At 49.9% G+C, this 57,671-nt stretch carries 52 protein-coding genes and 2 pseudogenes (1 of these 54 running past the window's edge); 24 read left to right on the top strand and 30 right to left on the bottom strand.

Annotation, left to right across the window (positions count from 1 at the left end):
* A protein-coding gene (locus H6F88_RS09660) for a PfkB family carbohydrate kinase (RefSeq protein WP_190642540.1) crosses the window boundary here: on the top strand, positions 1-278 show its 3' portion. It extends 757 nt beyond the left edge of the window; 278 of the gene's 1,035 nt are visible here — the last part of the coding sequence; its start codon lies off the left edge, out of view; it ends in the stop codon at positions 276-278.
* 22 nt (positions 279-300) lie between these two features.
* Here the strand turns inward: H6F88_RS09660 and H6F88_RS09655 are convergent, their stop codons facing one another.
* The gene (locus H6F88_RS09655; protein ID WP_190642539.1) at positions 301-816 is read right to left on the bottom strand and encodes a DUF456 family protein; all 516 of its coding nucleotides are present in this window, start codon (positions 814-816) and stop codon (positions 301-303) included.
* 171 nt (positions 817-987) lie between these two features.
* Entirely contained in the window at positions 988-1,650 is a 663-nt protein-coding gene (locus tag H6F88_RS09650) for a cofactor assembly of complex C subunit B (RefSeq protein WP_190642538.1), read from the bottom strand.
* A gap of 119 nt (positions 1,651-1,769) precedes the next feature.
* On the opposite strand from H6F88_RS09650, the gene H6F88_RS09645 reads away from it, so the two are divergent.
* The 6 genes from H6F88_RS09645 (at position 1,770) to trxA (ending at position 6,791) form a co-directional block, all read left to right on the top strand.
* Complete coding sequence (locus H6F88_RS09645; RefSeq protein ID WP_190642537.1) at positions 1,770-3,086, top strand: D-alanyl-D-alanine carboxypeptidase; 1,317 nt, start codon at positions 1,770-1,772, stop codon at positions 3,084-3,086.
* Positions 3,087-3,292: 206 nt separating this feature from the next.
* Entirely contained in the window at positions 3,293-3,496 is a 204-nt protein-coding gene (locus H6F88_RS32610) for a hypothetical protein (RefSeq protein WP_199333531.1), read from the top strand.
* A 32-nt stretch (positions 3,497-3,528) separates the two neighbouring features.
* Positions 3,529-4,500 (top strand): hypothetical protein, encoded by a 972-nt coding sequence (locus H6F88_RS09640; RefSeq protein ID WP_242050480.1) that lies wholly within the window; start codon positions 3,529-3,531, stop codon positions 4,498-4,500.
* 33 nt (positions 4,501-4,533) lie between these two features.
* On the top strand, positions 4,534-5,445 hold the full coding sequence (locus H6F88_RS09635; protein WP_190642536.1) for a DUF5996 family protein: 912 nt from the start codon (positions 4,534-4,536) through the stop codon (positions 5,443-5,445).
* Between the two features lie 104 nt (positions 5,446-5,549).
* Positions 5,550-6,389 (top strand): alpha/beta hydrolase, encoded by an 840-nt coding sequence (locus H6F88_RS09630; protein WP_190642535.1) that lies wholly within the window; start codon positions 5,550-5,552, stop codon positions 6,387-6,389.
* Between the two features lie 81 nt (positions 6,390-6,470).
* The gene (gene trxA, locus H6F88_RS09625; protein ID WP_190642556.1) at positions 6,471-6,791 is read left to right on the top strand and encodes a thioredoxin; all 321 of its coding nucleotides are present in this window, start codon (positions 6,471-6,473) and stop codon (positions 6,789-6,791) included.
* Position 6,792: 1 nt separating this feature from the next.
* Here trxA and H6F88_RS09620 read toward each other — a convergent pair.
* Positions 6,793-7,547 (bottom strand): annotated as a pseudogene (locus tag H6F88_RS09620) (Uma2 family endonuclease).
* 166 nt (positions 7,548-7,713) lie between these two features.
* On the opposite strand from H6F88_RS09620, the gene H6F88_RS09615 reads away from it, so the two are divergent.
* Together H6F88_RS09615 and H6F88_RS09610 are read left to right on the top strand one after the other, a co-directional pair.
* On the top strand, positions 7,714-8,682 hold the full coding sequence (locus H6F88_RS09615; protein ID WP_190642534.1) for a cysteine synthase A: 969 nt from the start codon (positions 7,714-7,716) through the stop codon (positions 8,680-8,682).
* Positions 8,683-8,695: 13 nt separating this feature from the next.
* Entirely contained in the window at positions 8,696-8,980 is a 285-nt protein-coding gene (locus H6F88_RS09610) for a (2Fe-2S) ferredoxin domain-containing protein (protein ID WP_190642533.1), read from the top strand.
* Between the two features lie 13 nt (positions 8,981-8,993).
* On the opposite strand, the gene H6F88_RS09605 is transcribed toward H6F88_RS09610, so the two are convergent.
* The 4 genes from H6F88_RS09605 to H6F88_RS09590 form a co-directional block, all read right to left on the bottom strand.
* On the bottom strand, positions 8,994-9,698 hold the full coding sequence (locus tag H6F88_RS09605; RefSeq protein ID WP_190642532.1) for a tetratricopeptide repeat protein: 705 nt from the start codon (positions 9,696-9,698) through the stop codon (positions 8,994-8,996).
* 185 nt (positions 9,699-9,883) lie between these two features.
* Positions 9,884-10,942, bottom strand: coding sequence for a folate-binding protein YgfZ (locus H6F88_RS09600; protein ID WP_190642531.1), 1,059 nt, complete (start codon positions 10,940-10,942; stop codon positions 9,884-9,886).
* Positions 10,943-11,001: 59 nt separating this feature from the next.
* Positions 11,002-11,508 carry a hypothetical protein gene (locus tag H6F88_RS09595; RefSeq protein ID WP_190642530.1) on the bottom strand — a complete coding sequence of 169 codons (507 nt, stop codon included), beginning with the start codon at positions 11,506-11,508 and terminating at the stop codon, positions 11,002-11,004.
* 300 nt (positions 11,509-11,808) lie between these two features.
* Positions 11,809-12,003, bottom strand: a complete 195-nt coding sequence (locus H6F88_RS09590) for a DUF2795 domain-containing protein (RefSeq protein WP_190642529.1) — start codon at positions 12,001-12,003, stop codon at positions 11,809-11,811.
* A 283-nt stretch (positions 12,004-12,286) separates the two neighbouring features.
* Between H6F88_RS09590 and H6F88_RS09585 the strand changes: the two genes are divergently transcribed.
* Together H6F88_RS09585 and H6F88_RS09580 are read left to right on the top strand one after the other, a co-directional pair.
* Positions 12,287-12,454, top strand: coding sequence for a hypothetical protein (locus H6F88_RS09585; protein ID WP_190642528.1), 168 nt, complete (start codon positions 12,287-12,289; stop codon positions 12,452-12,454).
* Between the two features lie 97 nt (positions 12,455-12,551).
* Entirely contained in the window at positions 12,552-17,990 is a 5,439-nt protein-coding gene (locus tag H6F88_RS09580; protein WP_190642527.1) for a CHAT domain-containing protein, read from the top strand.
* 8 nt (positions 17,991-17,998) lie between these two features.
* Here the strand turns inward: H6F88_RS09580 and H6F88_RS09575 are convergent, their stop codons facing one another.
* Together H6F88_RS09575 and H6F88_RS09570 are read right to left on the bottom strand one after the other, a co-directional pair.
* Positions 17,999-18,769, bottom strand: a complete 771-nt coding sequence (locus tag H6F88_RS09575; RefSeq protein WP_190642526.1) for an SDR family NAD(P)-dependent oxidoreductase — start codon at positions 18,767-18,769, stop codon at positions 17,999-18,001.
* Between the two features lie 28 nt (positions 18,770-18,797).
* Positions 18,798-19,970 carry a tetratricopeptide repeat protein gene (locus H6F88_RS09570; protein ID WP_190642525.1) on the bottom strand — a complete coding sequence of 391 codons (1,173 nt, stop codon included), beginning with the start codon at positions 19,968-19,970 and terminating at the stop codon, positions 18,798-18,800.
* Positions 19,971-20,049: 79 nt separating this feature from the next.
* Here H6F88_RS09570 and H6F88_RS09565 point away from each other — a divergent pair, with 79 nt between their 5' ends.
* Entirely contained in the window at positions 20,050-21,165 is a 1,116-nt protein-coding gene (locus tag H6F88_RS09565; protein WP_190642524.1) for a carboxylate-amine ligase, read from the top strand.
* On the opposite strand, the gene H6F88_RS09560 is transcribed toward H6F88_RS09565, so the two are convergent.
* The 5 genes and pseudogenes from H6F88_RS09560 to H6F88_RS34365 all read right to left on the bottom strand — a co-directional run.
* Positions 21,162-21,365 carry a hypothetical protein gene (locus tag H6F88_RS09560; RefSeq protein ID WP_190642523.1) on the bottom strand — a complete coding sequence of 68 codons (204 nt, stop codon included), beginning with the start codon at positions 21,363-21,365 and terminating at the stop codon, positions 21,162-21,164. The two genes, H6F88_RS09565 and H6F88_RS09560, sit on opposite strands and share 4 nt — an antisense overlap.
* A 112-nt stretch (positions 21,366-21,477) precedes the next feature.
* Entirely contained in the window at positions 21,478-22,329 is an 852-nt protein-coding gene (locus H6F88_RS09555) for a DUF72 domain-containing protein (protein ID WP_190642522.1), read from the bottom strand.
* Between the two features lie 164 nt (positions 22,330-22,493).
* On the bottom strand, positions 22,494-23,792 hold the full coding sequence (locus H6F88_RS09550) for a hypothetical protein (RefSeq protein WP_190642521.1): 1,299 nt from the start codon (positions 23,790-23,792) through the stop codon (positions 22,494-22,496).
* Between the two features lie 237 nt (positions 23,793-24,029).
* Positions 24,030-24,935: a LysR family transcriptional regulator gene (locus H6F88_RS09545; RefSeq protein WP_190642520.1), complete on the bottom strand. Its 906-nt coding sequence runs from the start codon at positions 24,933-24,935 to the stop codon at positions 24,030-24,032.
* A gap of 846 nt (positions 24,936-25,781) precedes the next feature.
* Positions 25,782-26,084 (bottom strand): annotated as a pseudogene (locus tag H6F88_RS34365) (helix-turn-helix domain-containing protein); the annotation flags it as partial.
* Positions 26,085-26,246: 162 nt separating this feature from the next.
* Here H6F88_RS34365 and H6F88_RS09535 point away from each other — a divergent pair.
* The 4 genes from H6F88_RS09535 to H6F88_RS09520 are packed head-to-tail and all read left to right on the top strand — an operon-like array spanning position 26,247 to position 29,327.
* Complete coding sequence (locus H6F88_RS09535) at positions 26,247-27,161, top strand: gluconolactonase (RefSeq protein WP_190642518.1); 915 nt, start codon at positions 26,247-26,249, stop codon at positions 27,159-27,161.
* A 5-nt stretch (positions 27,162-27,166) separates the two neighbouring features.
* Positions 27,167-27,739: an antibiotic biosynthesis monooxygenase gene (locus H6F88_RS09530; RefSeq protein WP_190642517.1), complete on the top strand. Its 573-nt coding sequence runs from the start codon at positions 27,167-27,169 to the stop codon at positions 27,737-27,739.
* A gap of 58 nt (positions 27,740-27,797) precedes the next feature.
* Positions 27,798-28,673 (top strand): SDR family oxidoreductase, encoded by an 876-nt coding sequence (locus H6F88_RS09525; RefSeq protein WP_190642516.1) that lies wholly within the window; start codon positions 27,798-27,800, stop codon positions 28,671-28,673.
* 24 nt (positions 28,674-28,697) lie between these two features.
* The gene (locus H6F88_RS09520; RefSeq protein WP_190642515.1) at positions 28,698-29,327 is read left to right on the top strand and encodes an NADPH-dependent F420 reductase; all 630 of its coding nucleotides are present in this window, start codon (positions 28,698-28,700) and stop codon (positions 29,325-29,327) included.
* A gap of 110 nt (positions 29,328-29,437) precedes the next feature.
* On the opposite strand, the gene H6F88_RS09515 is transcribed toward H6F88_RS09520, so the two are convergent.
* The 3 genes from H6F88_RS09515 to H6F88_RS09510 form a co-directional block, all read right to left on the bottom strand.
* On the bottom strand, positions 29,438-30,103 hold the full coding sequence (locus tag H6F88_RS09515; protein ID WP_190642555.1) for a serine/threonine protein kinase: 666 nt from the start codon (positions 30,101-30,103) through the stop codon (positions 29,438-29,440).
* Between the two features lie 191 nt (positions 30,104-30,294).
* Positions 30,295-30,417 (bottom strand): hypothetical protein, encoded by a 123-nt coding sequence (locus H6F88_RS33925; protein WP_277881843.1) that lies wholly within the window; start codon positions 30,415-30,417, stop codon positions 30,295-30,297.
* A gap of 25 nt (positions 30,418-30,442) precedes the next feature.
* Entirely contained in the window at positions 30,443-30,640 is a 198-nt protein-coding gene (locus H6F88_RS09510) for a hypothetical protein (RefSeq protein ID WP_190642514.1), read from the bottom strand.
* Between the two features lie 317 nt (positions 30,641-30,957).
* On the opposite strand from H6F88_RS09510, the gene H6F88_RS09505 reads away from it, so the two are divergent.
* Positions 30,958-31,164, top strand: a complete 207-nt coding sequence (locus H6F88_RS09505; RefSeq protein ID WP_190642513.1) for a hypothetical protein — start codon at positions 30,958-30,960, stop codon at positions 31,162-31,164.
* Between the two features lie 126 nt (positions 31,165-31,290).
* Here the strand turns inward: H6F88_RS09505 and H6F88_RS09500 are convergent, their stop codons facing one another.
* Positions 31,291-33,597 carry a cellulose synthase catalytic subunit gene (locus tag H6F88_RS09500; protein ID WP_190642512.1) on the bottom strand — a complete coding sequence of 769 codons (2,307 nt, stop codon included), beginning with the start codon at positions 33,595-33,597 and terminating at the stop codon, positions 31,291-31,293.
* 469 nt (positions 33,598-34,066) lie between these two features.
* Here H6F88_RS09500 and H6F88_RS09495 point away from each other — a divergent pair, with 469 nt between their 5' ends.
* Together H6F88_RS09495 and H6F88_RS09490 are read left to right on the top strand one after the other, a co-directional pair.
* Entirely contained in the window at positions 34,067-34,564 is a 498-nt protein-coding gene (locus tag H6F88_RS09495) for a DM13 domain-containing protein (protein ID WP_190642511.1), read from the top strand.
* 457 nt (positions 34,565-35,021) lie between these two features.
* Complete coding sequence (locus tag H6F88_RS09490; RefSeq protein ID WP_190642510.1) at positions 35,022-35,783, top strand: DUF4079 domain-containing protein; 762 nt, start codon at positions 35,022-35,024, stop codon at positions 35,781-35,783.
* A 15-nt stretch (positions 35,784-35,798) separates the two neighbouring features.
* Here the strand turns inward: H6F88_RS09490 and H6F88_RS09485 are convergent, their stop codons facing one another.
* Positions 35,799-37,481: a GAF domain-containing protein gene (locus H6F88_RS09485; RefSeq protein ID WP_190642509.1), complete on the bottom strand. Its 1,683-nt coding sequence runs from the start codon at positions 37,479-37,481 to the stop codon at positions 35,799-35,801.
* 351 nt (positions 37,482-37,832) lie between these two features.
* Between H6F88_RS09485 and moaD the strand changes: the two genes are divergently transcribed.
* The 4 genes from moaD to H6F88_RS09465 all read left to right on the top strand — a co-directional run bounded on the left by moaD (position 37,833) and on the right by H6F88_RS09465 (position 42,810).
* Complete coding sequence (gene moaD, locus H6F88_RS09480) at positions 37,833-38,108, top strand: molybdopterin converting factor subunit 1 (protein WP_190642508.1); 276 nt, start codon at positions 37,833-37,835, stop codon at positions 38,106-38,108.
* Positions 38,109-38,345: 237 nt separating this feature from the next.
* A complete protein-coding gene (locus H6F88_RS09475) occupies positions 38,346-39,809 on the top strand; it encodes a folate/biopterin family MFS transporter (RefSeq protein WP_190642507.1) in 1,464 nt (487 codons plus the stop codon).
* 19 nt (positions 39,810-39,828) lie between these two features.
* A complete protein-coding gene (locus H6F88_RS09470) occupies positions 39,829-41,361 on the top strand; it encodes a carotenoid oxygenase family protein (RefSeq protein WP_190642506.1) in 1,533 nt (510 codons plus the stop codon).
* 498 nt (positions 41,362-41,859) lie between these two features.
* On the top strand, positions 41,860-42,810 hold the full coding sequence (locus H6F88_RS09465) for a glycosyltransferase family 2 protein (RefSeq protein ID WP_190642554.1): 951 nt from the start codon (positions 41,860-41,862) through the stop codon (positions 42,808-42,810).
* Between the two features lie 7 nt (positions 42,811-42,817).
* On the opposite strand, the gene yidD is transcribed toward H6F88_RS09465, so the two are convergent.
* Genes yidD through H6F88_RS09425 form a run of 8 tightly spaced genes read right to left on the bottom strand, consistent with a single transcriptional unit; the run spans position 42,818 to position 53,364 of the window.
* Positions 42,818-43,084, bottom strand: a complete 267-nt coding sequence (gene yidD / locus H6F88_RS09460) for a membrane protein insertion efficiency factor YidD (protein WP_190642505.1) — start codon at positions 43,082-43,084, stop codon at positions 42,818-42,820.
* A 24-nt stretch (positions 43,085-43,108) separates the two neighbouring features.
* The gene (locus H6F88_RS09455; protein WP_190642504.1) at positions 43,109-44,710 is read right to left on the bottom strand and encodes an AMP-binding protein; all 1,602 of its coding nucleotides are present in this window, start codon (positions 44,708-44,710) and stop codon (positions 43,109-43,111) included.
* A gap of 9 nt (positions 44,711-44,719) precedes the next feature.
* The gene (locus H6F88_RS09450; RefSeq protein WP_190642503.1) at positions 44,720-45,715 is read right to left on the bottom strand and encodes a GNAT family N-acetyltransferase; all 996 of its coding nucleotides are present in this window, start codon (positions 45,713-45,715) and stop codon (positions 44,720-44,722) included.
* 12 nt (positions 45,716-45,727) lie between these two features.
* Positions 45,728-47,185 carry a hypothetical protein gene (locus H6F88_RS09445; RefSeq protein ID WP_190642502.1) on the bottom strand — a complete coding sequence of 486 codons (1,458 nt, stop codon included), beginning with the start codon at positions 47,183-47,185 and terminating at the stop codon, positions 45,728-45,730.
* Positions 47,182-48,279 carry a DUF3419 family protein gene (locus tag H6F88_RS09440; RefSeq protein WP_190642501.1) on the bottom strand — a complete coding sequence of 366 codons (1,098 nt, stop codon included), beginning with the start codon at positions 48,277-48,279 and terminating at the stop codon, positions 47,182-47,184. Before H6F88_RS09440 ends, H6F88_RS09445 begins: the two co-directional genes overlap by 4 nt.
* Positions 48,269-51,043 (bottom strand): PEP/pyruvate-binding domain-containing protein, encoded by a 2,775-nt coding sequence (locus H6F88_RS09435; RefSeq protein WP_190642500.1) that lies wholly within the window; start codon positions 51,041-51,043, stop codon positions 48,269-48,271. The genes H6F88_RS09440 and H6F88_RS09435 overlap by 11 nt, the downstream gene beginning before the upstream one ends.
* Positions 51,044-51,073: 30 nt before the next feature.
* Entirely contained in the window at positions 51,074-52,021 is a 948-nt protein-coding gene (locus H6F88_RS09430; protein ID WP_199333529.1) for a UbiA family prenyltransferase, read from the bottom strand.
* A 14-nt stretch (positions 52,022-52,035) separates the two neighbouring features.
* Positions 52,036-53,364, bottom strand: coding sequence for a hydroxymethylglutaryl-CoA reductase (locus H6F88_RS09425; RefSeq protein ID WP_190642499.1), 1,329 nt, complete (start codon positions 53,362-53,364; stop codon positions 52,036-52,038).
* Between the two features lie 344 nt (positions 53,365-53,708).
* On the opposite strand from H6F88_RS09425, the gene H6F88_RS09420 reads away from it, so the two are divergent.
* Positions 53,709-54,632 (top strand): alpha/beta fold hydrolase, encoded by a 924-nt coding sequence (locus tag H6F88_RS09420; protein ID WP_190642498.1) that lies wholly within the window; start codon positions 53,709-53,711, stop codon positions 54,630-54,632.
* 13 nt (positions 54,633-54,645) lie between these two features.
* Here H6F88_RS09420 and H6F88_RS09415 read toward each other — a convergent pair whose 3' ends face one another.
* The 3 genes from H6F88_RS09415 to psbP form a co-directional block, all read right to left on the bottom strand.
* The gene (locus H6F88_RS09415; RefSeq protein ID WP_190642497.1) at positions 54,646-55,746 is read right to left on the bottom strand and encodes a serine/threonine-protein kinase; all 1,101 of its coding nucleotides are present in this window, start codon (positions 55,744-55,746) and stop codon (positions 54,646-54,648) included.
* Between the two features lie 437 nt (positions 55,747-56,183).
* Positions 56,184-56,780 carry a nucleoside triphosphate pyrophosphatase gene (locus H6F88_RS09410; protein WP_190642496.1) on the bottom strand — a complete coding sequence of 199 codons (597 nt, stop codon included), beginning with the start codon at positions 56,778-56,780 and terminating at the stop codon, positions 56,184-56,186.
* A gap of 78 nt (positions 56,781-56,858) precedes the next feature.
* Positions 56,859-57,401 carry a photosystem II reaction center PsbP gene (psbP, locus tag H6F88_RS09405; protein WP_190642495.1) on the bottom strand — a complete coding sequence of 181 codons (543 nt, stop codon included), beginning with the start codon at positions 57,399-57,401 and terminating at the stop codon, positions 56,859-56,861.
* Positions 57,402-57,671: the final 270 nt, after the last annotated feature.

Raw genomic sequence — 57,671 nt, 5'->3', positions numbered from 1 at the left:
CCAGAGGCGAGGAGGGAATGAGCCTGTTTGACCGCAATGGCAACCATTCCGTGATCCCCGCGTTTAATCGCACCGAAGTATTTGATGTTACAGGTGCAGGCGATACAGTGGCGGCAGCGCTCACGATTGCTCTAACAGTCGGCGCGTCTGCCTGGGAAGCAGCCGTTTTGGGCAACCTGGCAGCCAGTATTGTGGTGCGACAGTTTGGCACTGCTACGACCACAGTTGAGGAGATGAAAGCTGCACTGCAAGACTTGCTGGATGAGATGTCTGACTAAAATTTCTGCAAACCGGATCGCTTCAAAATGCCTGTACTTGTGGCCAGGTTGAGACAAGGAAGACCACGACGACGGCGATCGCCAGCACGCCCTGAATCAAGTTACCAATTAGCGAGCCAACGACAATACCAACTCCGGCTTTAACTGCCAGGTTCAGGTCTTTTCGATAGAGATATTCGCCGATGATGGCTCCGGCTAACGGACCAATCAGAATTCCCAACAGTGGGCCGCCAAACGGCAACGCTGGAAGCAGTCCAAAGAAGCCCAGGAACAAGCCCACGATCGCCCCAATTTGTCCCCACTTGCTCGCTCCTGCTTTTTTTGCGCCCCAGTAGGTTGCCAGCAGGTCAACGCCAATGCTGAGCAGCAGCACTGTAATCGCGACGGCGATGGGAATCCAGAGCCCTGTAAATCCTTGAGCGAAACCCCAGATGGCGATCGCCACTACAATCAAGCTAGTTCCAGGAATGCCAGGAACCACTGCCCCAATCACACCGACAATCATTAGCGCGACCAACGACCAGTACAGAACTGCCATTAACAATATCTCCTCACAGTGGGTTTGCTTGAGTTGAACTTTGGTTGGGAACGCAACGATGCAGACAAGAGTTTAATCAGGGGGTTTGGGGTAAGGGCAATTCGTGAATCGCCCCTACAAGCGGGTTGAACTTCCACAATCGCGTCTGGATAAGAAGGAATGACGAAGTCACTAGGCTTCAGAGGATACTAACGGAGATCGGCTTAGAGTATCTGCCAGCTTATCGGCGATTCCAGCGATCCAGGTTTCGTCTTGCTGCGTGTAGCTTCTGGGGGCATTAGCTGCCAAAATCAGCGCCCCTTCACTGCCGATGGGCTGACAAATCACTCCTTGAGTATTCTCTGGCAAATAGTCAAATTCGACTCGCCCCGGATAGATTTTGAGGTTCACCAGGTATACAGGCTTCTGTTTTTCCAACACTCGCTTTAGGATGTCTCCTGGCTTAACCTCTGAGTTGGGAGCCAGGATGCCACGTCGCAGCAGCACTCGCCCCTGATAATAGACCACGAGCGATCGCGTCACGGTATTGGTCAACAGCAGGTGCGAAGCCCAGGCTAATTCTGTTTTGACGGGATCTGGCAAATCTAGCGCTAACTCAAACCCTTCTTCGCCAATTAGCTCAACGGCTTCGGGCGGTCGCGGCTGCACTTGTTGCCACAGCAAGCCCGTTAGAATCAGTAGGGCACTAACGATGATCCCCAACGCATCCGATCGCGCCTGAAAACCACTCGGAGCCGGGGTCAGCAGGCGATTGATCATCAATAGCGAACCCGCCAAAACACCTACCACAATGGGCAACTGCCGCAATACTTGATTTTGGTCAGGTCTAGCCATAGATTAGGTCTGGCTGATAGTAAAAACTAAAGCTAATCAAAACTGGAACAAACGCCTCAGAAGTTAAGTCCATTCCCATTTTATCGGGTTTACTCCAAGTCCTTGAAGGAAGACGACGCGTGCTAGAGCTGTTGATCTCAAACTTTTTCTCAACATGGCTGAATACGGCTGAAATTCAGACTCTCAAGTCAGCTAATTGGTCAACCTGGTTAGATGCGATCCAGGTGCAGGTTTTGCTTCAACCTGAATTTGCACTAGATCCAAGAGCTGAGTCTGTCGTACAGCAGCATCTTGCTCAACTGACTCAGCAGGATTTACCCGCGACGGAGCAGGGAGTATGGATTCAGGAAGGAAACCAAGTTCTAGCAGAAAACCAGGGAAACGTTCCCCTACCTGCTGCCTCGCTGACGAAAATTGCAACAACTCTCGCGGCGCTTTTAACCTGGGAACCCGACCATCAGTTTGAAACGCTGGTTAGCACCACTGGGACGGTTGAAGCAGGAACGTTGCAGGGCGATTTGATCGTTCAGGGTAGCGGCGATCCGCTGTTTGTGTGGGAAGAGGCGATCGCCCTCGGCAATGCCTTGAATCAGGCAGGTATTAACCGCATTTCCGGGAATCTGGTGATCACGGGCGATTTCGCCATGAATTACGAAACCGATCCCGTGATGGCCGGAAACTTTTTGCGGCAAGGCATCAATTCTACGCTCTGGTCTGGCGAGGTCGAAAATCAATATCGAATGCTGCCGTCTAACACTCCTCGCCCTCAAGTCGTTGTTGCAGGCTCAGTGCAAGCTGCCCCGTTGGAACAAGTTAACAGCCGCAGCCCCCAACCCCTCATTCGGCACAGCTCATTGCCTCTGTCGCAAATTCTCAAGGCAATGAACATCTACAGCAACAACGTTATGTCTGAAATGCTGGCAAACTCTTTGGGTGGGGCTGAGAAAGTAGCGCAACTCTGTGCCGACACCGCAAATGTGCCAATTGAAGAAATTCAGCTCATCAACGGCTCTGGGCTAGGCGTTGAAAATCGGATTTCTCCACGGGCAGTCGTTGCCATGCTGACGGCGATTCAGCGCAACTTGCAGCCCAAAAGCCTAAATGTAGCTGACTTGTTTCCGGTGATTGGGCGCGATCGCGGCACCCTGGCAGGTCGCCGCATTCCCATTTCTTCGGCAGTCAAAACAGGTACGCTAGCAGACGTTAGCTCTTTGGCAGGGGCAATCTCAACTCGCGATCGCGGTCTAGTCTGGTTTGCCATCATCAACCGAGGCTGGAATCTCGACGAACTCCGCAATCAGCAAGACGTTCTGCTGCAAAACCTGACTACTCAATGGGGTGCACAATCCACAATCCCTCCCACGCTCACCCCAGGAGAACTGAGCCGTTTGGAAAGCAATCAATTAGGAGCCGCGAGCCGCAATGAGATCTTGTAGAAGATTTTTCAGTTAGCCAAACTGCTTACAAAAACAACATGTATCAACGCAAGAATTGAAGACAGTTATTTTCAGAGGTTATGAACTTGACGCAAGCTTTATAGAAGCCCTCAAAATCTGCGGTGATCTTTGTAAACTTTGCGGGAACTTTGAGTCTAGTCAGTATTGTTGATTAGATAAATTCCCCTAAAGGTTGGCAAAGCAAAATGGGTTTTACTGAGGAAATCGCTAAACTTTCTGATCAAGTTCGCAAGCGAGCTGATCAAGTTGTTGGAGAAGAAGCCACAAAAATGGCACTTATCGTGCCTTTCATCAATACTCTTGGCTACGACTGCTACGATCCTTCTGAAGTTAGACCTGAATACGTAGCAGATTTTGCCATAAAAAAGCTGGGCAATTTGAAAAGGTAGATTACGCCATAGCAATTAATGACACGATTGTTATGCTCGTTGAAGCAAAAGCGCGTGGTCAAAAAGCTGAAGCTTATGATGGTCAACTAAGGCGTTACTTCAATGGATTAATTGCAACAAAAGTTGCTGTTGTAAGTAACGGAATCGAGTATCGGTTCTTTACCGATCTCCGAGCAACTAACCTTATGGATGAGGAGCCATTTTTCAGCTTTAACATCCTTGAGTATGACTTAAAAGATTTAGAGAATCTAAAGTTTTTCCACAAAGATAATTTCAATGAAAGCACAATCAAACGTCATGCCGAAGAGCTAGTCTATGTCAAAGGCATGGCAGAATTGGTTGGTGGAATATTGCGCTCCCCATCTGAGGAGTTCATGAGATTCTTGCTCAAAGAGCTTAGCAAAACCTCTCCTACTTACAAAATTGAAGGTCAAATTAACGACAAGAAGATCCAACGATTTGAGCCAATTGTTAAAAAAGCAATCCAAAGTAGTTTAGTGGAGTTGATGACTCGCTCTATTAGCCAAGAGATGAGCCATGTTCATGAAGATCTCAAACCTACAATTCAAGACGACATTGCTGAAGTAGAAGATGAAGAAGAGCCTGATGTAGAAGAATCCAAAGTAGAGACGACAGCAGAAGAATTAGAAGCTTTTGGGAAAGTTAAGGAGATCGCAGCAACTTCTAAGCTTTATCAATTAGAAGTCAAATATAGAGATGTCGTTTCTTATTTTGGTGTGAATGCAGGTAAAACTACTTGGTGGTTCCTGAGATTTTATCTGTCTCCTAAAAGAAAAAGTTTTGTTACTCGGCTATCTATTGAAGATGTCAAAATACTTGCACCCGAATTTGAGGTTCAAGAAATGTCAGCTTCATTGGGAGATGCAGCATCAAGGGTCATCATCTCCTCCGTTGGCGATCTAGATAAACTTTCATCGCTCATTCTAAAATGCTACGAAGTGGAAGCAGCCAAGCACCAAGGTGTTAAACTTCTCGCAAACTAGAATTCTTCTCCAATCCTCTATATCTGAAATCACATGTCTGACCTTTGGCCTAGTTTGGCTCTTGATGCTTGGCAGGACACATACACGACCTTACATATGTGGACTCAGGTTGTGGGCAAGATTCGGATGGTGCAAACTCCCTGGATTAACCATTCCTGGCACTTGCCGCTATATCTGACGGCGCGAGGACTGACGACCACAACGATTCCTTACGGTAGCCGTGTTTTTCAAATTGACTTTGATTTCATCGACCATCAACTGCAAATCAGCACCAGCGAAGGGCAGCGACGAATTATTAAATTGACCCCACGCTCTGTTGCAGACTTTTACCGAGCAGTGATGCAGGCTTTGGCTGACCTTGATATTTCCATCAAGATCAATACCAGTCCGAATGAGGTTACTGATCCCATTCCTTTTGAACAAGACGAAATTCACAAGTCCTATGATGCAGAGTATGCCAATCGTTTCTGGCGAGTGCTGCTACAGAGCGAGCGCGTCTTGCGTGAGTTTCGCTCTCATTTTGCGGGTAAAGTCAGCCCTGTACATTTCTTTTGGGGCAGCTTTGACATGGCAGTAACACGCTTTTCAGGGCGTTCTGCACCAGAGCATCCGGGTGGTGTTCCTCACTTACCCGATGCTGTTGCTAAAGAAGCCTATTCTCAGGAAGTGAGTAGCGCTGGATTTTGGCCGGGTGCAGGATTGGGCTATCCTGCGTTTTATTCTTACGCTTATCCTGCTCCTGATGGGTTTGGGAAGGCACCCGTCCAGCCTGAGTCTGCCTTTTTCCATGAGGGACTGGGAGAATTTGTTTTGCCGCTTGATGCCGTACGCGAGGCTAACGACCCAGATCGCGCACTGATGGCGTTTCTCCAAAGCACTTACAGCGCAGCAGCAACCTTAGCAAATTGGGATCAGGATGCTCTCAAGCAAACCTGGTTCAAATAGCGGCAGTACGAGATAAGAGCGATCGCCACCTAACTTTACCTATATCCATTTATACTTGTTTGCGTGTAGAATTACGGTCTACTCAAATTTTGCTGTAGGGTGTCATGCCGCAATCAAAATGGCAAAAACTGCTGATTGGAGAACTCAGTTGGAAAAGGCTGGGGCGATCGCTGGTCTTCATTTACACCTTTTTTATGGTGTATGTCTTTTTTGTGGCAGATAGAATGATTTTCTTGCCTCAGCCTGCCAGCTATCAAGACACAGAAAATATTCTAAAACTGCCCGTCAGTGACAGTGAGAAGATTTCAGCCACATACCTGCCTAACCCAGAAGCAGATTACACCTTGCTCTACATTCACGGTAATGCGGAAGACCTGGGAGACATCCAGCCGGTGTTAATTCGCTTGCAGAGCTGGGGATTTGGCGTTTTTGCGTATGACTATCGCGGCTATGGCACCAGTGACGGCAAACCCAGCGAACGCAATGCCTATGAAGAGGCTGAAACGGCTTATCAGTATCTCACCCAGCAGCTTGGGGTCTCTCCTGACAAAGTTATCCTTTATGGGCGATCGGTGGGAGGAGGGTCAGCCGTTGAGCTAGCGACTCGCCATTCGGTAGCGGGACTGATTTTGGAGAGTACATTCACCTCTGCGTTTCGAGTAGTGGTGCCTATTCCCATCCTGCCGTTTGACAAATTCCCTAGTGTGCGAAGGATTGCTCAGGTCAATTGCCCTGTACTGGTGATGCATGGCGAGGCAGATGCAGATATTCCCGTAGAGCATGGGCGAAGTCTGTACGACGCCGCACCGGAACCAAAGCTTTCTCTGTGGGTAGAGGGCGCAGGGCACAATGATTTCACTTGGGTTGCTGAGGAGCAGCATCAAGCAGCTTTGGTAGAGTTTCAGCGGCTGATTGAGCAATCCACTTCACTGAGCCGTCCCTAAACGTGGGATAGTGAAGGGGACTTGACCGTTTGTGCAGTCTACAACTGCTTTAGCGATCGCCCCAACTCAGAGGACACAATCATGGGAACCGCCGCTTATATTCAGGACAGTGACTTTGACACACTGCTGGCTGACGAGAAGCTGGTAGTCGTTGACTGCACGGCTAGCTGGTGTGGTCCCTGCCGTAAAATTGCTCCTTTGATCGATCAGTTGGCTGAAGAGTATGACGGACGGGCAAAGGTTGTAAAGCTTGATTTAGACCAGAACAAAGAAACTGCTAAGAAATACAGCATTCGCAGTATCCCGGCAGTGATGGTGTTCAAAGATGGCGAACTGGTAGAAAACCTGGTCGGCGTTGCCCCCTATGAAACCTTCACAACCGCAGTCGAAAAATATCTTTAGCCTAAATTGCTGATTCCGCGTCGGGGTCGGCATCTGGATCAATCCCAAGCGATCGCAATCTTTGCTTCAACTGCTCAACCTGTAAAGTAGCTTGCTCAGCGCGCTGACGTTCTTCCTCAGCTCGTTGGCGTTCTTCTTGGGCGCGTTCTTCAGCTTGTTGCCTTGCCGCAATTTCCTCTTGCAAAGCTTGAGCCAATTCACCAGGAATCAGCAGTTTGTTGCCTGTGTCCTCCCGATAAAAAGCGAGCAATTGCCCATCAACTTCTACGCGAAGCTGTAGTGGTTCGCTGCGACCATCCGTGATCGGTTCATATTGCTCTCCTCGCAGGCGATAGCCCTGCAACTGCTGTTTGATCCACTCGCCCTTCGGATCAAACAGCCAGTATTCTTGCACGCCCAACTGTTCGTATAGCGTTTTCTTGAAGTGCTGATCCTGATTTTGAGTGCCCTTGGAAGTCATTTCAAAGATGACAGATGGCACCTGCCTTCTTCCCAGGTTTTATAGTTGTCCCGCCCACCCGGAGCAACGTCAAAAATCACCATTACATCAGGCGCAACCCGGAGTTTAGGGAAACCCTGAGCATAGTAAAGAAACTGGTTTCCTAATACTGTTGCCTGACGACCCTCCAGGTATTGTCTGAGAACTTCTAGCGTGACCAGCAGAGCATAGAAATGAATGTAAGTTTCTGCCACAGGTTCACCGTCGGAACTGGGATAAAAAATTTGAGCTGGTTTGGTGGTGGGGGCGATCGCCATACGGCACAGGCAACAAAAGGTGCAATTTCATCTTAAGCCAACTCAAAATTCAAAACTCAAAACTGTTCATCCCAAAGTTCGCTGTTAAGTCTAGGGTAGAGATAGATTAAACAGCGTTAGGCAAAGCTTTAGAATTTTGGCAGGAAAAGAACTCAGGAACTTGGGCATGGATATTAGAGATGGATTTGTAGGAGCAGTTGGTAACACACCACTCATTCGGCTGCACAGCTTTAGCGAAGAAACGGGATGCGAAATCCTGGGGAAAGCCGAGTTCCTCAATCCGGGTGGGTCGATTAAAGATCGGGCAGCTCTGTTTATCATTCAGGATGCGGAAGAGCGAGGCTTGTTGAAACCAGGCGGCACCGTTGTAGAAGGCACTGCGGGTAATACGGGCATTGGGCTAGCACACATTTGCAATGCCAAAGGTTATAAGTGTCTGATCGTAATTCCTGATACGCAGTCGCAGGAAAAGATCGATATGTTGAGAACACTGGGCGCAGAGGTGCGAACCGTTCCGGCCGTACCTTATCGTGACCCGAACAACTATGTGAAACTCTCTGGCAGGTTAGCAGCAGAGATGGAAAACGCAATCTGGGCAAACCAATTTGACAATCTGGCAAATCGGCGATCGCACTACGAAACCACTGGTCCCGAAATCTGGCAGCAAACCAACGGCAAAATTGATGCCTGGACTTGCGCGACTGGCACAGGCGGCACCTATGCCGGAGTTTCAATGTTTCTCAAAGAAAAGAATCCAGAGATTAAGTGCGTCTTAGCAGACCCAATGGGCAGCGGACTGTACAGCTATGCCAAAAAGGGTGAAATCAAAATCGAAGGAAGCTCCGTCACTGAAGGAATTGGCAACAGTCGCGTCACCGCCAATTTGGAAGGCGCGCCGATTGATGACGCAATTCAGATTCACGATCCGGAAGCACTAAGCGTGATCTATCAGCTTTTGGAGAAAGACGGCTTATTCATGGGGGGCTCAGTTGGCATCAATGTTGCCGCAGCAGTGGCGATCGCCAAACAACTTGGCCCAGGTCACACAATTGTCACCGTTCTTTGTGATGGCGGTAACCGCTATCAATCCCGCTTGTTTAACCCAGAATGGCTAGCATCGAAGGGGTTGGCATGATGAGGTTGGAGTTTTGACTGTTACGAGAAATGTGTTGATTTGCCAAAACAAAACCTGTCGCAAGCAGAATGCTGCAAAGGTTCTGGCAGCATTTGAAGCACATCCGATCGCCGATGTGTCAATTACTGCGTCTAGCTGTTTAGGGCAGTGCGGCAACGGTCCAATGGTGTTGGTGTTGCCTGACGAGGTGTGGTATGCCAAAGTGCATCCTGACGAGGTGCGAGCCGTGGTTGAACGCCATTTTCGTCAGGGACAACCTGTTCAGGCAATGCTTTATCGCAAGCTGAATCGGCAGTAGGAATGTTGTAAGGTTACTCTGACTCTGAGAGGACTTGTTTTGCAAGTTGAATTTGCTCAGGGCTGAAGGCAGCTCGTTTTAGATCAAGGTCGAGGAAGGGGCGATCGCCAAATCGCCCATCCAAACTCAACACTTGCTGATACGTCTGTTTTGCTTCGGGTTGTTCACCTTTGCTCCAGTGGGCGATCGCCAGCGCAACCAATGGATGAGGATTCGTTGGCTCTAGCTCGGCGGCACGGGTAGCAGTTGCGATTGCCCAGTCATGCTGCTGCATCCGCTGATAGGTGAGGCTGAGGTTATAATAGGCAATTTCGTTATCGGGCTGAAGCGCTGCAGCCCAAGCGTGAGTGATAGCGGCAGCGGTCAGGTCGCCGCCCACCAGGTAAACAATTCCTAAAGCATTGAGGGTAGGAACATCTTGCGGATTTAGGTAAAACGCCATCACCAGTGCATTGGCGGCTTCCGTCTCTTGCCCTGCCAGGTGCAGTGTCCAGCCTAACAGTACTCGACCGGAGACGTTTTGGGGTTCCAGTTCGACGGCTTTTTGGAGAGCGGTGATCGCCTCTGGAAACCGTTCCTGCTGCCGATAGGCTAAGCCCTGCTGCCGATACTCACCTGCTGAGGCGGCCCAGACAGGCAACGGGAGCCAGCTAACCGCCAAAACCAACAACGACAGATGTTGGCAAGTTGAACGGCGAATGGTTGAGCTTAAGGACATTGTTGGCGCTGCTTTGAAGGAATTTGTTTGTACTCCAATAAGACTACGCCTCGAAACGCCTGGTTGACTTGCGGAAAAGCTGTGCTAATTCAAAAACGAAGCAAGTTAACAATTCCATCAATAAAATCGAAGTGTTTGGAAAGACAAAGAGTTAAAGTTAGCCCGTTCCCGTTTAGTCCATCCCCTTAAATAGTGCGATCGCGTGTTAGAAAAGGCAAATCCACAACCTCCCCTGTTCCAACCCCAACATTAACCGTTAGCCCTGCCCCCCCTGCTTTGGTGCGAACGTAGGCTAGTCCCAACAGTCCTTGCTCGGTTTCAATCAGACTGGTGAGTTTTCCGACTTTCTCCTCACCCAGCAGTAGCGGTTCACCGGGAGTTGCAGATTGGCTGAGTCGCACTCCCCAAAGCTGCTGTTTTACGCCTTTGTAGGTGTCAAGGCGGGCGATCGTCTCCTGCCCAATGTAACAGCCTTTGCTAAACGAGATAGTGCGCCACAGCCCTGCTTCCAGAGGATTGTAGTCTTCAGTGAGTTCAGAATCGGGCATGGGGCGACCCTGCTCGATTCGCAAGCGTTCCCAGGTCTGCTCGCCTAGCGGGACTGCGCCTGCTTCAGTGAGTTGCTGCCATAGAACCGCTGACTGCTCGGCATTCACAATTAGCGTGTATCCGGGAGTTGCTAGACCGCTACCCGTGGCGATGCGGGTTTCTATCCCAGCAAGATTGACTAGATGGTGAGTTGCGTGAGGCTGTGCAATCGCTTCATCCAGCCCAAGTTTTTGCAACAGCGCATCACTTTCATTTCCCAGCAAACTGAAGGCGGCAGTGGTGTCCGTGATGTCCTTCAAGTCTACTTTGTCAGCAAAAAAGATAAACCGATCCATCCATTCGATCAAGTATTTGCGGCGGTTGGGGGAAGTCAGCAGCAGCACAACATCCTCTAGCGCATAGGCGGTTACGAGGTCGACAGTGCGTCCGGTAGAGGTGACAAATACGGTGTCACAACCTTGCCCAGGTTGAAGACGATTGAAATCGTTGGTGGTCTGGTTGTGCAGAAAGCGAATGCGGTCATCACCAGAAACTAGAATACGTCCCCAGTGGGAGCGATCGCATACTGCCACGCCCGTTTGTGCTGCCTGAAGTGCTGCTGCTTCGTTGCCAAAGCTACTCGGAACGGAAGTCCCTGCAACCTCAACAAATACTGCACCTGCTGCTGCCTGGAGGTTTCGTAATTCCTGATTCATGCTGCTTTTCTTGCGCCTGCGGTCAAACTATCTGTCCGGATCTTACCGAGTTCGGACCCTTATGAGTTGACGATCGCAGACAACTCGTCAAAAACCCGTCCAACAAACTGCTGTGCTTTTGCGTCCAACTGCTGCCAATCTACATCGCCTGTCTCGTCGATCAGGTTAGTATCAATTTCAACGACTTCAGTTTCGCCTGACTCCAACTGAGCATAATTTCGAAAACAGATCTGATAACACAGTTGCCACAGATCGACATTGATCTGATGATCGTGCTTTTGTAGACAGAGTTCGTAGCCAGGGTAAGGTTGAGGCAATCGAGCTAACTGTTCTTCGATATCAGCAGCTTGTTCAGGTGTGGCATCAGCGAGCTGTTGCTGGAGGTGGAGGGCGATCGCCTTTGTTTCTTCGGGAATTCCCTCAGCCCAAACCTGCACATCTCGATAGGTGCCTTTCCAGGAAGACTGCTCTAGCTGTTTGCGAATATTGTCGATGACCCGAATAAAAGCAGGCTGCATTAATAGCTCAGCCTGTTGCCATGTTTCAGGATTGGCAAATTTTGGCATTACTTTAGCAGGACAGTAGATAAAAACAATTCAGAATAATTCGGCGAGAATTTTTCTAGAAGGATACTCTCATAATCCAAGCTCAATTCCCAAGCAGGATTAACATATAGCAACTCTGTTACAGTTTGTTTGCCATAATTTCTCTGCTGTAGGGCGTGGCATTCGGTATGCGAACCCAAGAGTAGATCGAGAGCTTTTGCCCAAATGCTGCACCCCTACATGAGAATCAGCAAAGTGTTAGAAATTTATAGTCTTATCCAAAAAGATGGACCAATAAACTACAACAAGTAACTAACATTCCTAATCAACTTTACCCACAGCTTTGTTTACATCTGCTGGTGTTTCAAACTCTTTATCTGGCAATTGATTCAATACCGAAATCAACTTGTCATCTGCTCCATGCCCTTTAGCATGTTTGATTAGGTTCTCTTTATCGACTGGATAATCGATCCCTTTGAGGTGCTTTTGTAATTGAATTGGGTTGACAGAAGCCATTTTTAAAACTCCCTTTAAATGAAGTAATTGAAGCGATAACCAGATCAGATCGTAGACTGGTCGGTTACGCCAGAACCTCACACTCAAGAACCAGCTTCAACCCCCATTTGCTCTGCCTGAAGGTGGAGGCAAATTTCAAGGTTCAGTACTGGAAAGAAGTATCAGAAAAGTATTTCTTTTACTGAAAGATGAGATCTCAAAAAACTCCCCCAATGTTAGAGGCTGATGAGTGCGGTTCTTTTTAGGGTGAAGTCATAGTTTTTTGCAGTAATTGAGTAGAGCAATGAATCCATCTGTTTTAATGGTTTTGGTTTTAGCGTTAGTGTTGCTGAGCGTGTTATCTCCCTTTTCAGCGCTGGCACTGTTGATGCTTGCTTTATTTGTGCCAACGCTGCTCTGGGCTGTGTGGACAGTGGTACAGAGCTTTATCCGGGGTGAGGCTGAGGGTTGAGAATCTGATGAAAATCGAGCGAGAAGGGGGTGGGGGGGATTGCCACGCATTCCAAATTTAAAGTTTTATGATGGGGATGCCTGAAAGAGCTTGAGTTTTGAACGGTCAAGCTTATCTTGGATGGGCGCTACCCAATCAGAAGGAAAGTACATTACCCGTGATTAGCCGAGTAATTCGAGGAATCGTTCTGCTGTTAGCAAGCCTTCCGCTCGCAGGACTTGTTGGCACCAGTCAGGCTCTGGCTCAGGTCACGTCTGCTCAAGATGGTGCAGGAACACGAGTAACCCGGGATGGCGATCGCTACATCATAAATGGTGGCGCACTTTCTCGCGATGGGGAAAATTTGTTTCACAGCTTTGATCAGTTTGGATTGGATGCTGATCAAACTGCCAATTTTCTGACTAATTCTCAGATTCAAAACATTCTAGGGCGCATTACCGGGGGGGATGCGTCTATCATTCATGGCTTGATTCAAGTAACAGGTGGTGACTCTAACCTGTATCTGATCAATCCTGCTGGAATTATTTTTGGAGCAAGCGCGCGGTTAGACGTGCCAGGTTCCTTTACCGCAACGACAGCAGACGGAATTGGGTTTGGCAATCGCTGGTTTAGTGCGATCGCCGACAACAATTACGCTTCCTTAGTAAGTAATCCTAGTTCCTTTGCTTTTACCAGCACCCAGCCCGGCTCAATTTTGAATGCCGGAAATCTCCGAGTTGGTGAAGGGCAACAGCTTACCCTGCTAGGTGGCACCGTGATCAACACGGGCATTCTAACTTCACCAGGCGGACAGATCACCGTTGCGGCTGTACCTGGAGAAAATCTGGTACGAATTAGCCAGGAGGGGAGGCTGCTTAGCTTGGACCTGGAGACAATTGGGACACAGGTTGGAGGGCGATTAGGGTTACCGTTTACGCCACTGTCGTTGCCAGAGCTATTGACAGCAGGAAATGTGGAGCACGCGACTGGGGTGACCGTGAATCGGGATGGCACTGTTAGCCTGACGGGTTCTAACTTATCCCTTTCCACCGAACCGGGAACGGCGATCGCCTCCGGCACCCTCAATGCTTCCCGCCAATCGCCAAACCCTAACCCCCAACTCCCTGAAATTAACGTTCTGGGCGATCGCGTCGCTCTTCTCGATGCCACTCTGAATGCCTTTGGCAATAGCGGCGGCACCATTCGCGTGGGCGGTGACTATCAGGGAGAAGGCAGCGTTCCCAATGCCAGCGTCACCTTTGTAGACGAAAACTCTACTCTCAACGCGGATGCGCTCAGGCGAGGAAATGGTGGTCGCATTATCGTTTGGTCAGAGGACACCACGCGGGTTTATGGCAGCTTGAGTGCTAGAGGTGGGGTACGGCGTGGAAATGGTGGTCTGGTAGAAACCAGCAGCCGCGGCTTTTTGGACGTGAATGGCGCACCGGATGTCTCTGCCCGCTATGGCTTGGCTGGAACCTGGCTAATCGATCCTTACAACATCACGATTGTTGATGCGCCAACTGATGGCGTTGATACGGTGAACGATCCGTTTGCGGCGATCGATGACAACGCAGTGCTAGACGTAGATGACCTGATTGCTGCCCTCACCGGGGGCACAAACGTGATCGTCTCCACCGGAACGGCAGGCGCACAGGTCGGCAACATTACCTTGCAAACAGCACTGGACTTTAATGGAACAGGCAGCAATACCCTGACGCTGCAAGCTGCAAACGACATCAACATCAACGCAGAAATTTTTGACAGCGTAGCGGGTAGCGATTTGCTCAACCTGGTTTTAACTGCTGACAGTGACAACAGCGGTGTGGGTACGTTGCGAGTTCAACCCAACGGACGGCTTGATACGGGTGGTGGCACAATCGTCGGTAGCGGTAGCAACGACCAAACTCTGGGCGGGGTAGAGCTATCGGGGAATGTTTCATCCGATGCCAGCAGGATTACTTTCACAGGTACCAGTTTTCAAAATGGGGTTTCACTCACCAATGGCACCTTCTCGTTAACGGGCAATGGCACCCTGGAGCTAGCTAGTCCTAACGCTGGTACGGCAGTCATCATCAATGGGGCTACGCTACAACTGGGCGATGGCAACCTGATCGTCACGGCAGATGCGATCGACTTGCCCAACAGCACAATTTTAGGGACGGGTTCGGTGTTGCTTCAGACCGCCAATCCCGAATATACGATTCAAGTAGGAGGAAATGCGGCTGGAGGTCCACTGTTCCTTGATCTGTTCGCTACAGAGTTGGCTGTATTCCAGGATGGATTTGACAGCATCACAATTGGACGGGCTGACGGCAGTGGGCAAGTTAATTTGCTTGGTGATCTCACCTTTAATGATCCTGTAACGCTGCAAGCAACCGGAACGGGTGGCTCGATCAACACTACAGGCGGCACCATCACCGGGCAGGGGAATGCCAGCGTGACACTACGGGCAGATCAAAATGTGGTCACGGGCAATATTGCTACGGCAGGTCAGGGAATCACGATCAGCAGCACAACCGGAGGGATTGATACCAGCGCTGGCACCGTCACGACAAATCTAACGGGTGGAGCAGGAGGGGCGATCGCCCTCACAGCCGCGGGCAACATCACCACTGGACCACTCTCGTTTGGTGCGGCACCTGGAACCAATGCTCTAACGATTGACACGCCCGGTGAGGTTGACCTGAGAAACGGGCTGTCGTCCACGGGCGGCGAAATTGTCATTGGTGGAGTGACTCGCCCCAGCAGTGTCCTGCTGCCCGAAAACCTCGATACCAATGGCGGCGGCTTTAGTCTGTTTCCCAGCGGTGACATTAACCTGACGGGCAATATCATCACTGACGGCGGCAACTTCACCATCAACGGCAATGGCAGCACGACATTTTCTGGCGCAGTGCAAACCGTCGGTGGCGACTTTACTATCCTCAATTCAGGCGCAACCTTAGTTCTTGGCTCCGTCAGTACAGGAAGCGGCAATTTTCGGATTGAGAGTGGTGGTACTACCTCGGTCTCCAGCCCAATCAATACTGATGGTGGTGATTTTACAATCGATAGCGTTGGAGAAATTCTGCTTTCGGGGGCGATCGCCACAAATAGCGGCGACTTTACCCTAACCAGTGAAGCGACCACTTCAGTATCTGCCCCGATCAGTACAGGCGGTGGAATTTTTCTGGTGACCAGTCAGGGGGATGTGAGCTTTACAGAGGCGATCACGACCGGCGGCGGCAGTTTGAGCACGACGAGCGAGGGGGCGATTGCCTTCTCCAGCCCAGTCACGACCAGCGGCGGCAGTATTCTGCTGGACGGCAACCAGATCAACACAGCCGCTTTAGATGCCAGCAACATTACAGGTACAGGGGGTGCAGTTAGCCTCCTCTCGGATACTGCAATTACCACGGGCGACCTCAACAGTTCTGGCACTAGCGGCGGCAATATTTCGGTCAACGCCATCACGGAGATTACGACGGGAGCGATCACGACCGGCGGCGGCAGTTTGAGCACGATGAGCGAGGGAGCGATCGCCTTCTCCGGACCAGTCACGACCAGCGGCGGCAGTATTCTGCTGGACGGCAGTCAGATCAATACAGCCGCCTTGGATACCAGCAACAGTACAGGTGCGGGGGGTGCAATTAGTCTCTTCTCAGATACTGCCATTACGACAGGTAACCTCAACAGTTCTGGTACCAGCGGCGGCAATATTTCGGTCAACGCCATCACGGAGATTACGACGGGAGCGATCACCGCAACGGGTACCACAGGCGACGGTGGCAGTGTCACCCTTGACCCTACAGGCGATATTCAAGTTACCTCCATCAACACTTCTAGCCAGCTTGGACGCGGTGGTCAGGTTGACATCACGACCGAGAGATTCTTTCGCGCAACTGGTCTAGTAGAAGGCAATTCTGAGGGAGTCAGCATTCTCAGTTCTGGCGGAGCTGGTGGCGGCGACATCACCATTCGGCATGGCGGTAATGGAGAAACTCCCTTCATCGTCGGCGACGGTACCACCAATGGCACAGCTGGAACCATTACCAGCGGTGATTCTGCCATTTCTTCTCCGCCTAACCGATCTTTTCGAGGTAGCGTCACGGTCGGAAATATTCGAATCATTACTGATTTTGAGGACCCTGGTGTTGATCCGGGTGATCCTGATGGTCCTGATGGTAGAGAAGATCCCGATGAACCTGGTATTGGCAACCCGATCATTCCGCGACCTGAATGTCAGGTGAATTGCGAACGCCCCACGCCTGAGCCACAATCCGAGCCCGACTCCAACACGGGCAGTAGTCCTACGACCCCACAACCTCTGGTAACAGCTCGCAATACCTTGCTAGACATTCAGCAGGAAACTGGTGTAAAACCAGCGCTGATCTACGTCGGCTTTGTTCCCGTGGAAAGCACCTTTAACTCCGGCTTTGCCGAGCGAGAAGCAACTGCCAGCCAGCAGTTTGAGCAATATTTAGGACGACAGTCGAGCCAGGATGAAAGCGTTGCCCTCTCATTCCAACCTCAGCCCACTGACGAACTAGAACTGTTGCTCATCACCTCAAGTGGAGAACCGATTCGTAAGCGACTGGCAGGCGTAACCCGTGCCGAGGTCGAACAAGCCAGACGCAAACTAGTCAGCCAAATCACAGATCCTCGCCTGCTAGGAACGGGCTATCTGCCCCCCGCTCAGCAACTTTACCAGTGGCTCATCGCTCCCCTGGAGCAAGACTTGCAGGCTGAGGAAATTGAAAACCTTTCCTTTATTTTGGATACAGGATTACGCTTCATTCCTCTGGCGGCACTGCATGACGGCGATCAGTTTCTGGTCGAAAAATACAGCGTCGGGTTAATGCCCAGCCTGAGTCTCACCGACACCCGCTACACCAATATGCGAAGCCTAGAAGTTCTGGCGATGGGTGCCTCTGAGTTTAGCGACCAACTCCCTCTGCCCGCTGTGCCAACCGAACTCCGAACCATTGTTCCAAACCTTTGGCCGGGCGAGATTTTGCTCAATGCTGACTTCACGGTACAAAATCTTAGACAGCAGCGAGAACAGCGTCCCTTCGGCATTCTGCATCTGGCAACCCACGGAGAATTTAGATCCGGTGGACTGGGCGAGTCGTACATCCAGTTCTGGAATCAGAAATTGCGGCTGGACGAAATCCGCCAGCTCGGGCTGAGCAATCCTCCTTTGGAATTGCTGGTCTTGAGTGCCTGTCGGACGGCGCTAGGGGACGAGCAAGCTGAGCTGGGCTTTGCCGGATTAGCAGTACAGGCAGGCGTGAAGTCAGCACTGGCTAGCCTCTGGTACGTCAGTGATGAGGGAACATTGGCCCTGATGACCGAGTTTTATGGACAGTTACGCGAGGTTCCAATTAAAGCAGAAGCACTGCGTCAGACCCAGATTGCTATGCTCAACGGCGAAGTCCGACTGCAGGATGGCGAAATCTACACCTCTCGCTCAGGCGCTATTCTTCTGCCGGATGGGGTAGTGAGAAATGAAACCCAGGACTTGTCTCACCCCTTCTACTGGGCAGCGTTTACGCTGATTGGCAGCCCTTGGTGATGCAGCAGCTACCAGGGCAATTTGCTGCCATCCCAGGAAAAGAATTCGCCGCTGTCACTTTCCTGAAGCTGATCGAGGACAGCTAGCAGTTGGCGAACGGTGCGATCGCAAGAAAATAGCTTTTCGGGCGGCACACTCCGCTGAAAGGGTTGGGATAGCTGAGTGTCTGTGGTGCCAGGATGTAGCGTCACCACGATCGCCCTAGGACAAGTGCGTCGATATTCAATCGCGGTGGTTCGCATAAACATATTCAACGCTGCTTTGGAAGCCCGATAGCCATACCATCCGCCCAACTGGTTGTCGCCAATGCTGCCTACCTTGGCTGAAATTGTGGCTAAAATGGCGCGATCGCCATGCTTGAACAACGGCTGAAGGTGTTTTGCCAGTAGCACAGCTCCAATGCTGTTGACCTGAAAGTAACGCATCAACTGCTCTGAATTCAGATGCCGCAAGCTCTTTTCGGGCTGCATCGCCCCATCGTGCAGCAAACCGACGCAGTTGATCACGCTGTGAAGGGCGGCTGTATCGGTTTTAATTTTGTCGATGATGGTGGCAATTTGAGCCTCTTCAGTAATATCTAACGGCAGGCAGCGCAAGCGAGAATCGGTGATAGACAACAGTTCTGATTCTGGGTTGCGGTAGGTAGCAAAAAGGCAATCGGCGCGATCGCCTTGCAAAAACTGCCGCACAAACTCCAGTCCAATTCCCTGACCCGCTCCCACGATTAACGCAGCCCGTCCAGGTTTGCGTTCAGACTCATCAGTAAAACTACTCTGCATTTCAGGTAAATTGATGACTTATGCCTGATTAAACTTGGAATCCCATTTCCTGTAAACCCTGGCGCAATCGCTGTGCTTCGGTAGGGTCGTGCTGTTGATGCAGGGCGATCGCCCGTTCAAAGGCGGCTAGGCTCTCTGCCACTTTACCCAGCTTAAGTAGCGTTACCCCTAAGTTTTGGTAAGCCTCAGCATAGTTTGGGTTAAGCTCAATGGCTTGCTGGTATTGGGCGATCGCTTCCCCCAGTTGCCCCATCGCCTTGAGCGTCATGCCCAGATTGTAGTGACCCATTGTGAAACTGGGATCAACTCTCAGCGCTTGCTCGTAGACGGCTTTTGCTCCCGTTAAATCGCCTGTGGCTTTACGTAAATTGCCCAGGTTGTTGTAGGCTCCTAACTTTAGACGGGGCAGGATTGGCTGCTGAATCGCCAACTGATAGTGCATTCCTGCCTGGTCGAGGTGCTGCAAGCGACTGTAGGCAATGCCCAAGTGATAGTGCAACTCATAGCCAATTGGGGGATCAACCTGCGCTGACTTTAAGCCGCGTTCTAGCAGTTCAATCCCATAGCTGACTTTGTCGATCTGCACATATAGTGCTCCCAACTTACTGCAAACGTAGGGATCGCCAGGATTTCTGACCAGAAAACGCTCCATCGTCATTCGAGCTTTTTGCAGCTTGTCGCGACTAGCGATCGCTCCCGCCTGATAACCCTCATGCAAAATCGCCACCTCTGGCAACTCCACCACCTGCCACTGGGGTTCTCGCTGAAGAATTGCGGCAACGCTATCATCCACCATTGCATGGTAAGGACGCGAAAACTGCATCTTAGGATGACGGCGAAACAGCCGTGACACCAGTGAATAGGGTGATTGTGTTGCCCCAATTTCCTGACGCACCAGATTTACCACCAGGTAAGTGTTTAGCTGCATCACTTGCTTGAGTTGAGGCACAATTCCAGTTTCCAGCCGTTCGTCTGCATCTAAAACCAGCACCCAATCACCAGTGACGTGCTGAAGCGCGGCATTACGGGCGGCTGAGAAGTCATCACACCAGTCAAAGTGATGTACCTGTGCGCCAAAAGATTGGGCGATCGCCACCGTTTCATCCGTTGAACCCGTATCCAGCACCACCATTTCATCCACGGCTGCCTTGACACTATTCAAACAGGACGGTAGATTCTCCGCCTCGTCTCTTACAATCATGCATAGGCTCAAACTCATCGCTGCCCACCCCTGCAAAGAGAATGTTTTTGGGGCGTTTTAACGAAAGGAAATATCCGATATGTCACCCCAAGCCCAAGAATTTACCCTCGGTGTCGAAGAAGAATATCAGATAATCGACCCAACCACACGAGAACTGTGTCCTCACGGCACCCGTATCTTAACAAACGCCCAGGAAACCCTGGGTGACACCGTGCAGCCTGAAGTGTACCTCTCGCAAATCGAAATTGCGACAAAAGTTTGTCATACCCTTGCAGAGGTTCGTTCAGAGCTAATTCGCCTGAGAGGTGCAATCATTGCTGCTGCCGCCAAAGACGGAAGCCAAATTGCTGCCGCCGGAACGCATCCCTTTTCCAAATGGGCAGACCAGCAGGTGACGCCCAGAGAGCGCTATAAAGGCTTAATTGTGGACTATCAGCAGTTGATGCGCGACCTGATTATCTTTGGCTGTCACGTCCATGTCGGAGTGAGCGATCGCGAAATTGCCGTCCAGGTAATGAATCGTGCCCGTCTGTGGCTGTCTCCCTTGCTGGCACTGGCATCAGGCTCTCCTTTTTGGCAAGGCGAAGACACAGGCTATGCAAGCTATAGAACAGAACTTTGGAGCCGCTGGCCCATGGCCGGACTTCCTTTAGCATTCAAGTCTAAAGCAGACTATGATGCGCTCATCCAAGACTTGATTGCGACCGAAACGATCAAAGACGGCACCAAAATCTACTGGGACGTTCGCCTATCAGAACGCTTTCCTACCATCGAATTTCGTGTCACCGATGTCTGCACCACCATCGACGAAGCCGTCATGGTCGCTGGGCTAACCCGTGCCCTGGCGCAAACCTGCTATGGCGAGGTGACAGAAAATCAACCCTTTACAGATGTTCGTCCTGAGATTTTGCGGGCTGCTCACTGGCACGCTGCCCGTCATGGCTTAACAGAACATCTGATTGATGTGATCAATAAACGGGCCCTTCCGGCTCGTGAAATGATTGACAAACTGCTGAACTTTGTCAAACCTGCTCTTGAGGCTCAGGGAGATTGGGATGAAGTCTCTCAACTCGTCTACCACACTTTGCAACATGGAACGAGTGCCGATCGGCAACGGCAAGCATACCAGCGCCGAAACAGCATGGAGGATGTAGTCGATCTGCTGGTGGCAGAAACCGCAAAAGACGTAACCTAGTCCAGGTAGCCCATTAGCTCATCTGGGTTGTCAACATCGTTGTCGGCGATCGGTCGATTGTTAGGTAACGGGTAAAGCTCGGATTTGCGGTAGATAGAAAGCTGTTGACGCTCATCCTTTGCTGGCTTTGCAGATTCTGACTGAGCCTGAAACCCTTTAGAAGGCTGAGTTGGAACAATATTTTTTTCGTCTGAAGCCATAGTGACCTTTGTATTAGCTGCATCAATTGTGACCTGAACTCCATCCTATCAGGAGGGAAGGGCAGCGGCAGCGGCAGGGAGAAGGAGAGATAAAGAGTAACAAGACCCAAAACTAAAACAGACTGAGTTGTGAAGGGGGAGGAGCGATCGCATCCCAGGGCAAAGCCGGAATGGGCGCACCATGTTGTTCTAATAGCTGCTGAAAGTGACGAGCATTGGCGGGCGATCGCGCCTCAACTGGGCAATGCACAAAGAAATAAATCTGTGTGCCCTGACGCAACCACTGATCCACATGAGTTACCCATTCTGCTAGAAACCGCTGATTCATCTCCTGTTCAGGGTGGCTGATGTAGCGGATCAGGCTAAAGTTTGCCGTCACGGTCGGCTGCAAGGGCACTTTGGGTTTACGTCGTTCGGAGTTGAGCTGCGGATCGCCAGGACACTCATAAATTGGGCGAGTATCAAGCAAAACGCGCCCAACGCCAAATTTTTCTAACACTGCGTTGAGCTGGTTTGTGTGAGAAGGCTGAAACCAATCCGAGTGACGCACCTCAACTGCCAATGGTGTTTTGGTCGCACAGGCAGTGAGAAAGTCGCTCAAGTCATCCAGGCTGGCGGGGCTGTAGCTGGGTGGCAGTTGGGCAAAGATGGGACCGAGGCGATCGCCCAATCCCTGCATCTGTTCTAAGAAGGCGATCGCCCTTGGAATTTGGGGTACCAGTAAACCTTGATGGGTAACATCTCTCGGCAACTTCAGGCAAAACTTAAACCCTGGTGGTGTCTCCGTTGCCCATCGCTGCACCATATCGGCACTAGGAACAGAGTAAAACGTGGTGTTGCCCTCAACAGCCGTAAACCGTCTGCTGTACAACTGCAAAAATTCAGCTGCACGGCTTCCCGGTGGAAACAGGTCGCCCACCCACTCCTTGTAAGCCCAAATCGCGCACCCTAACCGAAAATTCATTCCCCTATCGTACCGCAGTGGAATGACATGCTGAGATGATGCAAATTCTGTACGGGCTAGCATTCGGGAAAAGCGCTACCCTAGGTTGGGTGAAGCAAAGCGGAACCCAACAGAATACAAGCAAAATGTTGGGTTTCACTTTGTTCCACCCAACCTACATCTGACTATTGAGGTTGAAGCTGATTAAGCTTGTTATTTGCCAAGAGTAGCAATTCTTGAGCTTCCAGATAGGCCGTTGTGCCTTCCTCAACTTTTTCCAAATCATTAATGATTGACTGCAACTCGCTGGCGATGTAGCCTATATCTCCATCAACATAGTTATTCACCCAAGCAATTTGGTCTTTTGCACGTTGTAGAGCAGCTACAGAAATCCGTTCATTTTCCTGACGAACTTGGATTTGACCTAAGTTAGCGTTGTACTCTGCCAAAAGCCGCTGTGCTTCTGCATAACCGATTAAGTCATCATCAGGAACTTGCTCTAATCCCTGAATAGCTCTCAGCCAAAGGTTTTCAACTTGTTGCCATTGTTCAACTGAGTGGGGTGGGTTCTGTCCCGCTTTGGCTGCCTCCCATGCAAATCCTCTCGCTGCTTCGATTATGGCGCTGGTTCGCTCATTGCCCGCAGCAACTCCAACAGTTGTGGCAAAATCACGTTCACCGGTTACATACTTCTGCTGAGCCATTCTGCCTGCAAGGGTTTGACCGGGGATTGTAGCAAGCTGGTCGAGGGCAGATTGCCATGCGGCGATCGCCACTCCCTTATCAACAGGTGTAGTTGCCTGCTGATACTGCTGTTTTGCTGCATTGAGGGACTGTTCTGCATCAAATAAAGCGACCTGAGCATTTTTCTCTTGAAAGACAACAGCCTCTAACTGTGCAACTGTGGTGCGGGCATCGTAGAATCGGCTGCTGCTAAAGCGCCAGTCATACCACCAGTAGCGGTATTCTGGAAAGTCGTTGAGGAACCCAATTGGCAATGCGTTGAGGCTCTTCTGTGCCTGCTCGACTTTTTGCTCTCCCAAGTCAATGTCGGCGGGGCTAGTGGGGTTGTTGATTAGCTGCTCGGCTTGTTCTAGAGAGGCGATCGCCTGCCGATAGTGGTTGTCCATGCTGATGTAGCTGGGCAGCAGCAAGATAGGAGCAGCCTCCGCCACTGGACGGCGAATCATTGGGTAAGGCAGGTTCACAAACCAAACCATGCCAGCCGGAATACCAAGCAAAATAACAGTCCATTTGATTTTGTTAAACGTCCGCCCGATAGGGTTAGGGGAATGCCGCATCGGTCGGGTCGGTAGAACTTGTGCCTCGGCTGCCATTTCCTGCTCTAGCTGAGCGAGGGTTTTGGGTTGCTGTGGCGCGGATGCTGGCGGCTGTAGTACCGATGATGTGGGATTGGGAGTGAATCCTGAAGCTTTCTGAGTATTTCGGTTCAGGAAGCTGAGCGGACGTTTAAAGACTGGCATAAGGTGAGTGAAGTAATTTACCCTTAAGCTTGCCCAAAGGGAGGTGGCTACTGATGATCTCTACTAGTCTGGTGAGGGCTGTTTCGCAGACCGCAAAGGTTTTTGAACTGCAAGAATTCAATCTGTAAGAATAAAAATGTTGAAGGCTTGCCAATGTGCAGAAGTATAAATAGTTGCTTAGCTAGCGTGAGTGATTTCGATCAACATCGCAGATCATTCCACAGTAAAAGCGGCAACTCAGATATAGAATCTGGACTCAGATTTGAGCATTTCCAAAAATGCAAAAACGGGGAGTGGAAACAAAGCATCTGCCAAAACTGCCACTTGAACCATACGAAATAGCGGTACAGGTAAGCTGAATACCTGAATGGTATTGGGAATTGGTTCGGCTGCGAGACGAGGAATAATGGTCGCTCCTAACCCCTGAGCCACCATGCTGACAATGCTGGAATCTGCCTTGACCCAGTAAGCGACTTTCAAGAATGTATCAAAGACAGAACAGTGAGCAAAAACCTCTTCGTCATGCTGATCGCCTTCTGAGAACATCACAAAGGGATAATTGCGTAAATCGTCCCAATCTAACCCAGTTCCCTTGACCTGAAAGGAGGACGGCAACAGGACAACATACTCATCTTGCAACAGTTCCCAGGTGTCAAACTGATCATCCAGCGGATGATCAATAATGCCGATGTCTGCCTGCCCCTGACGCAAAGCACTGACAATGTGTTGATTGTCCCATTGTTCCAAAATAGTCACGCCAATCTGGGGAAACCGTTGCCGAAACTGAGCAATCACGCCCGACAAAACATGAGTAGTGATGCTGCGAAATGAAGTAATACGAACCTGCCCGCCCTGAAGCGTTTTGGCGAGGTTGACGGTTTTGTAAATCTCTTCCTGAAGCTGCATCATTTGTTTGGCGTAGGCTAACACTTGTTCACCCACAGGGGTCAAACTGGCACCCTGACGACCCCGGACAAATAAAATGACTCCGAGTTCGGTTTCGAGAGTGGCGATCGCATTACTCACCGACGACTGAGACATCTCTAACTGCAATGCTGCTTCGCTAAAACTTCCATAAGTAGCGATCGCAATTAAAATTCGCAGTTGTGTCAGTGTGAATGAACTTTTGGGGTTGGGTTTCATTCGCCTGACCAAAACAACACATGGGTATTATCCATCGATTTTACTGATGGCAACTATATAGAGAGCATTTTGATCTTAGAAAATTAAATTCCTAACGTGAGATTAGAAACCATATTTTGTGAGAGGCAGTGATCGTGAATCATTCTCCATCTAATTCCAAGTCTGATGTAAGATGTTACTCTTCCGACCACCCAGCCGCTAATTTCCCCCAGGTTACTACCAAAAGTTGGGCAGAAAATATCCAGCAATTTCTGATTCATTTACTAATTAGGAAGAAGCCGGAAGTTCAGGCATGGCAGAACTTCCAGCATTCTAATACACATGTCGAGGATGCTTCATGGAGTGCTTATGATCCCGCTACTGGGAAAGGAATTTACAATGTTTCAGAAGCGGAAGTACGGCGGTGGCTTGAACAACGGTAACGGCTCATTCCGTATTACTTTCAGCATTCTCTGCTGTAGTTAAATTGGCGATCGCCCCCACCAGTTCTGAAGTTTCCACTGGCTCCATTAAATGAAGTGGAAACCCTTGCAAGATAGCGCGATCGCGCTCATGATCATTAGCAGTCAAAACAATTACTGGAATTGACTTTTGAGAATCTGTAGCTAATGTTTTAAGTGGATTGTGGAGCAGACTAAAATCCTCGTCAACACTGAAATCAATCAACACAATGTCGGGGCTAATCTGGTTGAGGGTGTTGAGGGCGATCGCCAGTGAAGTGATTGTTAAATTTGCGCCGCGCAACTCACCTAATTCAGCTTCTAGTCGTTGGCGTAGGAGTGAGTTGGCGATCGCCAAAATTCGCAATCCACGCAAACACATCACGCCAAACTGAAACTCTGGAGCATTTGCCTTGCCCCAGTTACACATCAATTCTGTGATCGGTCGCAGTGTCTCGCCGTATGCCGTCAGCGAATACTCGACACGCGGCGGTGTTTCCTGAAACACTTGACGACTAATCAAGCCGTCTACTTCAAGTTCACGTAGTTGAGTGGTTAATACTTTTCGGCTAATTCCTGGCATCAACTGCATCAGTTCACCAAATCGCTTTGTGCCCCGCCGCAACCACCAGAGAATCACACATTTCCACTTGCCGCCAATTCTATCCAGCGTAAACTCGACCGGACAACCATACTGTTTTTCGAGCATAGTGACAAAATCCTGTTAGTAACCATTTGGTAACAATTAATTGTGCATGATACTACTGGTACTGGTGCAGAAGCATTGGAGAGTTACACGCAGTACAAAACAATTTGGGCAAATCTGGTCTAGTCTTTAGCGATACTAGAAAGTGGACAAGGAAATATTTGCATGGCTGACTCACCGGGATTACCTCCCATTTTTGCGGAAACGCCAACTGCTCCGGTTCCAGCAAAGGCGATCGCAGAATTTCCGGTTAATACCTTTTTAGAAAGCATTGCTGTTGATGCAAACAATACCCTTTTCGTCACTAATCACTATGAAGGTAGCATCTGGCGAATTGAAGCAAACAACCCGCCCATTCTCCATGCTCAAATTGCTGGTAAAGCAACGGGACTAGCCTTTCTGCCGGATGACAATCTGCTGCTGAGTGCCTGGGATGAGCAGAATATTCCCACTGTGTACAATGTCTCGTCAGAGGGAGAAACCAGTGTTTTAGTGACATTACCAGATGCTGTTTTTCTTAATGGCATGACGCTTTTAGATGGCGATCGCATCCTAATTGCTGACTCCTACCGGGGAGCCATTTGGCAACTCACAGTATCCGAAAAAAAGGCTGAGATCTGGCTTGAGCATCCTCACTTAGCCCGCAGTTCTTCGGACAGCGAATTTCCAGCGGTCAATGGGTTAAAGATTTTTGAGGGAGTGCTTTATGCCTCCAACACAGAGAAAATGCAGCTCGTCAAAATCCCCATCGCAAACGGGCAACCTGGCAAACCCGAAGTGTTTGTGGCTCCGATTAATCTGGATGACTTTGCTTTTGATCAGCAGGGAAATCTCTATGGCACCACTCACATCTATAACAGCGTAGTGAGAATTTCACCCGTGGGAGAGGCCACAATTATTGCTGGAGCCGCAGAAGACATGACGGGTAGCACAGCGCTTGCGTTTGGGCAGGGAGAAGCTTGCACCAGCATTTACGTTGTCACCAACGGCGGCATGTCTTTTCCGCCTTCAACAGGAGTTGAGCCTGGAAGGGTAGTTTGCCTTGAGGTGGGAATTCCAGGATTGCAACTGGGAGAGTGATCAGCTTGAATATCATAGATTCCGCCAACAATGCGGATGATCCACCAGTCACCGTCGATGTGCTGCAACGGGTTAAACCAGGCTGTGAAATGGCTTTTGAGCAAGTTCTCACCGATCTGATTGCAGCCGCCCATTCTTTTGAAGGACATCTCGGCGTAAATGTATTTCGCTTTGGCAGCAGCAGTTCTGAATATCGGATTGTGTTCAAATTCGATCGCGTCAGCCATCTCAAACAGTGGGAGACTTCACCGATTCGCCAACAATTGCTCAAACGCGCCAGTCAACTCACCGTTGATGTAGGGCAAACTTCCATTCTCACTGGGTTGGAGACTTGGTTTACCTTACCCACTCAACCCGGAATGCCCCCACCTCCACGCTACAAAATGGTCATCCTTTCGGGAATTGCTATTTTCATTCTGCTCAACTTAGCCACAACGTTTGTGGTGCCATTACTCCTGCCACTCCCCCCTTTGTTGCGAACTCTGGTAGTCGTTCTGCTTATGGTTTCGATCATGACTTATGGGGTTATGCCCCGACTGACCAAGCTATTTGCTGGATGGCTTTATCCAAAACGCTAGCCCAATCCGACTGGATTGAAACTGTAGAACTAATCAGGTTCACAAGTAGGAGAATGTGATGACGATTCTAGTGACAGGTGCAACAGGAAATATTGGTGGTGAAGTGGTCAGCCACTTGGTTGAGAAAAAGGTGCCGTTGAGGGCACTCGTACGAGATCGAGCTAAAGCCGCAAATCTAGCAGCACAGGGCATTGAACTGGTTCAAGGAGATTTTAGTCAATCAGATAGTTTGGATGCAGCATTACAAGGAATTGAAAAAGCGTTTTTGGTGATGCCCAATGATCTGCATCAAGTTGAGCTAGAGTGCCATTTTATCGATGCCGCAAAACGGGCAGGAGTTCGCCATCTGGTGAAGCTTTCTGTGCTTCATGCTGGTGAGTTGCCAAGTGTATTCCAACAGTGGCATCGCCAAATTGAGCAACATCTGGAAGCATCAGGCATGGCATGGACTCATTTACGTCCGAATATGCTGATGCAGAACATGCGCTGGTTTGCTCAATCTATTGCTCAACAAGGGGTATTTTATCACTCTGTTGGAGACTCAAAAATCTCACATGTGGATGCGCGGGATGTAGCGGCCGTGGCAGCCGTTTGTTTAAATGAACCAGGGCATGAACATCAAACTTACGATCTAACGGGTGCGGAAGCTGTTTCATTTAATCAAGTCGCTGAGTATTTTGCGAAAGCATTGAATCGATCCGTTCAGTATGTAAATGTGATACCTGCTAATTTCAAAGCGGCTCGTCTTGCTAATGGCGAACCCGAATGGTATCTAGATGCAGAAGCACAGTTGTTTGATTGTTGGCACGCTGGAGCAGGCTCGATCATTACAATGGCGATCGCCCATCTCCTACACCGACCTCCAACAACCTTTGCAGCGTTTGTTCAAGATTACGTCCGCCACAGTCAAGATTTTTCAACGGCTTCAACCTGAAGAACGATATACGAGGAAGAAATAATGAAAATTGGCATTATTGGTGCAGGCAATATGGGCACGGGCATGGGCAAATTTTGGGCAAAAAATGGACATCAACTCATGTTTAGCTATTCCCGGAATCCAGAAAAACTCAAAGCCGCCGCTGCATCTGTAAGTTCGGAAACATTAACGGGAACACCCGCCGAAGCGGTGCAGTTTGCCGATGTAGTGGTGCTATCGGTAGCCTGGGCAGTGGTTGAGGATGCACTTCAGCAGGCAGGTTCGCTGGACGGCAAGATTTTATTTAGCTGTGTAAATGCGCTCTTGCCTGACATGAGTGGATTGGCAGTTGGCACCACTACTTCTGCGGCAGAAGAGATCGCCAAACTTGCACCAAACGCCCGTCTGGTAGAATCAATGCCTCTATTTGCAGAAGTACTGCTTTCTCCTTCTACGCAATTTAATGGACAGACTCCAACTGTGTTTTACTGTGGCGATGATGCAGAAGCAAAGGCGATCGTGGCTGACCTGCTGCGCGAAACAGAAGTTGAACCCATTGATGCTGGCCCACTGCGAAATGCTCGCTATGTTGAGCCTGCTGGAATGCTATTAGTCCAGCTTGCTTACGCTCAGCAAATGGGACAGGTGGCAATGAAGCTCTTGCAGCGTTAGGGTGATGCGATCGCATTTCTCTATGAGGCGTAGCGTTCGGAGGGCGTAGCATTCGGGCAGAAATTCTCGATCTATTCCAGAGTCTGTTTGCCGAATGCTGCGCCCTATGCCTATTGGGACTTAGGACTACTCCGTAGCCTCAGACGTGTGATGCGGCGGAAGAGACGGTAGCCTGCACGAACCAAATCCAGGACAAAATAGGGTACTCGCAGCCGCAATCGTGAGAGAACAGGTAGATAAAACCAGTAATAGGCTTTCTTGAGATTATTCCAGGCTGAACAGTCCTCTTGATGCAGGAAATCTGAGATATCAACGACTAAACCTCTGCCGTCAAGCATCATTACATTGCGTCCGTGAACGTCGTGGGGATAAAGTCCGCGATCGCGCGCATACTCTAATGCCTTATCAATGTCTTTAATCACCTGTTCTGGAATTCGCAAACCCCGGTTCATGCAGTCGTAAAGCGTTACCCCATATAAGCGTTTGAGAACTAAAAAGTTCTTTTCGGCATAAAAACATTCTGAAAAAGCGGGATGGGAACCCAGGCGACGGTAGACTTCTCGCTCTTCCTCAAACCCAGGTCGTCCAGGGGCATAAATTTTTACCACCTGATTGGGATAGTCAGGATGGTAGAACACTGCGGCATAGTTTCCGGCTCCGAGTCGCTGCCAGGGAGCAGGAACATGGCGAATCACTACGGGGTTGTGTGGATCAATGCTCTCAATCCGCACCTCCGGGAGCAATTCCTGGTAGATCTTGTCGATGAATGGGTTCATACGTTTATCCACGACATTGATGGCGATCGCCCAACCCAGGCAATCAGTAAACAAAAATCAGGCGATCGCTTAATTTCACTAAACCTACCAATAAAATAATAAGCAAGCCTCTAGTTCCCTCGCATCTTATTTTAGAATGAGCGATCGATCCCATCAGGCAAGTTGAGCAAAAACTGTGGGGGCGCTGATGCTTAATCTGAAGAAATTCCCGCCTGCCGCACAAATAGGATTTCGACCTGGATCGTTTGCTCCGTTGTTAGGAAGGGCGATCGCTTCCCAACTTGGGCACAAATATTCTTGAAGCCTTGGCTCATGACAGGCACTTTGAACGGGCGGGCTTCATTGCCCTTCTACGATAGTTGAAACTTCGATTCCCAACCCTGACCCCTCAACCCCAGAGCTTGAAACCTTGACTTCAAAGCCTAAATTTTTGACCTCAGAACTCGAAGCTTTGACCTCAGAACTCGGAATGTCGAGATCAAAGCTGCACAGGTTGTGATCAGAAGTCCAAGCCTGTAAACCTGTATCAAGAACCACTTGCGAAAAGCTTCATTCTCAAGTAGTCTGGTTCCTCAGTACAAAAACATATCCGAGATCAAAGCGTCACCTGAGACTGTTTGCACCAGCCCCAGGCGACTAACCCTCAAAACTGCGGTAACAGTTCGGAGGGCTAGAGGGCAGTTTATCACTCCACTAGCCACCCTGACTTTGCTATGGCAAAAAAGCAGCAGGGTGGCTTTGGTTTTAGGAGACAAATCTCAGGAGTTAGGGGCTGGGGACTTGAGGTCAGAGGTAATCTGCCCTAGTTCTCAGACTCTAGCTCCTAGTCCCTCAACCTGAAGTTTTAGATTGCTATGACTGATAATGCTTCTCTGATTCAAATCAACCCCGATCCGCGCATTCTCACCACGTTGGTGATTGGGACTGAAGACAACGTAAAAGCTTACATTCTCAGGCAACACACACTTGGCGTTGCTGAAGCAGGCGCGTGGAGTAAACCGATTCCGGTTCCCCATCATTCTGATAAAGTCATGTGTGTTCTCAACCGCGTCATGGTGTAATCAAAGCCCACACCATAACGTGATTAAAACGCTATTGATTCACTCACCAACAATAGGAAAGCTATTACAGGCTGCTGCAATAGCTTTCCTATTATTAGCGAACTGTTGACTTTGCTATTTCGTTGCTTATCCCTTAGCAACCGCTACCGCACTCACATCGATGTTTCGGTCAAACAATACACGCGGTCTAAATAAGATTTTAAACAGCAGCAGGAATGAAGCAAACTCACCAGGCGTATAGTGAGTTTTCCATTGACCGGGACGGCAAAACAGCATTTCGACGAGCGATCGCTGCTGGTTTAAACTCACTTGTTCAAAGCTAATTCGCACGGTAGGAAACTCATCTCTAAAGCCCGTGCGGGTTGCTTGTCCCTGTAAGGTGACTCCTTCTTCCATAATTTCTAGTGTGATGGGTAGAGATTCACCTAGAGGAATTGCCGGAAAGCCTCCCTGAGTTAGGGCAACTTCTGCCCCGACTTCAGACATCATGGTGGTGACACCCCAAAAGGTGCGATGCGAAACAGTTCCCCCTTTGGGACAATCGCCAGCTGTCAGACGTACCGTGCGACGCAGGTCAAACCATTCGTAAAGGTTCGGTCGCGGTACGTCCAGCAAAATCAGTAGCGCGATCCCCAACATGATCAGGTTGTAGCCGCTCCAGATCCAGCCTAAGCCAATTCCTTTTACCTGTTCGGCGACTTCTGGCGACACGGTTTGCTGCCATGCGCCTTTGATCATACAAATTCCCAGGTTGACCCAAAGACTCACTGCTGTTGCAATAAATAGGGCAATAAGCGGGGCCGCCAGCCCCCAGTTAAAGGTGTAGCGATCGCTGGCGGTACCTTTTGGCGTGACGTTAAAGCCCTTCGAGAATGGATTGAGCATCGCCTGAATCACCGTCAGCGCCAGCGGAAAGCACAGGACCAGTGAGTAAATATCAGATAACAGGGCTGAGCGAGAACGGTAGTTGAGCCAGGAAAACACCGTCAACTGCACAATGTAGTAAGGCAGAAAGAAATAGAGCAGTTCGGCGGCCGTTGCTCGCAGCGGAATCACACCCAAAAAGGAGTAAGCCAGCGGCATAACTAGGAATCCAACTCGCGAGATACTGGTAAACCAGTGCAGCAGTCCTTCCAGGTGGGCCAATCGCTGAAGCGGGGTGAGTCCAGGAATGGTCAGTGGATTGGCTTTGATGAAGAAAGCCTGGAGCGTTCCCCGTGCCCATCGAAGTCGCTGAACTGCCTGAGCCGCAATGTTTTCGGCAGCTAGCCCTGCACTCAACTTTTCGTCGAGATAAATCAGCCGATAGCCTTGAGCCGACAGTCGAATTCCAGTGAAGTAGTCTTCGCTAAGTGAGTCGGTGACAAAGCCGCCCATCTGTTCCAAAGCGCTGCGTCGCACGACAAAGGAAGTGCCAGAGCAGATGACGCTGCCTGCTCCGTCGCGAATCGGCTGAATTTGACGATAAAAGACTTCTTCTTCTGGGGTTAAAACATTTTCCAAACCCAGGTTGCGGGCGATCGGGTCGGGGTTGTAGAAGGTTTGAGGAGTTTGCACCAGGGCAATCTGGGGGTCTTGAAAGAAGCCCACGGTGCGGGTGAGAAAGTTTTTGGTAGGCACAAAGTCGGCATCAAAGACGACGAGCAGTTCTCCCTGGGTTTGGGCGATCGCATGGTTCAGGTTCCCTGCCTTGGCATGACGATTATCGGGTCGGGTCATGTAGTGGCAGCCCAATTCCTCAGCTAGTGCTTGAACTTCGGGGCGACGAGTATCGTCGAGCAGGTAAATATTTTTGTTGGCATACTCGATCGCCTGACAGCCCATCACTGTGCGCTGCAAAATAAACGTCGGCTCATTGTACGTAGGAATAAAAATGTCTACGGTGGGCGTAAATTTCTGATTCAGCACATCCATCGACAGCACGTCGGCTTCTCGGCGGCGATCGCGCACTCGCAGCATCAGAAAAAGCTGAATCGTGCCGTTGCTTAGCATCAGCAATTCTAGGAGAAACAAACCCAGGCTAAATACGCCATTGAGCGGGTCAGAGAGATTGAGGGTGGAGAGCGATCGCCAAGCCAGATAGCGCAGCGTCAGCGCAATCAAAATGCCAACCACAACTAATCTCGACCAGGTACGCGGTTGGGGAGACACCTTCATCACCACTAGCACCAGCACCAGCAGCGCCACCGTAGGAAACAGCAGATACTCTCCAGTCACCATAGGCACTTCTAACCAGAGTGGCGGATTTTCCTGTAGAAGTTCGAGTTGATCAAAGATGCGATTGATGGTTCCCTGACCAGCAAACCACCCACCCACCACTACACTGGCAATTCCAATCAAGCTCAGCATTGCCAAGGTTGCTGTTTGCGGTCGCATAAACCGTGAAGGTTTGCGCTGATCTAACTCCGTCTTACCCAATTGCGAAGTTGTCATGGCTGCCGTCTCCTACCGATGCATAGCTGGATTGACATAAATGTCCTACCTGAATAGCGGTCTTTCACGGTCTTTTTATATATACGCAGAACAAACAGTGTTTTGCGTCTAGCTCGGCATTTAATCTATCTATAACCTTCCGGTCTGATTTTAGTGGTTTAGTTTTTGAAAGGTAACATCCTAAATTAGATCTGCATTGAAAATAGATTGTCGTTCAGGGTTGTGAGCGCGATCGCGCTCATGATGTCTCCTGCGTGAATGGTAGCGCGGTGCGGCTACGCTACCATTCACGCTTCAAAAAGTAATTCATGCAGGAAGTCTATTCTTTAGTCACCTTAGATTAGAAGTGACTGAGAATTGAATGAGTGGGACTGTAGGAGTTGATGCCTAAATTCTCAGCCCGCAATCATTCTCTACTGATGATGAAACCCTACAGTGTGTTGAGTTGTTGGTAAGAAATTGTACAGTCATGAAATTGATTGCTCTGGTTTCGTTTGGCGTAGTTTCTCTCCTGGTTTTAGCTGGCACCAACGCTCAGGCTGATACTCAAACTGCCGCCCCATCTCTAGCAGCACAGGTTAAATCGTTGCCTATCACTGCTGAAGCTAGTCCCATTCAGATTGCTCAGGCTACCGCAACAAAAACTGGAACTTTTGTTGCTGCAGAGCATCCAACAGAGGGAATGGTACAGATTGTGACTGAAAATGGCGATCGCTACTTAGAGTTCGACGAAACATTTCGTAGCGACAGCGGCCCTGATCTATATGTAGTTCTCCATCGGGCTGGTGAACCTCCCGTTAGCGGCATCCAGGAACAGGACTACATCACGCTTGCCCCGCTGCAAAGCACCGCAGGAACCCAACGCTATGCCATTCCTGCGGACGTGAACCTGGATGACTTTAACTCTGCTGTCATCTGGTGTCGGATGTTTAACGCGACTTTTGGTTATGCAACGCTGGGGAGCTAGAGAATTAAGGATTGGAGAGTAGGGATTGCAAGTAATCATTACCTAATCCCCAACTCACAACCCCTCTCATAAATTTGTTTACTGATTAACACCCTTCTGGAATCACAAGTTGTAGGATAATAGCCTGTTTACCTGGAATGTTGCTTGGCTAGAGTTCATCTCATTGCAGATTTAGAAATGAATTGACTGAGGAGGTTTCCCTAAGCAATTCATTTCTAATCTGCAATGTTTTGAGCTATCTGAAGGTGCATCTTGTATAAAGACTTTAATTCTGAAGCGAGGTTTTATATCCAGATCTGGGTAACTAACCGTAGTTTCCGTAGGAGCAGGTTTTGCTGTTGAATCTTTGCTCCATCCAGGTTTTGTCTAGTAAACCTACCCGTACAGAGTCGTGCTTATCTGGCAGGGTTTGGTATTAGTTTGTGCTTAAAATTTGTGCTGTTATGGAGAGTTTCTAATGGGAGTTAAAGATTTTTGGGCATTAATCCATCCGGCGATCGCCGTTTTCTTTGTCTTTCCGCTAATTGGTATGGTCGTCAACTTCGCCTGGCAAACTCGACAACGACGGCTTCAGGCTAAAGAAGGCGGCAAAAGCAAAATTCCTCCAGTGGTGGGCAAGGAACATCTAGATCTGGGTCGTTGGCTTACAGGTGCAGTAGTCGGAGTTACGCTGATAGCACTAGCCTATTCAGTTGTGTTCGGATATAGCGGATTTATCACTCAGCAACGAGAAGGTACGCTTGAGCCGCTTCAGGTTGGCTTCATCGTCCTGATGTTTATTGCCACCATTGCCTCCCTGATAGTGCTATATCGTGCGAGAGAAGCACATTGGCGAGGCATCTTTGCCACCCTTACAGGTGCCGGGTTAGTAATTTTGGGTTGGCAAGATGGGGTTTATCGGCGTACAGACGAGTGGTACGTATCGCACTTCCACTATGGTATAGTCGCCGCACTACTAATGATTTTTTCGCTGGCGATCGTCCAAGACATTTACAAAGATCGTTCCAATCGCTGGCGTGTTGTTCACACGGTGCTAAACTGCATTGCGCTACTTTTGTTTGTCGGACAGGCAATGACCGGAACGCGAGATTTGCTAGAAATTCCGCTGAGTTGGCAAGGACCTTACATCTATAGCTGCGATTTTGAGAACTTGACCTGCCCGACTCCCGCGCCCCCACCTGCCTCTCAAATTCCTCAAGTTTCTACACCTGCCGCTTGATGGAGTTAAGTCTGGTTAATCTTCCGCTTTATCTGAGAAAAAGTTTGAGCGAGAAGTTAGGTTTGGCTTCTCTGAATACTGCTTAATCTGTTGGACGGGAATTTCAATCCGAAACTCTGTGCCCTGTCCAACTTGTGACATGCAGCAGAGGGTGCCGTTGTGCCGTTCTGTAACAATTTGGTAGCTGATAGATAGCCCCAGTCCGGTACCTTTGCCAATGGGCTTGGTTGTATAGAAGGAGTGAAAAATCTCTGCTCGAACGGCTTCGGGCATTCCTGGTCCATTGTCAGCAATACAGATAATGGCACGCGGAATGTCATCTGGGTAACCGTGTGCCACTGCTGTGGTAATCGTGATCTGGTTGCACCGAGGAGAATTTGACAGAGCTAAGTTAGCAAGTCCGTCAAGCGAGGTTTCGGCTGCGTGATTTTCTGAGGCTGAATTTTCTAAGGCTAGGTTGGCGATCGGCTCCTGAACGGAACGATTCAGAGGACTCCCAGATTCATATAGCGCGTCGATCGCATTGCTCAGAATATTCATAAACACCTGGTTGAGTTGGCTAGGAAAGCACTCAACCAACGGTAAATCGCCATATTTTTTGATCACCTTAATGCCAGTGGTTCCGGTTTTTGCCTTGAGCCGATATTGCAAAATCAGTAAGGTACTGTCGATGCCTTCGTGGATATCAACGAGTTTGACGGAAGCTTCATCGAGCCGCGAAAAATTTCTTAGCGACAGCACGATTTGACGGATGCGATCGGCTCCAATTTGCATCGAGGTCAGCATCCGAGGCAGATCTTCGACTAGAAAATCTAGATCGATCAGGTTGGTGCGATCGCCAATTTCGGGGTGAGTTTCTGGGTAATGTTTGCGGTAGAGTGCAATCAGATCGAGCAAATCCTGAGTATATTGACTGGCGTAGATCAGGTTGCCATAGATGAAATTCACCGGATTGTTGATTTCATGGGCAACACCTGCAACCAGTTGCCCCAGGCTAGACATCTTTTCATTTTGAATCAGCTGCGTCTGCGTCTTTTGCAAATCTTCTAGCGCCTGGGCCAACGCCTCAGACTGATGCTGTGTCTGCGCCAAAAACTCTGCCTGCTGAATCGCAACTCCCAATTGCGCTGCAATCTGAGTCACAAATTCAATTTCCGAAGCTTGCCAGCGTCGCGGACCAATGCACTGGTGAATGCACAATAGCCCCCAGAGGCGATCGCCCTGAAGCAATGGCGCAACCAAACTGGCTCTGATTTGTAGTTTCTCTAGGGCGATGGTGTAGCGTCCATCTGTCCAGGCACTAGAGGTATCTTCTATCACCTGGACATAGCCTTTGTCGTACTCAGTAGCAAGCTGTTCGTCAAGGTGATGATCGTGAATTTGGGTAGACAAAAGCGATTCAAACTCAGGCAATACGGACTCTGAGACAAATTCGCCTTTGTTCCAATTAGAGTCTGGGTCAAACCGGAACACACCGACACGACAGGCATCCAGCAACTCACGCACTTCAGTCGCCGCTGACTTAAAGATGGTACCTAAATCTAGAGATTCTCGAATTTTGGCAATGACCCGAAACAGCGCCTTTTGCTGATCAACTTGAGACTGCCCAAACTCTGCTGCCAAGACTTGTAACATTTTTCCAAAGGCTGCTTCATCACGACAGCAATCTCTCAATTGCTCCAATTGGTCAAGGTTCATGTTAAACCTACTCAAATCCAGGGATCAGTTTTGGGTGTAGCTGCTGCTTTCTGGTAGATGCGGTTCGCCAAAACCTTTATGCCTGTTTACATTCTCGAATTGAAGTATAGACAAAAAGAATCATAAGCGTAAACAAATCCTGACAGTAGCATCGAGGAATCGTTTTTGAGCGATCGCCAGGATTGCGTTTCGTTCGCAAGCAATGCTCCAAGCTCTATGGACATTACAGCTATTGAGCAAAATGGACTAGCATTGCCAACTAGAGCCTGGATTCATTTAGACAAACAACTGAAGAAAACAGCTAACTTCTAGCACAACGGTTCTTAGTCCTAAAAGTAACGACAGAATAGTATGTCTGATACTGCCCTATCTCAGTCTGCGATCGCCATTACCGTTAAGCTTTTCGCCGCCTACCAGGAAGCGTATGGTGTGCCAGAACTAACGCTAGAAGTTCCCGTTGGGACAACAGTGGCAGAAGTGCGCGATCGCCTCATTAGCGAGCATCCAGAGCTTGCCCAATGGCGCGACCTCACTCGCTTTGGGATCAATCTCCAGTTCGTTGAAGCAGATGCCGTTCTACACGCCGGAGATGAAGTAGTACTCATTCCGCCAGTTAGCGGTGGATGAATCAAGCAAGATTCTGGGATTCGCCAGAATCTTGACAAACTTACAAGAAGTTCCCGTTGTACTAGCAGTTGCTCCTGAAAAAACTGGACTGTTTCGCGTTAGAAGCTAAACGTTCTGTCTTGGGCTAGTTTGGGTAGCCTGGATAAAACTTGCCCAACTTGATAAAGGTAGACACTCAGTTGCAAACCGTTATCATAGTAGGCAATCATTGATGTTTCTTAACAAACCCAGGCGTGAATGGTTGCACTCTCCCCCAACTTAGCTAAAGTCAAGGCATCTCTGACCGAAAAGGTGCTGTTTGGTAACGAACCCAGCCCTGAACTGGTCGCGATTCTGCTGGTTTACTTCGTACAAGGCATCCTTGGGTTAGCGCGGCTGGCAATTAGCTTCTTTCTAAAAGATGAGTTGGGGCTGAGTCCAGCAGAAGTATCTGCCTTGATGGGAGTTGCAGCCCTGCCCTGGATTATCAAACCAGTATTTGGCTTCGTTTCAGATGGCTTGCCACTGTTTGGCTACCGTCGTCGTCCTTATCTGATTCTCTCTGGACTGCTAGGAACCGCCTCCTGGTTGGGGCTAGCATTCTTCGCTCATTCGGCTCTGACGGCGACTGTGGCGATCGCCCTTAGCTCCCTTTCTGTAGCGGTCAGCGACGTAATTGTAGACTCCCTCGTGGTCGAGCGTGCCCGTGCAGAAGATCTTGCCAAAGCGGGTTCGCTGCAATCCGTTTGCTGGGGAGCGTCCGCCTTGGGTGGGCTAATGACGGCTTATTTTAGCGGTTTTTTGTTACAACACTTCAGCACTCATACCGTCTTCATTATCACAGCAACCTTTCCGCTGATCGTCTCCTTAGTTGCTGGATTAATTGCGGAGTCAAGAGTTGACCACACCTCTGAATGGTCAGCAGTCCGGCAGCAGGTAAAGCAGTTGCGTGGCGCAATTGGTCAGAAATCCATTTGGATGCCGACGGCGTTTCTGTTCCTGGCGCAGGCTACACCGACGGCTGAATCTGCTTTCTTCTTCTTCACGACCAACGAACTGGGGTTTGAGCCAGAGTTTTTGGGACGAGTTCGACTGGTGACTAGTGTTGCTTCACTCGCCGGTATCTGGATGTTTCAGAGGTTTTTCAAGACTGTTCCCTTTCGCGTAATTTTTGGCTGGACGATGGTGATCTCCGCCGTCCTGGGAATGACGATGCTGCTGTTGGTAACTCATGCAAATCGGGCGATCGGTATTGACGACCGCTGGTTTAGCCTGGGTGACAGTCTGATTTTGACGGTCATGGGTCAAATTGCCTATATGCCAGTGCTGGTTTTAGCCGCACGTCTATGCCCTCCGGGAGTGGAAGCCACCCTATTTGCTTTGTTAATGTCTGTAACGAACCTGGCGGCTCTGCTGTCCTATGAGTTTGGGGCGGTGATGATGCATTGGTTGGGCGTAACTGAGACAAATTTTGAGCGTCTCTGGCTGTTGGTTGTCATCACCAACCTGAGTACGCTGTTGCCTTTACCCTTTTTGGGGTTACTGCCCAATGCTCAAGCTGAGGAGTCAAGTATGGATTTATCAGAAACCGTTGCTCTGCCTCCATCTTCAGCTCCCAAAGTGGAAGCCGATGCGACCGACCTACATCCCGTAAAAAAGCAGTTGATTCCGCTAGTTTCTCAATCTAATCTGCCTCAAACCGTTGAAGAGGCGCTCGAATGAGTACGGAGCAATTTCATTTATGCAAAGCTTTCAGCTTCACGAACACGCGACTTCTGTTCCAGTTAATTCATATCAGCTTGAAGAGTGGCAGAAGGGGTATGAGTCTCTTCGGGAGGAATTTGACTACTGGATCGATCAGGTTGAAGGAGAAATTCCGCCTGATTTAGAAGGAACCCTATTTCGTAATGGTCCGGGCTTGCTGGATGTCGGTGGGCAACCCTTGCAGCACCCGTTTGATGGCGATGGCATGATTAGTGCGATCGCCTTCTCCCAGGGGAAAGCCCATTTCCGCAACCGCTTCATTCGAACCGAAGGCTTTTTAGCAGAACAAAAGGCGCAAAAAATCCTTTATCGGGGTGTATTTGGCACCCAAAAGCCAGGAGGCTGGCTAGCCAACGCCTTTGACTTTCGGTTGAAAAATATCGCCAATACTCAGGTGATCTACTGGGGCGGCAAACTACTAGCCCTGTGGGAAGCCGCAGAACCGCACCGACTTGATCCCCATACGCTCGAAACTATCGGAATTGATCACCTAGACGGAGTGTTGAAGCCAGGCTCAGCCTTTGCTGCTCATCCCTGCATTGACCCATCCTGCGCTGAAGATGGGGGTGCACCCTGCCTAGTCAACTTCTCGATTAAGCCGGGGCTTTCTACGACAATTACCATCTTTGAGCTGGACGAGCAGTGCAAAGTAATCCGTCAACACGCTCACGCAGTTCCGGGTTTTGCTTTCATCCACGACTTTGCAATTACGCCAAACTACTGCATCTTTTTCCAAAACCCGGTTCACTTCAATCCAGTACCATTTGTGGTGGGATTACGAGGTCCGGGGGAATGCATTCAGTTTCAGGGCGATCGCCCCACTCAAATCATCGTCATCCCGCGTCACGGCTCAGCCCCCGTGCAGACTTTGTCTACTCAGTCAGGCTTTGTGTTTCACCATGCCAATGCCTTTGAGCAGGATGGCTATCTGTACGTCGATTCTGTTTGCTACGGCGCGCTTCCGTCGGTCGAGCCAAATGCAGATTACCGTCAGGTCAAATTTGAGGAGCTAGAGCCGGGGCAGCTTTGGCGCTTTCGACTCGACCTCAAAGCTAATACCGTCGAGCGACAGTCAATCGAAAGCCGCTGCTGCGAATTTCCCTTTGTGCATCCTAATCGGGTTGGACGTCCCTACCGCTATGTTTATCTTGGCGCTGCCCATGCTGCTGAGGGCAACGCGCCACTTCAGGCAATTCTCAAAATAGATATGGTTTCAGGTAAGCGGCAAGTATGGAGCGCTGCACCGCACGGCTATGTCGGCGAACCCATCTTTGTGCCTCGCCCACCCGCTACGTCTGCGACCGAACAATTTGAGGCAAATGGTAAAGCATTAGACGATGAAGATCGGGGATGGGTGCTTACACTGGTCTACGACGCGAAGATGGAGCGCTCTGAGTTGGTCATTTTGGATGCTAAAGATTTGACAAAGGAACCTGTGGCTCGACTGCAGTTAAAGCATCATATTCCCTACGGACTTCATGGTAGCTTTACATCAACTTGTTTTCTCTGATAGCCTCAGCCTTCGGGCGGGGGTGACTAAAGGGAAAATCCCGTATACTACTGGTGGAATTCGTCAAGTAAGGAACGTCTAAAGGAAACAATTCTTAAAAGCTAGACTTTAAAGCGAAAGGCTGCAACTCTTTCTTGATTTTGGGAGTCATAGAAGTCTAGCTTGAGTAGGCTGAAGGTAATCAGGGTAGCCAGATCGGGTTCTCCAATGTCATCTCAAATGTGCCGGTTATGCTTTGAGCGTCAGTAAGCGCCTCGGTTTTGCAAATTGAGTGCAGCTCACCCCAATTTACCTGCGGTACTGTTTCAGTTCATCTATTTTGGTAACTTGATGGAAAGTTCTTATACGACCTTACTGCTTGAATCTCACTAGTTTAGGGCTCAGGCTACTTATCTAGTTGAGTTTTTCACGGAGAAGCTCGATTAGTCGACTAGTAGCTTACGTTGTTTCAGTAGGGCATTCTATCCTCAATACCTCGCCAAGGAGTGAGATCTAGTGTTGAAGTTCACGATTGTGATCACCACGTATAATCGCGTCTCTTTACTCAAACGAGCAGTCGAATCAGCATTAGCTCAGACTGTACCTTCTGAGGTCGTGGTTGTAGATGACTGTTCAACCGATGAGACTGAGGCATATGTCACCAGTTTGGGCGATCGCGTTATCTATCATCGCAACACTAAAAACGTAGGACACTCAGCTTCCATCAATATTGGAGTCAAAGTAGCTCAGGGAGACTGGGTCAAGCTGATTGACGATGATGACTATTTAGACCTGCAGTGCATTGCTGAGATGAAACGAGCGATCGCCATGCGTCCCCAAGCGGTCATTTGTTCTTGTCAAGCGATTCAGGTAGATGAAAACGAGATCGAACTGAGTAGAACTCGGCAGACTGGACCTGGTAGATTCTTTTACGTTCCCCAAGAGGACATCCACTACGGCATGTTATTGGAGAAAGTGCCCTTTGGAACACCCGTTCAGGTTGCTTTCCGACGCGATGCTTTCCTTAAATCAGGCGGTTGGGATTCGAGCCTAGATGCTAACTGTGACGATATTGACTCTTGGATCAAGATTGCTCAGTTTGGTGATGCAATTTTTATCAACCGCTACTTAAGCTACCGCACGATTTGGCAAGGGGCACAAAACCGTAAGTTTTCTTTGCAGAAGCGGTTGGATACTAACATTTTGATGAAGCGCAAGATTTATTCACTGGTGAGTGAAAAACATCAGGCTAGTATTCCTTCTCTGTCCGCAATTCAAGATTATTTGAAGCTGCATTGGGGACTTGTTGCTCTAAAGCAGAGAAAACTGTTGGTGGCCTTAAAGCTAGCTACACCCGCATTTCTTTCTCCGTCAGCCTGGGGCATTTTGGCACGAGCCATGTCTGCCCGCAAACAGCCCACTAAAGCTAAAGAAGTCCGAAAGCTAGTGCTCACTGAGCTTGAGGTTTGACCAGCAGCTAGACTGCGTCGTCTCTATGTTTTTGGGGTTCTGCATCTGTTTGAGGTTGAACTTTGAGTGGAACAGGATCATATCCACCCGGGTGAAACGGATGGCACCGTAGAATGCGTTGGGCTGCCAGCCAGCCTCCCCGTAGTGCGCCATGTTGAGCGATCGCCTCAATCGCGTATTGGGAACAAGTCGGCTGAAACCGACAGGTCGGCGGAAAAAGCGGCGAGATCAGCAGCTGATAGCCGCGAACGAGAAAAATTAGCAGGGTTTTCATTGGGGATGGAGGTTTGGGAAAGCCTTAATTCCTATTATCCAAAAGCTGCCGCAGCTTTGGGTAATCGACTTTAGCATTGTGGCGTTTGTCTACTGGGATTTTTTTGACGATTTTGTAGTTTTGGATTTGTGCCCAGACAAGAGTTTTGTGGAGTGCATGGAGGGGCGATCGCTGATCGTCTACATTCGTCCAGCCTTTACTCGTAACGCCCGACTTGGGCTCAATCACTAACACTCTCTGCTCATTCTGCTGCACCACTGCCGTTCGGCGAATGGCTGGATGCAAAGAGGCGGCTGTCTCAACAGCGAAAGGATAAAGAATACCCAACTTGTCCTGAATTCGGGCACTACAGCGCCCTAGCAGCCACACCCGTCCTTGAGTATCCAGGTAGCCTTCGTCGCCGGTGCGGTGCCAGATGACTCCATTCACCTGGAATTTGGTTTCTTCATTGCCTCGTTCGTGCAGGTAGCTAGACAGAACGTGCGCGCCCCTAACGACGATTTCCCCTGCTTGCTTTGGGGGTAGACAGACTGCATCAAATTCGGTTTGAGAATAGGCACCGATGGGATTTCCCCACTGATGCGGCAAGATTCGCAGTTGAATTTCGGGTACGGGCAAGCCTGCAAGTAGTCCCTGTCCCTGAGCCATTTGCTCCAGGTCATGAGGCTGGATTTGCTGCCGCGAAATGTGGGCGATCGGTTCGGCTTCAGTGGAGCCGTAGACAGCGGTAACTTTAGCTTGAGGGGCGATTTGCTGCAATTGTTCTAACAGTTGCGGAAAGACAGGCGCACCCCCACTGAAGATGTTTTCAAAGCTAGGCAGGGTTAGTTTTTGGGTTTGGCAGTGCTCTACCAGACGCGCCATAAATGCAGGAGAAGCAGCGGTGCTGTGAGGCTGGTAAGTTTGAATCTGCTGGATCACATGACTGGCATTCACCTTGCCTGGAAAGCGTAGGTTTGCATTGGGGATCAAGCTGGTTACGCCAGATGCCAAATTCGCTAGAGCAAAGATGGGCAAGGTAGTTAGGTCAATTTTTCCAGCGGTTAGTTCCAGATTTTTCTGGAGAACTCGATGCTGAGCAATTAAGAATCCGTGCGATCGCACTACTGCCTTGGGTTGCCCGGTGCTGCCACTAGTGAAGGTCAACAGGGCTGGCGTGTCTGCCGTAATAGAAGCAATTTGGGTCAGCGGTTGTAACCTCTGAGCCGATTCCCAGCGTTTCGCACCGGGAACGGGGAAACCGATTGAGTATTTAACTGAAATTTGCTGGAGAGCAGGCGATCGCACCCTCAGCAAATGCGCTTTAGAACTGGCAATGAGTGCCTGAGGCGGATAGAGGGCGCAGCACCGTTCCAGATGTTCCTGTCCGGCAGATGGATCGAGGAACATAGCTACCATTCCCAGTTGGAAGACTGCCATCAGCGCCACATAAAGCTGTGCTGACATGGGCTGGAAAATCAATGCTGCATCACCTGCCCTCAGTCCTGACTGCTGCAACAGCGCGGCAGCCTGATTTGCGAACTGTAGCAACTCTGCAAATGTTAGAGAGCCAAATCGAGGATCGATGATGGCTACTGTATCAGGTTGAGTTTTTGCCTGACTCTGAAGGATTTCAGCAATATTCATTGAGCCATTTTATGGAGTGAGCGATTTGGCAAATAGGGCGTAGCCACGAATCGTCTGAGCATAGTGGCGGCTCAGGCTGCGGGAATTGTTTTCATCGTGCATCAGGGCATGAATGGCGCGGCTGTAGCCTCGTTGGTGGGCGATCGCCTGACATTCAGCAACCAAAAAATTTCCCAGTCCGGCATATTGGCGATCGGGCAACACCGCTACTGTTTTGATGATGACGGTACTAATTTTCTCGCCCCGCTTTGCCTGGAATAGATCGGGGATCGCAAACAAAAAGCCAACCAATCGCCCCTCATGCTCTGCCATCAGCACCAACTCAGGCTGAAGGTGGGGAAGTATCTGACTGTACTGAGCAGCGAACTCAGGGAAAGCAATCGGCGTGTAAAGAAAATTTTGGCGAAAGCTGGTGAGACAGAGGCGATAAATTTTTTCTAGCTCTGAGCCAAACTGCTGGAGGTTGAGCGATCGCACCCTTACCTCCAATTCTTCTAGCCGCCCTGCAACCCGTTCCAATCGAAGATCTTGCTGAGTCAAATCAGAATTTATCGCAGAGCTATAGTGAGCCAACGTTGTAAACTCCTGTGCCCGAAACTGATCGCACCATTCATCTGGATTATCCGGCTCCAAAAAGAAAATTGGCTCACTGCCCCGCTCGCTCAGCAACCGATAGCGTCGCCAGGTATTGCCATCTATCGGGGCGACTGCCATTGTGCAGCCCTGTTCCGACAACTGCTGGCAGGCATGGTCGAGCAATCGATGAGCAGCGTCCGCATTCTGAACTGCGTAATGCCCGATTAATCCTAGTTTCTGCTCGGAATAAGGGGGAACACTTCTCCACCAAAGAGAGCAGCGCCCGGTAATCGCGCCCTCCTCGACTAACACCCGATGAGCATCCGGCGAATGGCTCACAAAACTTTGAGCATCCAAAACAGACAGCCCGCTCAATCTGGATAACTCTGCAAGCTGATTTGAGTTCTCAATCTGAAGAAATTGGTACATCGGAGCCAAGCTCTAAAACCGCAACAGATATGGAGCTAACCCTAGAAGCGACCCGATCGCTGTATATCCAGCACGACAGAGCCAGTTGAGCGTATCGGTAGGGCGTTTTCGCAGAAAAGGTTGGGTGAAATAGTAGGCGATCGCAGGTAAAGCAATGCCCACCAGCGACACCAGTACGCAGAAGACAGACGTAAGGGATAGTCCTTCTAACAACAGCAACGGAGCAAACATGAGTAGCCACCCTTTAACCACATAGGTGGTTAGCAGTGTCAGGTTAGTGGGTTTCCAGTAGTTCAAAGGTGACATGCCAGCGATGCCGATGATGGCAAGGTTTGCAGCAAAGGACAGGGTGTAAGGGTAGAGAAATTCGGGGCGATTGAATGTGCCAAACAGAAATAACCAGAGCAGCCCCGCAGCCGCAACGCTCAACACCGCATAGATGTTATGAATTCTCTCCCAATGGGCATTCGGACTTTTGGAATCACTTTCTGACGGTAGCCAGGGCATTGCCTGCCGCTCTTCTAGCGTAAGTGGGATTTCTCGCTGCTTAATCCAGGAAATGAGCAGTGGATAGGTGAGAAACAAAATGGCCGGCGCCAGCAGCCATTGCCAACCGCCCAAGGTCCAACTGAGATAGCCGATGAAAGCAGTTCCCAGCAGCGCACTGTCGTTGAGCGTAGTGCGCTGTCGCCAGCACAGCACAAACGTAACCAAAATCAGGGTGACGATGAGCCGCACGAGTAGCGTCAGTGCATCCATTTCCAGGTAAAGCTTGAGCAAAATGAAGCCGCCCAGAGGAATGAACAGGTTGTCTAATCCCTGCCAGGCGATCGCCTCTATCAACATGACCAACAGTCCCAGAATTAGCGCAATCAGCAGGGTTTCTGCCCGTCCAATATCAGTCAACAGCAACAGCGGAATGTGAACACTAAGAAAGGCAATTGTGAAAAAGGTGATAGAACCTTCTGCGCTCTTGTATCCATCCGTAGTGGTGTAGTGAAACTGCCCATAACGCACGCCAATTACTGCCGCAACGGCATCTGCCAGGGTCAGAATCAGCATGGGAATGCAAAATAGCAGCGGGTCGCCCTGCGACAGCAAAAACAATACGCCTACGGAAATGGGAAAGTAAATTTCACCGAGCGATCGCCTGCCCACGCCACCCAAGACGCTGCCCAGTCGGGTTGTTAGTGGTTTGTAGAGTCGCAGTGCCAGCAACCAAACAATAGCGATCCCGGCTAGCACCAGCACGGGCAGCGTTTCGCTAAATAGCCAGGGAAAGCTGAGCGTGATCAGCCCCATTGGAATGTGCAGCAATTTCCGCACCAGTTCTGGATGAGGGGAGAAGTGGTACTGATAAACTCGCAGTCCAACCATTAGCCCGACCAGCGTAGATAGAACTAAGCCCATTGCAAGCCAGGGGTTCAGTGAGGCGGAGAGAGGGAAGAGGGACAGAGAGGAAGGGGTCATTTGATGATTTCCTCTACGATGAAGGCGCTGTAGAAGAAGGCTTTATCCTGAGCGTGGAGGGATTGTGCTAGTTCGGTCAGCGGTTGGAGTTGGTCTGCCATTGCTGCAGGTCTGCTGCGAGGCACAAGCATATTCCAATAGGCTAGCCGTCCGCCTGGGCGACCTGCTTTAACCAGGCGTTGCAGCAGTTGGTGATAGTGGTCAGGCGAGAGATATTCAAAAATGTCGCTGAGGTTGTAGTGGTTGATGGCATTCTCGCCAACGGTGTCCAAGAAATTCTCTAGGGAAATGCATTGCCATTCCAGGCGATCGAGGTTGTTGCGAATTGCGTCAAAGTTTTCTGGACGCAGGGTGTAGGGTAAGGCGGTGAGGTGCTGTCCGGTGAGAATCCACTGAAGGTAAGGGTTCTCGGCTGGATCTAAGGCAGTGAGGGCATAACGGGTTCTTTCTAGAATGCGATCGCCCACACGACCTTCCACATATTTGAAAAAGCTGGGATCGCGTCCCAGTCCCATCACAAAGCGCGAGAAGAACAGGCGAAACAGCGCTCGCCAGCGCCAGGTGTCCCAGTCTTGCTGATAGAAAGTTTGGCGTTGTTCGAGAGTGCCGCCTTTGAGCAAGCGATTCACTTGTTCTCGGTGATGGATCAGAGGCAAAATGTAGCGGCGAAAGATAGCGAAGTAACGTTCAAATCGTCCAGCCTCACCGATGCCCTTGCGAATTGCGGCACTCCTACGATCCCAAAACTGCTGCACATCGCCCGAAAGCTGCTTACGACAGCGTTGATATAGGGCTTCTCGGTCTTTACCCGATTGAGACCCAATCAGAATCAGCAGTTCATCATGACTCAGTTCTCGGTAGGCAGCGACTCGCAGTTCCAGGCAGGCAAGCTGAGCGGAACTCAGATCCAGAGCTATCACCCGCTCTGGACTGCGGCTCAGCATTGCCAGAGCGTTATCCCCGGCTGAGGCAATGGATAGACACACCTGTCCTGGCTGAATGTCTAACGCTTGCAGCAAGATATCGGCATCTTCCCAAACCTGAGCGTAGCGAATTTGAGAAAAGTCAGCGCGGGCTGCAATTTCACTGTCCATTGCCGACCTCCACCAGAGGTGAGGCAGAATCAGACGAATTGGGGGAAGGGGTAATTTCTTGGGAATAGTCCTGGGCGATCGCCTCCACCGCAATCCGTCGCACAATCCCCGTGCTGCCGTCCATCTCTACCCAGTCGCCATCCTTGAGCCACTGAGTCACCTGGGGAATCGAGACGATCGCCGGAATGCCCATCTCCCGCGCCACGATTGCGGAATGAGACAGCAAACTACCCCGCTCGACCAACAACCCTGCTGCCGCTGGAAACAGCATAATCCAACCGGGATCAGTGCGCTCTGCAACTAAAATGCTGCCCTGGCGCAGAGTTGCCTGCCTGGGATTAGTGATCACCTGCACGGGCGCACGAACGATTCCAGGACAGCAGCCTGTGCCCTTTAAAGAGTCTCCGTCGGCAAGTTTTACTCTAGCTTTAGGCTGGAATGAGTTTTGGTAGACGATGCCGTGAGTTTCAAAGCGATCGCCCGGAGCAGGCAACTGCCGATAGCGCTCAAACTCTGCCTGTCGTAGAGCAACTAACCCTTTCAAATCAGTGCAGGTCGCAGTACCGTCAATGAAACTGAGGATTTCGTCCAATTCCAGGTAAAAAATATCTCTGGGTGAGTTCAGTACGTCCTGCCCGTAGAAGCGTTTGCCTAGTTCTACAAATACTTGGCGGGTACGACCAAACAGGCGGGTGCGTTCAAATCGCAGGTTTTCGCGATCACGCACTCGTTCCCTAGCATTTTTCAACACCCAAGAGAAAATCAGACGGCGTAAAGGATGTCCTTGGAGGGATTGTTTTACCGTTGCTTCGGCCTGTTGTCTTAGGGAAGTGGTTGCGTTGAGCTCCTTAAATTCCCGTTGAAAAGGGAAACTTTGAGTTTGAGACTGCGCCAGTTGTCCCACCGATCGCAACAGCACCAGGGGATCGTCATATAGAGTGGGGCTTTCGAGCTTGAGTTCTTCTAGACAGCGATCGCCAAATTTCTGCAAATATTCCTGATACTGCTGCTGAAAGACTGGGATCAGCTCAATTTTGGGGAGAATCTGATCGAGTGATCCCCTGCACAGCAGTTGTACAAACGTTTGATCTTGAGTGGCGATCGCCGCAAGCTGCCGCACTCTACGAGCGGGTTCTGCGCTGATCATGCCCCCCTCACCGCTAACCAGATCGTTTTGCAGCGTTCCCTCCGTGTCCCCGCACCACTGAGTCGTCAGTTTTCGCAACACGCCGTAAAAGATCATCGCGAAGAAATCGTTGACTAGCGGTGCATCCCAGCGGGTGAGCAATTGTCCTTCCAGGCTGCGGTAATAGGCTGCCAGTTCATCTGGTCGCATTTCCGCCAAACTAGTTGGAAGATGAGATAGATCTAAAGCCCGTTCTAGCCGTTGATAAAATCGTCGAATTTGCTGAGGCAGGGTGAAATAGTTTCTGAGTAACCCTGCGATGCTGCTCATTAAGCGGAAACCGTCTTGCAATCGAGCTTTCCAGTTAGCTCCAATTAGCTCGGTCAGAATCTCAGCAGGCAGTTCTTCCCGAACGCCCATCATTTGCTCCATAAAGCGGCGGTTGACGGTGAATCCGGGCAGCAGGGACAGCACCCGATACCAGCTCAGTAGGTTGTAGTAGATACGCCCCTGCACTAAGCCCAACATGCGGTGGAAGGTGCTATCGTGCTGGGCGATCGCCCCTTTTGGTACGCCCATGATTTGGCAAAACTGCCGATAAACTTCCTCATAGGCGCGACGGGCAAAGGAAAACGTCAGCGGTGTAGTCACTCCGCCATAGCTTTCAGCAATGTTGCTGTTGTCCCAGATATTTAGCACTCCGTCAGGGTTAGGCATCTGCGCCAGAGCGGTAATCGGTCGAGCTTGCAGCAAATACAGCTTGCCAAATGGGTCGATCGCCCATTCGATATCCTGGGGACGACCAAAGTGCGCTTCAACTTGACGGGCAAGGTTGGCGATCGCCCGAACTTGCTCATCGGTGAGAACGGGCTGCTGAACCAGCACTGAATCCACTTCAACTGACGCAATTTCTTGACGGTCGGGAACATAGCGGTGCGCCGATCGCTTTTCTACGAGCTGCTGACTCACGATTTCACCCGCCCGATTCACCTGATAGCTATCTGCATCCACTTCTCCCGATACCAGGGCTGTTCCCAGTCCATAAACGGCTGAAACTAGGGCGATCGCTCTTTGCCCAGTCACGGGATTGGCGCTAAAGGCAACCCCCGAAACTTGGGCATCTACCATTACCTGAACCAGCACCGCTGGAGCGGTAGGGAGATCAAGCTGGTTTTCCTGACGGTAGGCGAGCAGGCGATCGCTAAACCCCGAGCGCCACACGTCCACAATCCGTTTTGCTACATCTTGCGGTTCGACAAACAAGAAACTATCCAGTTGTCCTGCAAAGGAGTGCTGCGCTCCATCTTCGTCAATGGCTGAAGATCGCACAGCAACTCGTTCGCCTTTAGGACAAAGTGCAGCTAGAGCAGTTCTCAATTCTGCTTGAACAGATTCACTAAGGTGAAGGTTGTCAAGGGCTGTGCGGACCTCTGTTGGGGTAAGGGGCGATCGCTCAGCCTCAATCAAACTGTGATCAGCTAAACCGCGATCAGCCAAACTCCGGTCAAACGCAGTTGGAGTTACGACAAACCAGCCAGGAATTGGTAATTTTTTTTGGGCTAATGCTGCCAGTGCACCAGCCTTGCCCCCCAGCTGATTAGCCGCGTTTGCATCACTGGCTTGAAGAATAAAGCTCATCGAACCCTCCTGGATCGACTTAGACCAGCCTTAACTGGCAAATTCCCGCAGCAGTACTGGAACAATTCCCAAACATAGATAAATGGTTAATGCCCAAACCCCAGATACCAGATCAATTCTCGTTGCCCACTGCCGCACGGGGTGATACCAAAACCGCCACGCCACAAACACTGCCGCTGTCAACAACAACAGCAACACAATGGTGAACAGTGGGGCAAAACGGATATACAGCGCTGCCAAAAGAGAAGCAAGTGTGGTCAGCCAAATCGCACCCAACCAGGCTCTAACTGCATTCTGTCGCCCCCACAAGGCAGAATAGGTCTCTACACCTCGTTCCTCATCTTTAGGAGCACGAATTTTGCGCCCGATCTCAAGTACCAACCCAATTAAATAGCTGACGACGGAAAACCATACTACCCCTTGCGATGGTGCAACGCCTGCTGACAGCCAATCACAAGCGGTCGCAGACAGCGCAATCAGTGGCATAATCACCATGTGGCTCAGCATATACACAACGGGATGACCCTTGAGCCATGCGGGTACAAAAAACTCTTTGGTCATCAGACCGAGATAGCCCCACACCAGCAGCAAAAGTGGTGCCAAAAAGGGAGACAGCGCCAGTATTAACCCTAGCTGAATAAAGGCGCTGCTAATGCCAACAATGCCCAGTTCCTTGAGCGAGACTAGACCTCGCGGTACGGCACGGTAAGGGCGATAGCGGAAATCATCGGCATAATCTTTAAATTCGTCGGCAATGCGTAGTTGGAGAAAAAATAAGAAGGTAATTAGGAAAGCAATGCAAGCTGCTCCAAAAGTTTGTAGAGAAGTTCTACCTTCAATTGGCCCGCGCAGCAAGGCTGAATAGCTGACTGCAGAAAAGCTAAAACAAGCAATCAGCAGTCCGTTTTTTACTAAGGGGAACCGTTCTTGTAAATACGTCCACCAGCGTCCCAGAATGTTTTGCAATCGTTCGAACATGTTTACGGATTTGATCAGGTTTCTTTAGGTTGAGCCACAGATTGAGCTGCTTTGCCACGGGCAAGCCGTTGATGGGCACGGGTAAACTCACCAGAGCAAAGCGCTCCAATGATAGACAACTCTCCTGCTAATAGCAGCCCTGCACCGACTTCAGCAAAAGCCTTGGCGTTACCAGCTCCAGCTAGCCCCAAAATTTCTAGACATGCCTGCTGGCTAGGTAAGCTTGTGCCTCCTCCCACCGTGCCTACAATCAGATTTGGTAGTGTCACCGCAGCATAGAGTGCCCCAGTTTCGGTAACTTCAAAGCGGGTGACTCCAACGGCAGATTCAGCAACGCAGGCAGCATCTTGCCCACAAGCAATATACAGTGCAGCTAACCCATTCGCGTAGTGCCCCTGAATGCCAATTGTGCCCGTTAAAGTGCCGCCGATCGCCGACATCTGCCAGTAGTTGACCATCTGCTTTGGGGTCGTGTGCAGCCGCTTTTGCACCAAGTCTGCGGGGAGGGTCACTTCAGCGGTGACTTTTTTGCCACGTACTGAGAGAAAGGATTGGGCGCTGGCTTTTTTGTCTCCAGATAAATTCGCTTCAACAAACGAATACTGAGGCTGAATCGGAGAGTGGGCTTGAATGTAGTCCAAAATTGCCTGAGTCGCGATCGTCGCCATGTTTTGTCCGGCTGCATCACCCGTAGTGAACTGGAAGTCGAGATAGACGTGATTGCCTTCGACGGTGATTCGCAAGTCAGTGAGTTTGCCGTAGCGGGTTGTGGATTCAGCGCATTGTTTGAATTGAGGCTGATGGGCAATCGCCCACACCATAAACTGCCCCACTTCTGCCAAATTGCAAAAAGCAAATCCAGGCGCACGGCTAACCCCTTCATTCAGCAAGACTGCGGTACAGCCTCCTGCTTCGCTAATCAGTTGACTGCCGCGATGGTAGGAGGCAACCAGCGCCGCCTCAGTCGTCGCCAGGGGAATGTAGTAGTCACCCTGAGCAAACAGCCCATTAACCCGCAGTGGTCCAGCCACCCCTACTGGAACCTTGACTGTACCGATGAAGTTTTCGATATTGCGGCGATAGCACTCCATTTGCTGTAGCGTCTGAGCATCGGCTAAAGCTGCCTGAGTCATAGGCTTTGCCTGAAGAATTTGCCAACGCCGCGCAATGGTTTCGGGAGTTAAGCGTGACCCACCGGGTATCTTGGGCGATGGATGGGTTTGCTTAGCTGCAAGCTGTTGCTTCAGCTGTTCAAGATTGGTCTGCGAGGGCGGCAACCCATCTAGCTGAGGTTGCAGCAAGCATTCCAGATATTCACTAGCGTGGCGATAATGAGTTGACATTGATCAAGCGCCTTTTTGCCCAACCGCGCTGATGGCTTTCTGATTGGGATGATATGCACAATTTATGCTGTTTTTCCTGAAACTAGCTTGCAATCTGTACCAGTCTGGCTGGCTGGAACAGTTGACGAAAGAATTTTAGACATTCCTCTACATCTATCTAAAGTTTAAAGTCCTTTCACAGTAACCGGGATGAAACCTGTAGAAATTCACTTTTGCTGATCTGTAACGGAAGTAGGGAGTTTGGTTTGATGCAGCAAAACCCTTGTAAGCCTTAGGTTTCGCTTTGCTTCACCAACCTACAATAGAGATGGAATAGAGATGGCACGTGCAAAAACCTACTTAATATGCCGATCAAACCATTAGTCCAACCTTGGCAGGCTCAGATGGGCTTTCAGCGAGATTGGGTTTGGCGAGGCTGGCAAACTCGCTATACCTACATTCGGGCTGCTAAAACGGCTAACCCAACTGCGCCACCGCTACTGTTTTTACACGGTTTTGGTTCGGCGATCGCCCAGTGGCATTCCAACCTTGTTCCTCTGAGCCAGTCCCACACCATTTACGCCCTCGATATGTTAGGCTTTGGGGCTTCTGAAAAAGCAGCAGCGCCCTATCGAGTCGATTTGTGGGTCGATCAGGTTTACGATTTCTGGCGCACCTTAATCGGACAGCCAGTGATACTGGTTGGTCACTCTTTAGGAGCATTAGTGTCCTTGACCGCAGCCGTCGCGCACCCAGAGATGATTCGGGGATTAGTGCTGATTACGCTGCCCGCCGCTCGTCAGGAAACGCTCCCTGAGTGGCTTCAGCCGATTGTAAATACGCTAGAAGGAGCTTTTTCCTCGCCTTTGCTGATTCGACCGCTATTTAACCTGATTCGTCGCCCTAATGTTTTAAGGTCAATTTTGCGATTAGCCTATATCAATCCCGAGAATGTAACGGAAGATGCGGTTGCCAGTTTTGTTGCACCAGCCTTAGATAGGGGTGCGGCTCAGGCATTTTGTCGGCTCTCTCAAGCCAGAACTAAGACGAACTTTAGCCCTCAAACAAAGCTGTTGTTGCCACAGCTTCAAGCTCCTACTCTAATGCTGTGGGGAGAGCAAGATAAAATTATTCCCCTGGCTTGGGGAAGGCAACTTCCAGCGCTTAATCCGCTACTGCAAATGGTGGAAATCCCGGAGACGGGACATTTTCTTTATGAGGAGCGATCGCAGCAAGTCAACGAGGAAATTCTTACCTGGAGCCGACAATTTTCTAAAACTGTTCCCTGAATTTCCTGAAGACTTAGCTGCGATAACCGTTAGCCAAACAGTTTCCTAGGTCAAGGTTTTGCTTATGCTCCTTGTCCTGCAACCGCGTCCGCCAATCTCGGATGGCTGCGGCGGTGCGAGAAATCGGAGAAACATAGCCATCTGAGCTAGTAGCTTCCTCCTGCTCTGGATTAGCCAAACGCCGCTGGGTGTTCATGCAGTCGGCTAGCTGATCGAGATGGGGTTCTAAGTCGAGAGCCCGGAGGATTTGCTTAGCAGAACGATAGCGATCGCGAGGAGAAATTTTCAGCATCTTGCCTAGGATGACAGCAAAGTGGTCGCTCACCTGCACAAACTCCTGCCAGCAAATCTCAGCCGTTGCCGGATCGTAGTCAAACTCTAGCGGTGGCTTGCCTGTTAACAGATACAGACACGTCACCCCAATCGCATAAATGTCACTGGCATACAGCGGTCGCAAAGAAAGCTGCTCTGGAGGGGCAAAGCCAACGGTACCGACAAAATTGGTAGTAGTTGCTTTCTGAGTCACCTCGCTAGCCTGAGCGATCTGTTCCTTGACCGCGCCAAAGTCAATCAGCACCAGACGACCATCATCCTGACAGCGAATGATGTTGGGGGGTTTAATATCGCGGTGGATTACTTTGTGGCGATGAATATAGTCCAGGACGGGCAAAATTTCCCGCAAAAACTGCTTGACTGCTGCCTCAGACTGAACGCCGCCATTTTTTACCTCTTTGGCTAACGTACAACCCTTGATGTATTCCTGAATCAGGTAAAACTCGCCGTCTAGCTCAAAATAGTCCAAAAGCTGTGGCACCTGAGCATGGCTACCCAACTGGCTTAGGGTCTTGGCTTCACGCTCAAACCGCTCTTTAGCTCGCTCAAGGATGGCTGGATTGCTAACCTTGGGGCAAAGCTGCTTAATTACACACAGGGGTGTACCTGGCAGAGTCATGTCTCTTGCAAGGAAGGTCACTCCAAAGCCGCCTCGTCCTAACGCACGAACGATCCTGTAGCGATCGCGAAACAGCTTTCTAGAACCGCACAGTTGACCCAAATGAGTCTGATGCTGAGCAGAAGAGCGCAGATTAGACAGCGTTGCAATAGAACAATCCATTCGGTTGAAGCAAGTTGGGTGGATCTAATGGGATCTGCTAAGTGGATCTAGGGAGACAGATAGCTTCAATATTAGCGCCAAGTACGACTTAGTGTGATGCTATTGTAAAGCCCTAATCCTGAAATTAGGATCAGAATTTGCAGATTCAGAACTTGCAGATCTCGAAAGTTGCTTTTGTAGACTCTTGTCAAACTTGTGGTAAGCCATAACTGTTCTCTCGGAGCAAGTTTTCTTGGAGTCAGTTTTTCTCAGAAGTGTTTGAACTAGAGTACTTCAAATTTGAACGTCTGGTAATGCATTGCCCAATTTGATGCAATTGTCGGTCCTCAAGAAGGTTTATGCATCAGTATTTTTGAGGATTAGTGAAGAATTAGCAAAGACAACATTGAAGGGACAAATCCTAAATTGGCAGAGTTGTGGGTTCTTGTAGTCTAAAGTTACTGCCAAAAGTCAACAACGTCGTAACCAAGGTCTCCTAACATCTGTCGTAGCAGCGGTAAGCTCAGTCCAATCACGTTAGTGTGACAGCCTTCCAGTTTTTCAACAAATAATCCCCCTCGTCCATCAATTGCGAAGCAACCTGCACAATTTAATGGTTCTCCAGTAGAGACGTATGCCTCGATTTGGCGATTGCTTACCTGAGCAAAGAAAACTCGCGTTACCTGACAGCGCACCAACGTCTTCTGCTGAGTTTGATCAATCAGGGCGTGTCCGGTGTAGAGTTCGCCGACTTTTCCTCGCATTTGCTGCCAGCGGGTGATCGCCTCTGCTGGATTTGCAGGCTTTCCATGGATCTCACAATTTAGCGCCAGCACCGAATCGCAACCCATCACCAAAGCATTGTTAAACTTTGGAGCAACGACCTCTGCTTTACGTTGAGCTAGAAGCTGCACAAATTCTGCTGGGTTCGTTGCCTGAACCTGCGATTCGTCAAAATCACTGGCCTGGACAATGGGCTCAATTCCAGCATCTTGGAGCAACTGCCGTCGTGCTGGGGATGCAGAAGCCAGCACAAAAGTGGGGACACTTCTCATTGGACTAAAAATAATATTTTTTGTGGAGAGACTAGGCGATGTTTCACGTCCTGCACCCTCCATACAACCCGACTCAGGTTAATAGACTGAAAAAGAACTCACTACATCCTGAAACAGGGCTTTCATCTTGGGCCAACGCCCTTCTGTAGTAGAGAGGTTCAACGTAAATAGCTGTCCTCGTCGAACAGCAACACTAGCTAAATTGTGGCGCTCTTGCTGGTTGGGCAGCTTCACCGCATACTCCAGCCAATAGTAAATTGTGTCACCAATCTGCTTTGACTCAGCATTGACCAGCTCTGCTTCTCGACCTGAATCAGGAGGGGCGATCGCATTTTTAGAAAGCTTGTAACCCACCTCACTGGGAGTCCCTAATTCCTGTAACGTCTTGCCAGCGGGCACCGGGCTAATCACAACACTGACATTCTCAGTTTCTTGAATTAAGTCATGAAATACAACATCAGGACCGTCTTCAACGCGAACCGGGACCCAACCATTGGGATATAAGAACTCGTAACCATCAGAGCTATCGACATATCCCTTCAAACCAGCCGCCGCCGAAACGCAGCTCTGCAAGCTCAGGCTTAATACAACTAGCAGGACGACTGCAATTCGCTTCAGCATTTTTCTAAGTTTCCTCAAAACTTTGGGGTAACACCACCAAAAAAACTTTTGGGGCTTTTCCCACTTTTATATATGTAACTTTATTGTCTCATCAACCGATGCATCCGTTGTACCTCAATCAAAGCTTCATTGCTTCAAGCAAAAAGCGCCCCCTTTTGGGAGCGCTTTTGCTTGAGCTGTGACTAGAGTCTAGCCAACAATGCTAGGAGCCTTCACAGAAGCGAGGTCGAGCGGGAAGTTGTGAGCATTGCGCTCGTGCATTACTTCCAT

It is taken from the genome of Oculatella sp. FACHB-28 (assembly GCF_014696015.1).
Classification (GTDB): Bacteria; Cyanobacteriota; Cyanobacteriia; order Elainellales; family Elainellaceae; genus JAAUTN01.
Note: the sequence above shows the minus strand (reverse complement) of the source record. Positions and strands in the feature narration are given on the sequence as shown.

Bases quoted from the DNA above. Each gene is read 5' to 3' on its own strand.
- H6F88_RS09655 (WP_190642539.1), bottom strand. From the start codon at position 816: ATGGCAGTTCTGTACTGGTCGTTGGTCGCGCTAATGATTGTCGGTGTG.
- H6F88_RS09650 (WP_190642538.1), bottom strand. From the start codon at position 1,650: ATGGCTAGACCTGACCAAAATCAAGTATTGCGGCAGTTGCCCATTGTG.
- H6F88_RS32610 (WP_199333531.1), top strand. From the start codon at position 3,293: ATGGGTTTTACTGAGGAAATCGCTAAACTTTCTGATCAAGTTCGCAAG.
- H6F88_RS09640 (WP_242050480.1), top strand. From the start codon at position 3,529: ATGCTCGTTGAAGCAAAAGCGCGTGGTCAAAAAGCTGAAGCTTATGAT.
- H6F88_RS09635 (WP_190642536.1), top strand. From the start codon at position 4,534: ATGTCTGACCTTTGGCCTAGTTTGGCTCTTGATGCTTGGCAGGACACA.
- H6F88_RS09630 (WP_190642535.1), top strand. From the start codon at position 5,550: ATGCCGCAATCAAAATGGCAAAAACTGCTGATTGGAGAACTCAGTTGG.
- trxA (WP_190642556.1), top strand. From the start codon at position 6,471: ATGGGAACCGCCGCTTATATTCAGGACAGTGACTTTGACACACTGCTG.
- H6F88_RS09615 (WP_190642534.1), top strand. From the start codon at position 7,714: ATGGATATTAGAGATGGATTTGTAGGAGCAGTTGGTAACACACCACTC.
- H6F88_RS09605 (WP_190642532.1), bottom strand. From the start codon at position 9,698: ATGTCCTTAAGCTCAACCATTCGCCGTTCAACTTGCCAACATCTGTCG.
- H6F88_RS09600 (WP_190642531.1), bottom strand. From the start codon at position 10,942: ATGAATCAGGAATTACGAAACCTCCAGGCAGCAGCAGGTGCAGTATTT.
- H6F88_RS09595 (WP_190642530.1), bottom strand. From the start codon at position 11,508: ATGCCAAAATTTGCCAATCCTGAAACATGGCAACAGGCTGAGCTATTA.
- H6F88_RS09590 (WP_190642529.1), bottom strand. From the start codon at position 12,003: ATGGCTTCTGTCAACCCAATTCAATTACAAAAGCACCTCAAAGGGATC.
- H6F88_RS09585 (WP_190642528.1), top strand. From the start codon at position 12,287: ATGAATCCATCTGTTTTAATGGTTTTGGTTTTAGCGTTAGTGTTGCTG.
- H6F88_RS09575 (WP_190642526.1), bottom strand. From the start codon at position 18,769: ATGCAGAGTAGTTTTACTGATGAGTCTGAACGCAAACCTGGACGGGCT.
- H6F88_RS09570 (WP_190642525.1), bottom strand. From the start codon at position 19,970: ATGATTGTAAGAGACGAGGCGGAGAATCTACCGTCCTGTTTGAATAGT.
- H6F88_RS09565 (WP_190642524.1), top strand. From the start codon at position 20,050: ATGTCACCCCAAGCCCAAGAATTTACCCTCGGTGTCGAAGAAGAATAT.
- H6F88_RS09560 (WP_190642523.1), bottom strand. From the start codon at position 21,365: ATGGCTTCAGACGAAAAAAATATTGTTCCAACTCAGCCTTCTAAAGGG.
- H6F88_RS09555 (WP_190642522.1), bottom strand. From the start codon at position 22,329: ATGAATTTTCGGTTAGGGTGCGCGATTTGGGCTTACAAGGAGTGGGTG.
- H6F88_RS09550 (WP_190642521.1), bottom strand. From the start codon at position 23,792: ATGCCAGTCTTTAAACGTCCGCTCAGCTTCCTGAACCGAAATACTCAG.
- H6F88_RS09545 (WP_190642520.1), bottom strand. From the start codon at position 24,935: ATGAAACCCAACCCCAAAAGTTCATTCACACTGACACAACTGCGAATT.
- H6F88_RS09535 (WP_190642518.1), top strand. From the start codon at position 26,247: ATGGCTGACTCACCGGGATTACCTCCCATTTTTGCGGAAACGCCAACT.
- H6F88_RS09525 (WP_190642516.1), top strand. From the start codon at position 27,798: ATGACGATTCTAGTGACAGGTGCAACAGGAAATATTGGTGGTGAAGTG.
- H6F88_RS09520 (WP_190642515.1), top strand. From the start codon at position 28,698: ATGAAAATTGGCATTATTGGTGCAGGCAATATGGGCACGGGCATGGGC.
- H6F88_RS09515 (WP_190642555.1), bottom strand. From the start codon at position 30,103: ATGAACCCATTCATCGACAAGATCTACCAGGAATTGCTCCCGGAGGTG.
- H6F88_RS33925 (WP_277881843.1), bottom strand. From the start codon at position 30,417: ATGAGCCAAGGCTTCAAGAATATTTGTGCCCAAGTTGGGAAGCGATCG.
- H6F88_RS09505 (WP_190642513.1), top strand. From the start codon at position 30,958: ATGACTGATAATGCTTCTCTGATTCAAATCAACCCCGATCCGCGCATT.
- H6F88_RS09500 (WP_190642512.1), bottom strand. From the start codon at position 33,597: ATGACAACTTCGCAATTGGGTAAGACGGAGTTAGATCAGCGCAAACCT.
- H6F88_RS09495 (WP_190642511.1), top strand. From the start codon at position 34,067: ATGAAATTGATTGCTCTGGTTTCGTTTGGCGTAGTTTCTCTCCTGGTT.
- H6F88_RS09490 (WP_190642510.1), top strand. From the start codon at position 35,022: ATGGGAGTTAAAGATTTTTGGGCATTAATCCATCCGGCGATCGCCGTT.
- H6F88_RS09485 (WP_190642509.1), bottom strand. From the start codon at position 37,481: ATGAACCTTGACCAATTGGAGCAATTGAGAGATTGCTGTCGTGATGAA.
- moaD (WP_190642508.1), top strand. From the start codon at position 37,833: ATGTCTGATACTGCCCTATCTCAGTCTGCGATCGCCATTACCGTTAAG.
- H6F88_RS09475 (WP_190642507.1), top strand. From the start codon at position 38,346: ATGGTTGCACTCTCCCCCAACTTAGCTAAAGTCAAGGCATCTCTGACC.
- H6F88_RS09470 (WP_190642506.1), top strand. From the start codon at position 39,829: ATGCAAAGCTTTCAGCTTCACGAACACGCGACTTCTGTTCCAGTTAAT.
- yidD (WP_190642505.1), bottom strand. From the start codon at position 43,084: ATGAAAACCCTGCTAATTTTTCTCGTTCGCGGCTATCAGCTGCTGATC.
- H6F88_RS09455 (WP_190642504.1), bottom strand. From the start codon at position 44,710: ATGAATATTGCTGAAATCCTTCAGAGTCAGGCAAAAACTCAACCTGAT.
- H6F88_RS09450 (WP_190642503.1), bottom strand. From the start codon at position 45,715: ATGTACCAATTTCTTCAGATTGAGAACTCAAATCAGCTTGCAGAGTTA.
- H6F88_RS09445 (WP_190642502.1), bottom strand. From the start codon at position 47,185: ATGACCCCTTCCTCTCTGTCCCTCTTCCCTCTCTCCGCCTCACTGAAC.
- H6F88_RS09440 (WP_190642501.1), bottom strand. From the start codon at position 48,279: ATGGACAGTGAAATTGCAGCCCGCGCTGACTTTTCTCAAATTCGCTAC.
- H6F88_RS09435 (WP_190642500.1), bottom strand. From the start codon at position 51,043: ATGAGCTTTATTCTTCAAGCCAGTGATGCAAACGCGGCTAATCAGCTG.
- H6F88_RS09430 (WP_199333529.1), bottom strand. From the start codon at position 52,021: ATGTTCGAACGATTGCAAAACATTCTGGGACGCTGGTGGACGTATTTA.
- H6F88_RS09425 (WP_190642499.1), bottom strand. From the start codon at position 53,364: ATGTCAACTCATTATCGCCACGCTAGTGAATATCTGGAATGCTTGCTG.
- H6F88_RS09420 (WP_190642498.1), top strand. From the start codon at position 53,709: ATGCCGATCAAACCATTAGTCCAACCTTGGCAGGCTCAGATGGGCTTT.
- H6F88_RS09415 (WP_190642497.1), bottom strand. From the start codon at position 55,746: ATGGATTGTTCTATTGCAACGCTGTCTAATCTGCGCTCTTCTGCTCAG.
- H6F88_RS09410 (WP_190642496.1), bottom strand. From the start codon at position 56,780: ATGAGAAGTGTCCCCACTTTTGTGCTGGCTTCTGCATCCCCAGCACGA.
- psbP (WP_190642495.1), bottom strand. From the start codon at position 57,401: ATGCTGAAGCGAATTGCAGTCGTCCTGCTAGTTGTATTAAGCCTGAGC.